Raw genomic sequence first — 54,613 nt, 5'->3', positions numbered from 1 at the left:
CTCGCGGTCCTTGATGAACAGCCACAGCTCGCGCCAGCCGTCCAGCGGCTGCACGGCCAGGGCCAGCGAGCGGCCCTCGCGGTTCAGCGAGGCGGAGGCCAGCGCCACCTGGCCGAAGCTGCAACGGCGCGCGGCCAGCTTGCCCGCTGCCTTCAGTTCCACACAGCGCTCGCCGTCGGCGCCGGGCTGCAGCGACAGCTGCACGGCGCCGAAGTCGCGCGCCGCGCCGCTCGTGCCCAGCCAGCGCGCGGCGTTCACGCGCATGGCGGCGTCGTTGTAGGCGGGCTGGTCGTCCTCGGTCAGCTCTGCGGCCGAGATGCCGGCGAACTCGGCCAGCGCCTGCGGCTGCACCCCGTCACCACGGCGGGCTTGCGCAAACGCCAGGCTGGCGGCGACGGACGCGCGGCGCATCAGCAGGCGGTTCCGCCAGTGCGGCGCCAACGTGGCCGCGTCCACCTGGGCCAGCACCTGCTGGCGCCACTGGTCGCGCGCCTCCTGCTCGCGCACGGTCGCGCGCGGGTTCAGGCAGTCGGGGCGCGTGATGGCCAGCGCCGCACGCACGCGCTGCTCCGGCGTGGCCGCAGTGGCCAGCAGGCGGCGGAAGGCCTCGCCGTCGTAGCAGACCTGCACACGGCCGTCCTCGCGGGTGTCGAACTGCTCGAACTTCAGGCCGTAGCGCGCGGCCACGTCCATCTGCATGGCCAGCTGGCCTTCGGCGGGCTTGGCGGCGGGCAGCGAAGCGCGGTCGGCGATGCGCTCGGCAAACGTGGCCATCGCATCCAGCGCCTCGGCGCCACCGGGGCCGGCGAACTCGGCGGGCGTCGCAGCCTGAACGTAGGCGGCGGCCAGGCCCAGGCCCAGCCCTTCGGTGCCGAACTGCTGACGCGCCAGGCGCAGTTGGGACAGCAGCTCGACAGACGCGCCCTCACCACGCGGCACCAGCAAGACCTGGCCCTTGCGCAGCCAGCCACCGCGCTCGCGGCGGTAGTCCCACACCTGCCAGTGGTCGCCGCGCTCGCCGCGGATCTCCAGCGCCTCGCCACGGCCCATCTGGGCCTGCAGCGAGGCCGTGTCGCGCGGCGCACCGCGCAACGGGGAGTCCTGCGACACGAGGCCGGCACGCGGGAAGTCCGCAGCCTCGGCCTTGGTGATGACCATGGCGGCCAAGGCGGCGGCGACAACGATCAGCGCAAAACGACGCATGGCGGCTTACTCCTGCTCCGGGTTGGCGGCGGCAGGCGCGGCCTTGTCAGGCGACACACCGGCGAGCAGCGCGCTGCCGATGAAGCCCCCGGAGCCCGGCGGCGCGATGATGACCTGGACCTTGTCCGAGAGCTTGTCGGCCATGGCCTTCTGCACCAGCAGCGGATGCTTGGTGAGCAGCGCGCCCTCGGTCGCCATCTGGCCGGCGTTGGCCTTGCCGGTCTGCGTGATGCGGTAGGCCTCGGCGTCGGCCAGCTTCTGGCGTGCTTCGGACTCAGCGGCGATCTCGATGCGACGCGCCTTGGCCTGCCCTTCGGCCTGCTGCACGCGCGCGGCGCTGTCGGCCTGCGCCTCCAGCGCGCGCTGCTCGATAAGCTTCTGCTTGAAGGGAAGCACATGTTTCATGGCCTCCTCCTGCGCCTTGGCCGCGATGATCTGCTCGCGCCCGGCGGCCTCGGCGGCGGTCTCGCGACGCAGCTTGTCGGCGGCGGCCTGGAACTCGGTCTCCTTGACACGCTTCTCGCTGATCTCCAGCGTGTAGCGCATGCGCTCGCTGGCCAGGCTGTCGGCCAGCAGGCGGTCCATGCCCTGGCGGTAGTCGGGCGGCAGGTCCACCGAGCCGATCTGCACGCCCTTGAGCAGGATGCCGTCAGCGGCCAGGCGGGCGCGCAGTTCCGCCTCCAGCGCGGTGGCGATCTCGGCGCGCTGGCTGGAGAAGATCTCGCGCACCGTGCGCATGGCGATCTGCTTGTAGACGACCGCCTGCACTGCCGGCGTGATGACATCGGCTTCGATGTCATCGGGCAGCTTGCGCGACAGTTCGGCCAGGCGCGTGGCATCGACCGTCCAGCGCACCGTCATGTCCAGGCCTAGCGACAGGCCCTCGACGGACTGCAGCGGCGACGGGCCATCGGCCTTGGCGATGGCCGTGGGGCGATAGCTCTGGTCGCGCAGCGGGAACAAGCGCACCTCGTGCAGGCCGGGGATGCGGATGAAGCTGCCGGTGCGGAACTCGGCCGTGCCACCGCTGAACTGGTTGGTTCGCACGGCGGCCTGGCCGTGGGGCACGGGCTGGACGGGCGGGCGGGTGACGAGGGCGTACCCGGCGGCGGTCACGGCCGTGACGATGAGCAGCGGCGGCAGCGCGCGGCGCAGCGAACGGGCAGCGCTGGGCGCCGCCGTGATCGTCGCGTCGATGCTGCGGCTGGCGCCACGGCGGAAGGCGTTTCGGAGGGAAGCGGCGAGGGTCTTGAGGCGTTGCAGCATGGTGGCTCCTTGGGGCCGGGTTGCATCGGCTTGATGCATGGCGCCATGGTTGCGATTGCTGCGGGAAGGGACGAGAGGGGGGCGGGGTGGGTGTCTTCCGAGTTGGCGGAAGGAATCTTCCGGGGGGTTCGTTGCTTTGGCTTGTCGCCGAGGCCCATGCCGGGAGTTCGCCCCCGCATGGGGCTCACGCGCCAACCCTACGCAGCCTTACAGGGCGAATCGCCCGAAAACCCGATTTGCACATTTACGCATCCCTGCGTAAAACCGGCCGGCGCCGCGCGCTACTGCGGCGCCACGCGGCGATAGGCCAGCTCGATGCCGTACTTGGCGTCAGCCGACACGAACTCCTCGGCGGTCAGTTTGACGATGCGGCGAATCTCAGTCCTGGCCAGCGGCGGCGCCCCGTCAGTCTGGGCCACAGGCAGGTAGCGCAATTCCAGCGTGCCGCCGTTCAATGTCCACACACCGCCCTCGGGCACGTAGCCAGCCCGCATGCCCCGCGCTTGCGAGTACCCGGTCAGCAGAAAGCTGCCATCGTTCGAGAAGGCCCAGGCGCTCGTTCTCTTGTCACCGAAGACCCCAACCGTGTGCTGCCATTGGCCGACCAGCAGCTCGCGCTGCTGCTGGTCGGGACGGGTCGCGCAAGACGCCATGAGCGCGGAGGCGACGAGCACGAGGACCGTGGAAGCGCGCATGAAAACTCACCCTGTTGCTGTTCAAAGCCGGCGGCATCTTAGGTCGCGCCGAGACGGCAAACCCAGCGAGTACCCACGCGGAAGATTCCTTCCACGCCCAAGCCGGCGCCGCTCCAGATAATCCCGCCATGCCCCGCATCGCCGTCATCGAAGACGACCCCACCACCAGCGAACAGCTGGCCGGCTGGATTCGCGCCGCCCGCCCCGAGCTAACGGTCGACCAGCACTTCGACCGCGACTCGGCAGAAGCCGCGCTGCTGCGCGAGCGCTACGACCTCGTCGTGCTGGACATCGAGCTGGGCCGCGAGCGCAATGCCGGCGTGGCGCTGATCAACGAGATCAACAAGCAGGGCCTGGGCACGCCGGTGCTGGTCGTGTCGGCCATGCCGGCAGCCATCTATCGCAGCATCATGAAGGCGCTGGACGCCTGGGACTACCTGCAGAAGACGACCTTCGACGAGGCAGAGTTCGTCGAGACCTTCCTGGACATCCTGCGCACTGCACGGCTGAAGGAGCCGGCCACGAAACCATCGGTGAAGGCCGATGACAGCCTGCAGCTCGACCCGCTCAAGCAACGCACGCCGATGTGGCGCGGCCAGCGCATCAACCTGCCGCTCACCGCCCAGCGCATCCTGGCGACGCTGCATGCGCGCACCGGCGAGGTGGTCAGTTATGAGGAGCTGTTCGACGTCGTGAAGAGTGGCCGCAACCGCGACAACGTGCGCAAGCATGTGGCCACCATCCGCGACGCCTTCCGCGATGTGGACCCGGCGTTCGACGGCATCGAAAACATCCCCATGCGCGGGTTCCGCTGGACTTCCGGCGGATGAAGCTCGGCCGCGTCGACTTCCCTTTGCCCGAGTTCGCCGACATGCCGCGCTTAGGCTTCGCGGCCTTTCGCAACCGCATCGTCTTCCACCTCGTCTTCATCGCGCTGGCGCTGGCCACGCTGGCGCTGGCCGTGGCGCTGCTGAACGAGGAGCGGCAACGCAATGCGCAGCGCTACGAGCAGACGTTTGCCAAGTCGCTGGCCGAGGTGGTGGCCCAGCTGCGTCACCCGTCCGGCCAGCTCGCGCTGCTGAACCCCGAGCCGCCACAGGTCGAACCCGGCTGGGTCGCGCCGCTGGTGCTGCCCTTCGGCGCCATCGACTTCGACGATGCGACCAAGGCGCAGCGTGCCATCGAGATGGCCGGCTGCTCGCTGCAATACCCCGGCGGCGCCGGCCTGTGCGTGGCCGTGGGCAGCAACGCCTATGCGGGCGGCTTCGTCTACCTGGTGGCCGGCGTGGATGCGCCACCGCTGGTCTCACGCGAGCGGGGCGCGCTGGACCTGGCCGACGTGCACCGCGTGCGCATCAGTCTGAAGCGCGACGGCGCCGAGCAGCATTGGCTGGCGCCGGTCGAGATGCTGGACACGCAACGCGGCCAGCTGCCGGGCTTCGTCGTCGAGGCCGACAGCACCGCCTCGCTGCCACGCAAGGCCCGCCCGCAGCGCGACTTTCGCGGCTGGGTCTGGCGCGAAGGGCCCTGCCTCGGCGACACGGGCGAGCCCTGCCCGCGCCGCACGACGCTGTCCATCCGCCTGCCCGTCGAGGCCTTCCGCGAGGCGCTGTTCCGCCCCGGCGGGCCGCAGTGGCCGCCCACCGATCTGGCGCGCACCGGCCTTCGCCTGGCGCTGCTGGGGCCGGGCGGCGCCACGCTGTTCGACAGCGCCACGCCAGGCGCACAGCCGCCGCTGACGCTGGCGCGCCTGTCCGGCCCCCTGTCGCCGGGTGAGACGCTGACCATCACCCGGGGCAGCACGGTCGTCGCGCTGCTGCAGGGCGCCGACGACACGACAGCGCCGCCCTCGCCCTGGCTGACGGCGCTGATCCAGCACCTGCCCGCGCCCGCCACACCGCGCACGCTGCGCGCGACCGACACGGTGACGACGCCGGCCGGCCGCTTCGACGTGACGCTCACCGGCGACCTGCAGGGGCTGGACCGCAGCTTGAGCGCCAGCGCGGCCCGCCTGGCCTGGCCGGTGGGCGCGATGCTGGCGGCGCTGGGCCTGGCCTGGCTCATCATCGAGATCGGCCTGATCCGCCGTGTTGCCAGGCTGACGAAACGCGCCGCCGCGCTGTCGCACCAGCTGCAGCAGCCCGAGCGCTTCGAGCTGGGCACGCTGGACGTGGCCGACCTGCGCGGCCGCGACGAGCTGGGCATCCTGGCGGGCAGCCTGGCCGATCTGCTGCAGCACGCCCGCGACAGCCTGCGCCGCGAGCAGCTGCGCGCCGAGCGCGAGCACGACCAATGGCACGCCGTGGGCCACGAGATCATGTCGCCACTGCAGTCGCTGATGCTGCTGCACGGATCGGAAGCCGATCCGAGTCACCGTTATGTGCAGCGCATGCAGCAAGCCGTGAAGGTGCTGTACGGCCAGGCCTCACCCAGCGAAGCGCTGGCCGCCGCGACGCTGGCGGTGGGGCGACTGGACCTGGATGCCTTCCTGCGCGGCGTGGCCGAGAACGCGGTCTATGCGGGCATTGCGGGCGTGGCCTACACGCCTGCGCCTGAGCCGGTGTGGGTGCAGGCGGACGAGTACCCGCTGGAGGACGCCATCACCCATGTGCTGACCAATGCCGACCGCTACCGCGTTGCCGGCACGGCCATCACGTTGGCGCTGCGGGTGGAGGACGAGCTGGCGGCGGTCGACATCCACAACCAGGGGCAGCAGATCGCCGAGGATTTTCTCGCAAGCATCTTTGACTACGGCGTTAGCGATGCCGAGCCCGAGGACGGCGTGCGGCGCGGGCAGGGCTTGTTCGTGGCCAAGACGTATCTGGCAAAGATGGGCGGCCGCATCGCGGCGAGGAACGTGGGCGACGGGGTGGTGTTCGAGATCGGGTTGCGGCGCAGCTAGCGGCCGCTGCGGCGATCAGCCCGGGACACGCACCAGCTCGACGCTGTCGACACGCTCCAGGTCGCCCGCCGCGCTGCGGCGCTCGCTGCTGACCTGCAGTGGCCAGGCCGTCTCGGCATCGACAACGTAGTCGCCACGCTCGTCGAAGTCGAAGCCTGCCAGCGCGGCGTCCATCTGCAGCGCCTCCTGGCCCTCGGTCTGCGCCGCGTCCATGATGGGCTGCAGTTCGGCGGCCAGCGTGCGGGCAGTACTTTGCCGGTCCACCACCATCAGCCAGCCCAGGGACACGCGGCGCGCGTCGGCGCTGCGCACGTTGAAACGCGCGAGCATGGGGATCTCGCCCGTGCCCAGCGGCGACGGCACCCCGCCGCGCAGCTCCAGCGGCTCGCCGACGCGGTAGTCCCGCCCCACGGCGCCAAGCAGCAGCTTGGGCTGCTTCAGCAACTGCTGACCGAGGAAGTCGGGGTTGTCCACGAACTGCCGCATCGCGGCACGGATCTGCGGCATCTGCGGCGCGTTCCCGGGGTCCAGGGCCATCTGGGCAAGCTGCCCTTCGACCGTGGCCTCCATGCGAGCGCGCATTGCCTCGGGATCGGCCAGGCCGTGGAAATCGCCCTGCGCGCTGATGAAGAAGTCAATGGCGACGCGGTCCCATGGGTCCGCCAGCGCGCTGGACGGCACCGGGGGTTCCAGAAGCTCGCTGTCCATTTCCATCCAGCGCAGCCGCCAGCCGTCGCCGTGGGGCGCCACCACCTCTAGCCGCACGCGCGAGCGCGCATGCCGCGACACGGCGCCCTGCCGGCGCTGCAGCGTGGTCATCATGTACTCGTGACCCTGGCCGGCCTGAAACTGCGGTGTCAGCGTGAATGCGTCGGGGCCATGCGCCTGCGCCACACGGAAGATGGGCAGGCCCGCGACCAGGCCCAGCAGGGCGCGGCGGGTGGAGGACAGCAGGCTCATCGTGACGGCGCGGCAGAACAAGGGCGCCCATTCTGGGCCCGCACGATGCCGCCGACATCGGCCATGGCGACGGCCAGCGCAACCTTAGCCGCCGCGCCGCACCCGCTCCAGCAAGCTCCGCGCTGCCAGCTCCGACGCCAGCGACATTTCCAGCGGCGCACGCACCAACCCGGCGTGGCCGTATTGCAGGTTCTCGTAGATCTCGGCGGCGGCGGGGAAATGGTCGAGCAGGCCGGACAAGGCATCGTGGCCCTGGTGCTGGCTCAGCTCGGCACCGAGCTTCTCGGCCAGCAGGCGGTATTGATGCGGGTCCACCGCCCGGTGCTCGACACCTTCGAGCAGTTGAGCAAGGCGCACGAGCGACAGCAGTTCGTTGGGGACGGCGAGGCGGACGACGGAAGACACCGGCAGACTCCTTGAAACGCGATGAGGTGCACATGCTGCCGGGCAAGGCCAATTCAAGGGGCATGCCTGTGACGGTTTGCACGCGCCGCCGACCAGCACAATGGCCGCCATGAGCGCCGACCTCGAATGCCAGCGCTGCGGCGCCTGCTGTGCGGTGTACCGCGTGTCCTTCTACTGGGCCGAGGCCGACGACGCCCCCGGCGGCACGGTGCCCGTGGCGTTGACGCGGCCCGTCGGCACGCTGCACCGCTGCATGGCTGGCACCGAGGCGCGGCCGGTGCGTTGCGTGGCGCTGCAGGGCGAGGTGGGGCAAGCGGTCGGCTGCAGCATCTACGAGCTGCGCTCCAGCACCTGCCGCAGCGTGCAGCCGGGCGACGAGCAATGCCTGAAGGCGCGTGCCGCACACGGGCTTGAAACACCGGCCCCCGCCGCCACATCGACGGGCCCTGCAGCTGTTTCGGCCTGACGATGAAATCCCTCGGCAAACGCGCCACCGGCCTCCGCCTCGAACGCATGCGGGGCTCAAAGCTGTACCGCGTGACCGACACCGGCGAGGGCTTTCGCAACCTGCACCCCATCCAGCCGGGCCTGCGCGACAGCACCGAGCGGCCGTCCATCGGCGACTTCATCTGCGCGGACGGTCGCCGCACGCCGGCCAGTGCGCTGCCCTCGGTCAACCCGCTGGACGCCTGGCTCAAGCCCACCGATACCGGCCTGCGCGCGACCTGGCTCGGCCACTCGACGGTGATGATCGAGATCGACGGCCTGCGCGTGTTGACCGACCCCGTCTGGGGCAAGCGCGCATCTCCGTCGCAGCTGGCCGGGCCCAAGCGCTTCCAGCCTGTGCCGCTGGCGTTGAAGGCGCTGCCGAAGCTTGACGCCGTCGTCATCTCGCACGACCACTACGACCACCTCGACATCGGCACCATCAAGGAACTGGTGAAGCTGCAGCACGTGCCCTTCATCACGTCGCTCGGCGTGGGCGCCCACCTCGAATCGTGGGGAGTTCCACCCGAGCGCATCGTCGAGCTGGACTGGTGGGAGCACTGGCAGGCGCCGGGCGCCGAGCTGCGCATCCACGCCACGCCGTCGCAACACTTCTCGGGCCGCTCGCTGACCGACCGCAACGCGACGCTGTGGTCGTCCATCGTCATCGAGACGCCGAAGCACCGCGTGTTCTTCAGCGGCGACACGGGGCTGACGAGCGAGTACGCGGCCATCCGCGAGCGCTTCGGGCCGTTCGACCTCGTCATGCTGGAGGTGGGCGCCTTCCACCCGTCTTGGGGCGACATCCACCTCGGGCCGGAGAACGCGCTGAAGGCGCTGCAGTTCCTCGGCGGCGGCGCCTTCCTGCCGGTGCACTGGGGCACCTTCGCACTGGCGCTGCACGACTGGGACCAGCCGGCGGAGACGCTGCTGGAACTGGCGCCGCAGCAGGGCGCACAGTTGCTGATGCCAAGGCTGGGTGAGGCCGTCGAGCCGGCGCATGGCGACGCGGTGACGCCGTGGTGGCGGGCGGCGGACGTGCCATCGGTCAAGCGCGCGAAGCCGGTTGAGCCGGAGGATGCAAGCAAGATGCCCAAGGCGATGCCTTGGCCCCTGGATTGAGCGGCGATGAACCTCGTCCTTGAGAAGACTTCCCAGGTCGCCTGGTTCACGGACGTGCGTGCAATGCTGCAGGCGCTGGGCCTGTCCGCCTCCGAGTTCAGTTGGCACGTGTCGGACGTCGAGACCAACCGTCACCCCAACAACGAGCCTGAAGGCTGGTGGACCGGCGCGGCGCTTGAGCGACTGCTGTCACAGGATGGCCTGCAGTTCATCTGGGGCGTCTTCAGTGCCTTCCCGCTGGGCACCCGTTTCGACGTGACCGAGCCCCCTTTTGCGGATGGCAACCAACGCCTATGGACCGGCAGTGCAGCCTTGAAGCCCCAGCTGGACGGCGCCTTGTTCGAGATCGTCTGCTGGGACAGCTCGGCCACTTTGCTGATCGGCATCAGCGCGGAACAAGCAGCACGTTTCGGCCAGACGTATCCGGATGCGAAGCTACTGGTTTCGGGTAGCTGACGCTCAACGCCAGCGGCGCCTCGCCCACCTGCCGAATGTCCACCAAAGTGCCTTGCGCGGCGTCTAACGCCCGAACCAGCCCAACGGGTTGAGGAAGGTGATGCGCAGCTTGCCGTCCACCACTTGCACGGAGCGCAGGGCGAGCTTGGCCAGGGCGCCATGCTTGCCATCTGCGTTCAGCGTGTAGATCGGCACATTGCGCAGGATGGCCGCCATGGCCTTGGGCCCGCGCACGCGCACCACCTCGTCGAAGTCCGGCGCGTTGCCCGCCATCTGGAACTCCGTCACCTGCACGTCGTCCAGGTAGAAGCTGCCCGTGCCTTGTTCGTAGCGCGGCCTGCCGGTGAATGTCGTCGTGCCGGGCATCTTGCGCTTGCCCAGCGTGGCGACGAACTGGGCGGTGAAGCCGACGCGGTCCGGGCCCGCATCCAGCCGCACCTTGGGCTCGCGCAGTTCCAGGCAGGCGAACAGGCACTTCTCCGCCGGGAACCTGGGGTCCAGCTGCGCCTGGATCTCCTGCTTCGACAGGTCGATGGAGATCTCGGGGCTGAAGGTGATGACGGCCCACCAGGCGGCCGGGATGGCGAGCGCCAGCAGCAGGGCGACGACGACGAGGCGGCGCTTCAGCATGTCGTGAATGTGGGGGGTGGGATCGACTGAGCCCAGGCTTCGGCCAGGCATTGATGGAAGACTTCGTCGAGCTTGGGCAGCACGTCGACCCGGTCGGGCGACTTGGGGCTGAAGCCTTCCAGCCGCGCAAGTTCGGCTTCGATGAAGGCGTCGATGCTCCGTACCGGCGCCGCCAGGCCCAGCTCCTGTGCGGCGCGCTTGCGCGCCAGCAGCGCGTGGATATCGGCCAGCAGGGCCGGCTGGTCGTCGATCAAATGCAGCAGCTTGCCGAACTCGATGGGCGCGGCCGCGCCATAGCGCTCCAGCCAGCGCACCGACAGCAACGGCCGCAGCACGTAGAAGTACTTCTTGAGCGGCACCTGCTCGGCCTTCAGGTAGCCGCGGTAGTTGGTCTTGGCCATGCTGCGGTAATGGTGCACGCCGCTGACACAGGAGTACACGTCCGGCAGCAGCTGCCGCGCGCAGGTCGCAAAGCTGCCCAGCTCCGCGTAAAGGATGGGCGACTGGACCCACTCGACGAAAGCGGGATTGGACTTCCAGAACAGCCGCAGCGCCTTGCGCAGATCCCAGCCGTTCAGGTCGATGTCGTCGACGATGGGGTATTCGATGACATCGCGCTTCTCCTCAAGCCCGACCGACAGATACCAGTCGCGGCGATGGATGTAGATGAAGCGCGCGTCGTAGTCGCTGTTGACCGACTCGAAGCCCCAGGCGCGACTGCCGGACTCGACGGCCAGCAGCACCTTGACATCGTGCTCCGCTTCGGCACGGCGGATGCGTTCGAGGATTTCGGCTCTGATGGGGGCTGGGATCATGGTTGAAAGACGGGCGGCGGTATCCGACGGAAAAGGCTTGCGGGCATTCTGCCGACGCTTGGGGCCGGTGCCAGGCCAGGTACATCACCAGCCCCACAATCGCGCCGCCGAGTTTTCGCCCGCTTCACATGGAAATCGACTCGCCCCTGATGCTTTGCGCCGTGGCCATCGGCGCCGCGCAAGTCGTGGATTGCGGCCTGCTTCGTTCGGGCAGGCAAAACAGCATGACGGTCATCGCCTTCTCCTTCATCGAATGGGTGTGGGGCGGGTTGTGCGCCTATCTGCTCATCAGCAAGCCGGAGGGCTTTCCGCTGTGGATTGCCGGCGCCTTCGTGGCCTACCTCGTTGCGTGGCTGCTCTACATGGTCGTGCAGGCGAAGCATGGCCGCGCGATGGAAGGTTTCGTGCTGTCCCGCTCGGAGGCGCTGGTTGGCGGCCTCTTCGGCGCGTTCTACGCCGCCGCGTCCTTTGCCACCTGGGCCGGCTCCAGCGCCTAACGAAGCAGGCGGCCCGCCTGTGTTCCACTTCCGCCGTGAACCCAGAAGTCCCCTCATCGCCGGCCATCAAGCCGGCAAAGCCGCCCGCGCCGGCCTTCCCCCTCCCGCAACCCAGCCACGCCGCCCGCTTCCCAGCCGGCCTGGCGCCTGAAGACTGGGCGCGCATCCGCCAGGCGGCGCATGCGCTGCCCCAGGTGCTGACGCCGGACGACCTCGACGACGGCAGCGACGACGCGCTGGACCGCATGGGCTGCATCCAGATCTCCCGCGCCGCCGGCGGTGGCCGGCCGGCGCGCTGGATACTGCCGGCGCACATCGCCGTCGCGCTCGCGCAGCTGGAAGCCACACCGCAGACCAACACGCTGCGCCCGCAATTGCAGCAGCGCCTGCAGCAGCTCGAAAGCCAGGGCCTGCGCCGCGAGGGCCTGGTGTTCACCCGGCTGTGCGTGCACCCGATCATGCTGGCGCACGAGGGCTGGCGCATCGACCTGTCGCACCGCGTGCCGGTGCCGGAAGGCCCGGTGTGGGCCTTCTTCCGCGATGGCGATGCCGCTGCGCTGCGCCACAACCTTGGCCAGGCGCCGGAGTATTCGTACACCGCCGAGCTGACGCTGCACCTGAACCACCTCGTCGCGCGCAGCGAGGCGCTGGGCGACGCCTTCCAGCTGGCCTCGCTGCTGCCGCGCCTGCAGGCCGAGTGCGGCGTGCCCATGCCCTACGACGACCTGAAGGCCGCGCTGACCCGCGCCCAGGACCGCTGGGAGCAGCAGGTCGAGGAGCAGAGCACCCTCGCCAGCCTGGGCCGCGAGCTGGCCTTCCAGGGCTACCCGGACAGCTTCGACGCGGCACGCAAGCTGGGCCGCAAGGTGACGCTGTACCTGGGCCCGCCCAACAGCGGCAAGACGTACTCGGCCTTCGAGCGGCTGGCGCAGGCGCTGGACGGCGCCTACCTCGCGCCGCTGCGGCTGCTGGCACTCGAAGGCCGCGACCGCCTCGTCGGCCGGGGCGTGCCCTGCTCGCTGCTGACGGGTGAAGAGAACGTGCCGGCCAACGGCGCGCGCGTCGTGAGCAGCACCATCGAGATGGTCAACACGCGCGACACCATCGACGTGGCCGTCATCGACGAAGCGCAGATGATCTTCGACGATTCGCGCGGCTGGGCGTGGACGCAGGCCATCGTCGGCGTGCCGGCGCGCGAGCTGATCATCATTGCGTCGGCCTACGCGGCGCCCGCCATCGAGCGGCTGCTGCAGCTGTGCGGCGAGAAGCCCGAGAAGCGCGTGTTCGAGCGCAAGCAGCAGGTGCAGCTGATGCCCGCGCCGGTGCCGATGACACAGCTGAAATCGGGCGACGCGGTGGTGGCCTTCAGCCGCCGCGACGTGCTGATGCTGCGCGACCAGATCTCGCAGAACGGCCACGCGGTCAGCGTCATCTACGGTGCGCTGCCACCCGAGGTGCGCCGCCGCGAGGCCGAGCGCTTCGCGGTCGGCGCCAGCCAGGTGCTGGTGGCGACGGACGCCATCGGCATGGGCCTGAACCTGCCCATCCGCCGCGTTCTGTTCTCGACGCTGACCAAGTTCGACGGCGTCGGCGACCGCGAGCTGAGCGTCAGCGAGGTGCACCAGATCGCCGGCCGCGCGGGCCGCTACGGCATGCATGACGAGGGCTTCGTCAGCGTGCTGAAGGAGGCCGAGGCCGACGCGATGAAGACGCTGCGCGAGTTGTTGCCCAAGGAGCCGCGCGCGCCGCGCGACTTCAAGTGCCCGGTGGCGCCCAACTGGCGCCATGTGCAGACGATCTCCCAGCGCCTGGGCGTGAGCAGCCTGCACCAGGTGCTGACCGTCTTCATGCAGCAGCTGCGCCTGGACGACGCGCACTTCGAGGTGGCCGAGCTGGAGCAGATGCTGGGCCTGGCCGAGATGCTGGACCGCCAAGCCGGTTCACTGCCGTTGCAGGAGCGCTTCCGCTACGCGCAGGCACCGGTGGACGACCGGCTGCCGCAGGTGGTGGAGCAGTTCCAGGCCTGGGCCGCCAGCCACGCCCGCACCGGCAAGGCCGGCACGCCCTGGTTCCTGGACGACGTCGACGAACACAGCCGCCTGGACCGCATGGAGCAGGCGCTGCGGCAGTGCACGCTGTGGCTGTGGCTGGATTTGCGCTTCCCGGAGGTGTTCGGGCATGTCGAGGCAGTCATTGACCTGCGCTCGCGGTTGAACGACGGGATTGAGCGGCATCTGAAGGGGAAGAAGCCGTTGTGGCAGCGGCGGGGGCGTTAGGCTTCGCGCGATGAAACGAACCGTCGTCATCACTGCCTGGGCCTTTGTTGCCGTTGGGTGTGCCTCCACGCCCATGAAAGACCCCGGCCTGACAGCCGAGGCGGACCGCAGCGAACAGCGCGCCATCGCCGCTCAGAAGGACGGGATGCGCGAGGTGGCCCGCCTGCAGGATGCACGCGCCGACCGGCTGCGCGCGCAAGCCGGCAACCAAAGCCTCGGTGACGTGATCGCTTCAACGTTGATAAATCTGCTGTCCGGCGGTTCGACGAAAGAGCCGGAACGCCATCGTTGAGCCCTGATCCACCGCTGGAGCAGCAAGCCGTTGTGGCAGCTGCTGGCTCGTTAGCACTGGTTAGCATGCGCGGTCGCCGGACGGAGATCGCCCATGAAGTTGCTGTCGCTACTCACTCTGCTGCTGTGCACCACTGTCGCCACTGCGCAGACGTTGCCCAAGGCCAGCCGCACGGTCTACAAGTGCGAGGAAGGCGGCAAGGTCAACTACTCCGACTCGCCCTGCCTGGGCGCCACGAAGGTGGATGTCGAGCCAACGCGCGGCCTGAACAAGTCCAGCGGCCGGGAGTTGCAAGGGCAGGATGTTCGCAACGAACGCTTGCGAGAAGGCATGGCCGAGGCCATCAAGCCCTTGACGGGCATGAACGCCCAGCAGGTCGATCAGTTCGGGCGACGACAGCGCCTGAGCCCTGAGGCCCAGCGGCAATGTCGAGCCCTGGACCGCGAGCTGCCCATGGCCGAAGCGGCCGAGGACGCAGCCAAGGTCGGTGCCGAACTGAAGGCAGCACAGAAGCGGCTGCTCGACGCGCGCACGGCCTATCGCAAGTTGGGTTGCGACTGACGCTGACGCGGGGCCCACAGCTAGCATGCCGCCATGAGCCCCGCCGAGCATCCCGATGACGTCACCCCGCCGCTCCAAGGTGCTGCTGCCGGCTGGCGGTTGCGCATGTACACGGTCATCTTCGAAGCCGACACGCGCGCCGGGCGGGCGTTCGACCTCGCACTGATCGGCCTCATCCTCGCCAGCGTGGCGGTGGTCGTGCTGGACAGCATGGCCGCCGTGCACGCCCGCTGGGGCAGCGTGTTCACGGTGCTGGAATGGACCTTCACGCTGATCTTCACCGTGGAGTACGTGGCCCGGCTGTCCTGCGTGCGGCAGCCACTGCGCTATGCGCGCAGCCCCTTCGGCATCATCGACCTGGTGGCCGTGCTGCCCACCTACCTGGCCATCCTGGTGCCGGGGCTGCATGCGCTCATCGATGTGCGCGTGCTGCGGCTGCTGCGGCTGTTCCGCATCCTCAAGCTGGGCGCCTATGTGGCGGAGTTCGCCATGCTGGGCCGCGCGCTGGCGGCGTCGCGGCGCAAGATCCTCGTGTTCATGTCCTTCGTGCTGATGGTGGTCACCATCATGGGCACGCTGATGTACGTCGTCGAAGGGCCGGCGCATGGCTTCACCAGCATCCCGGTGGGCGTGTACTGGGCCATCACGACGATGACGACGGTGGGCTTTGGCGACATCACGCCCAAGACCGACCTGGGCCGCGTCATCGCGTCGCTCATGATGCTGCTGGGCTGGGGCACGCTGGCCGTGCCGACGGGCATCGTCAGCGCCGAGTTCACCGCGCAGCGCATGGGCCGCACGCCCACCACGCGCACCTGCCACGAGTGCCTGAGCGAAGGGCATGCGCCCGATGCCCGCTTCTGCCGCGACTGCGGTGCGCCGCTGCCGGCGTGGCAGAACGACCATGGGCACCAGGCACCGGCATCCGGGCGGGGCGGGTCATGACCCGCCGTTTGGCGGCAACACCCCGTCCCTCACTGCTGGCGTCCGCACCGAAACGGCGGGTCGCGACCCGCCCTAGCGCCGCACCACCCCCAACGCGATCAGGTCCCGCGCCGTCGCCACGATGGCCTCGCGCGGCGGCCTCGGCGCCCAGCCCAGCACCTCGCGCGCATGCGTTGAATCCTGGTGCCTCACCGTCCCCAGCTCGCTCGCCGCCGCGCGCACCGTCGGGCTGACCTGGGCCAGCATCCGCACGGCCCAGTCGGGCAGTTGACGGGTCGGCACGCGCCGGGCGTGCTCGCCAAGTTCGGCACGCAGCACGGCCGCGATCTCGCGCAGCCAGTGGAAGCCGCCGCAGGCGATGAAGCGCTCGCCGGCCATGTCGGGTGCGGTGAGCGCGCGCCAGTGCAGCTCGGCCACGTCGCGCACGTCGACGATACCGAAGCCGATGCGGGGCAGGGCGAGGATGCGGCCCTCCAGCAGGCTGCGCACGAGGACGACGCTGGCCGAGTAGTCGGCGCTGGCCACGGGGCCTAACACGACAGATGGGTTGACCGTGCAGAACGCCAGCCCGCCACCCTCGCGCGCCACCCAGTCGCGCGCGGCGCGTTCGGCCACGGTCTTGGACTGCACATAGGCCGGGATGCCCGGCACCTCCAGCCGCGTCCAGTCACGCTCGGTGAAGCGGTGCTCGCCGGGGCCGTGGCCGTAGGCGATGGCCGCGACGGAGGAGGTCATCACCACCCGCTGCACACCCGCGTCCCGCGCGGCCTTCAGCGCCCGCAGCGCGCCGTCGCGGGCGGGGACGATCAGCTCGTTGGCATCACGCGGCACGCCGGCCGGCAGCGGCGACGCGAGGTGGGCCAGATGGCTGCAACCGGCCGCCGCCTCGGCCCAGCCGGCGTCGTGCAGCAGGTCGGCGGCGAAGCAGCGCAATTGATCGCGCGCCTCGCCTGCGTGCGCGCCGAGCAGCTGGCGCAGTGCCGGCTCGCGGGCCAGGTCGCGCACGGTGGTGTTGACATGCCAGCCGGCGGCGAGCAGCTGGCGGATCAGCACGCCGGCGATGTAGCCGCTGCCGCCGGTGACGAGGATGCGCGGGGTGGAGGCCATGCGGCGGATTGTGGAGCGCGCACTACCCGGCGCCGGGCGTTGACACGCCCAGCGAGCGCGTCAGCGCCGCCATCACGGCTTGGTAGCGGGCCCGCACCTCGGCCTTGTCGGCGGCCTGGCCGGGCGCCGAGAAGTTGGCCATCCAGCCCTCATCCCATGTGTAGCCGCAGTCAACGCGGCGGTCGCCGTCGGGGCCCCAGATCAGCGCCCGCAGCCGCGCGTCATGGCCCGGCGCGGTGTAGGTATCGAACAGCACGTGGATGTAGTCCTGGTAGGCGTCGTAGACCTCCGCGTCGAAGACATGGCGGTAGATGTTGAGCGTGCGGTCCAGCTCGCGCTTGGCCTGGATGGCATCGGCGGGCGAGACGGTCTTCCAATAGCCCACCCAGGTGAAGAAGCACAGCAGCTTGTTGAGCCGCGGTGCGATCTCGTCGTAGATGGCCAGACGCTTCTCGATGAGCTTCTGGTTGGTCCAGTTGCTCAGGTCCAGCCTTTTTAGCTGGCGGCTGAACAGCCAGCCCAGCAGGGCCACGGACAGCGGCGTCAGCACGCCGACGACGAGCTTGGCGATTTCGAGCGTGGGCCAGGTTGCCATGGGGCGTGCTCCTTTCGGTGGGGTGAGGCCAGCCTAGGAGCGCCGCCACGCCGCCGCAATCCCTTGGCGGTGCCTGCCTACACTCGGTTGATGATCACCGTCCACCACCTCAACAACTCCCGCTCGCAGCGCGTGCTCTGGCTGCTCGAAGAGCTGGGCCTGCCCTACGAGATCCAGCACTACCAGCGCGACAGCAAGACCTCGCTGGCGCCAGCAGAGCTGCGCAAGGTCCACCCCTTGGGCAAGAGCCCCGTCATCACCGAGGGCGGGCTGACGGTGGCCGAGAGCGGCGCCATCCTGGAGTACCTGGTGGAGCGCCACGGCCAGGGGCGGCTCAAGCCCACGGGCGAGCAGGAGCTGCTGAACTACCGCTACTTCATGCACTTTGCCGAGGGCTCGGCCATGCCGCCGCTGGTGATGAAGCTGGTGTTCAACAAGATCAAGCGCGCGCCCATGCCCTTCTTCGTCAAGCCCATCGCCAAGGGCATTGCCGACAAGGTGCTCTCCAGCTTCGTGCAGCCCAACATCGACGCGCAGCTGAAGTTCCTCGAAGGCGAACTGAGCGCCCGGCCGTGGTTTGCCGGCGCGGAGTTCTCGGCGGCGGATGTGCAGATGAGCTTCCCGCTGGAAGCGGCCGCCGCGCGGGGCGGGTCCATCGACAAGTACCCCAAGCTCAAGGACTTCCTGGCCCGCATCCATGCGCGGCCGGCGTACAAGCAGGCACTGGAGCGCGGCGGGCCTTACGACCTGATGAGCTGACGCGCAGCGCTTGCGCCGCATACTCTGACCCACGGCGGCGCCCAGCCGCCCGTTCCCGTCTTGCCCCGCCGGCCTGTCGCCTGGCCGCTGTGACCCAGCGGCGCTGACCTCCCCGTGTCGCATTGCGATCACCCTGGAGGGCCCATGCCCGGCTACGACATCAAGGTTCAGACACTGTCCATCGCTGGCGCGGCGGACCTGCGGGTCCGCTCCCTGCTCGACAACGACCAGTTTGCCGACGCCGCCGGTGCGGCCTCCGCGTTGGGCATTTCGTCGGCGCAATGGCCGCTGTTCGGCCAGGTCTGGCCCTCCGGCCTGCACCTGGCGGCCGCGATGGCGGTGCGGCCCCTGACGGCGGGCGAGCGCATCCTGGAGATCGGCTGCGGCCTGGCGCTGGCCAGCCTGGTGTGCCACCGACGCGGCGCCGAGGTCACGGCCAGCGACATCCACCCGCTGGCCGCAGCCTTCCTGCTGGAGAACCTGCGCCTGAACGACTTGGCGCCGATGCGCTACTGCCATGGCGACTGGAGCGAGGACGCGGTGGCCTCGGAAGGTGGCGCGCCCCAAGTGCAGGGCCGCTTCGACCTCATCATCGGCAGCGACGTGCTCTATGAGCGTGACGACGGTGGCGCGCTGGCGGCCTTCATCGAGAAGCATGCGCTGCCACGCAGCGAGCTGCTCATCGTCGATCCCAACCGCGGCAATCGGTCCGCGTTCGGCAAGCGGATGGCGGCGCTGGGGTTCGACTTCAGCGAGGTTCTGCTGAGTGCCGAAGTGGGGCGGCCGGACTATCGGGGCCGGCTGATGCGCTTAGTTCGCGGCTGACGCCTCAACTGGCCACACGGCCCCAGGTCGTGGGTTCGGACACCCGGCCGCTGAAGTCCATCCAGCGCGCGCTGGCCACGTCGTACAGCTTGCAGCGCCGGGCCGTCTGCGCATACCAGCGCCATGAAAAGCGCTGCACGATGATGCGGCCCGGCAGCGCAGTTTCGAGCAGGGCCTGCGCCTGCTTGAGCTTGTACAGCGGGATGCTCATGTCCACGTGATGGGCGGTGTGCTCCATGATGTGGTGCAGCAGGCCGCCGATCTTCAACGGGAAGGTCAGGTGCACGGTGGTCGACACGAACGGGTCGCTGGCCGACCACTGCGCCTTGTCCTCATGCCAGCGCACCTCGGTATGGGTGTGGTGCACGTAGATGACGAAACCGATCATCGCGTTCCAGAACGCGAACGGCACGGCAAAGCCCAGTGCAACCAGCGCCCACGCCGACTGGCCGGTGGCCTGCGCCGCCCACACCAGGGTGGCAATCCACACCACGCCCGCCGTGACGGCGAGCAGGCCATCGGCCACGAACAGGCCACGGCGCGCCGGCATGTAGCGCTTGCTGGGGAACAGCATGCGCAGCCACCACATCTCTATGAAGTAGTACAGGCCGGGCGCCCAGCCGCTGCGGTAGACGCGCTCCAGCAGGCGGCGGGCCGGCGTCAGCGCGGCGTATTCCGCTGGGGTGAGCGGTTGCCAGACGAAGTCCTTGCCCTTGAGGTTGGTGAAGCCGTGATGCATCACGTTGTGCCCCACTTCCCACAGGCTGTAGGGCGTCAGCGAAGGCAGGAAGGCGATGCGGCCGAGCCAGCGGTTGAGCCGGCGGTGCGGCGTGTAGCTCTGGTGGCAGGCGTCGTGACCAATGATGAAGAGGCGGCCGATGACGAAGCCCGCCGCCAGCGCCACGGGCAGCTTCATCCACCACGCCGGCAACAGCACCACGCCGGCAATCGCGGCGACAAAGAGCGCCAAGTCCAGCAGCAGCAGCGCCACGGCGCGCAGGGTCTGCGGTTGCGAGATGGGGGTCAGCCAGGAGCGGATCTCCTTGCGCGCGGGCATGCGGGCGGCGCGGTCGATGACGGGGACTGCTGCGGGCTGGGATCGAGAAGACGGGGACGAGGACGACGGCAAGGCTTGACTCATGGGGACGCTGTCTATGGACGCGTGCGATGCTAGTCAGCCGGCGATGCGAAGGGTTTGCGATGGGTCAAGGACTGGGCGATGCAACTCACATCCATTTGGAGTCGGGACGCCGCGCGATCAGTTTGCGCAGGTCGGCCAGTTCAGTTGAATTTCGCCAGTATTTCCGCACAGCGGGAACTGCCCCGGCGTAGCGCCAAGTCCAGCGGCGTGTCGCCAAACGAGCAACGCAACGACGTTTGCGCACCTGCGCCGAGCAAGAGTTGCAGCACCGGCACGCAATCGTCACTCTCCGCCGCGACGTGCAACGGCGTCTGCATCATGTCGTCGACCTCGTTAGGAGACGCGCCGGCGATCAGCAACCGTTGAACGACCTGCACGGTGCCGTGACGGACGGCGCCGTGCAACACCGGCTCTTCCTGTCCCGGTACGTGGAGCATGGCTCCGTGTTCGAGTAGCAGCCCGACCATCTCCTCGTACCCCAAGCTTGCCGCGTCCGACAGCGGCGTTGTACGGCATTCGTTCAAGGTGCTGACCGCTGCACCGCGAGCGATGAGCAACCGCACCGCGTCAAGCTGATTCTCGACCGCCAAGTAGTGGAGCGGCGTCTCGCCCAAGCCGGTCCGCTCGTTCATCAACTGCGGTTCGGCATTGAGGAGCGCCATAAGCGCTGACTGTGATTCAAAAGCTGCCGCGATCAGCCGGAGAGCAGGAACGGTCTCTGTCATTTCCTGGAACTGCCTTTCGGCCCATATTCCACCACCCTGCACCCCGCCCCCTTAGGGTCCTCGCAACACGCCGCCAGCTTCTTCAGGCTCTCGCTGAACTGCTCATCCCACTGCGCCTTGCTGTGCAGGTTGCCGGGGCTCATCCAGTGCGACTGCGGGAACTTCTTGGACCATTCGTCGCCACCCTCCTGGTGCCCGCGACCTGTGGACTGGTCCATGGCGACCTTGCAGGAGTTCATGTTGCCCATGCGGTGGCAGGCCGTGCAGGTGTTGCCGCGCGTGGTGATGCCGAAGGCGTGCAGCCGCGCCCAGGCGCGCTTGAAGTCTTCGCCGATGGCCTTGGGCTGGTAGTGGCCGAACGGGTCGCCGGGCAGCTGGGTCGTCTGCGCGATGTAGGGCGAGTACATGAAGGGTCCGCTGTCGTGGCAGTTGATGCAGGCCGGCTGGCTCCAGGCGACCTGGCGCGGCGTCTGCCAGACCTTGTCGGCCGGCAGCGCAGCCACGCCCGCCGGGCTGCGCGGCTGCGGCTTGCGGGTGAGCATGCTGGGCGAGGGCACCCAGCGTCCGTCGATGCCGCTGGCGGCCGTCAGCGGCGCCTTGGCCTTGGCGGTGAACCAGCAGGTCTTGCCGTCCTTCAGGCTGTGCGAGATGACGTTGATCTCGTCGAACAGCGCGCTGCCCGCTGCTCGTGCGACCTGCTTGCGGCAGATGGCGCTGATCTGCGCCGTCTTGTCGTCGCGCAGCACGAGGGCGCGGCTTCCGGGCACGCACTGGCCCTGGCTGCCGGCGTCGTGCTGGGGCAGCAGCGAGGGCTTGTCGCAGCGCGCGGGTGCCTTGTCGACCGGCACGGGCTTGCCGTCGACGGTGATGGGGATCTCCTCGCCGGCCATGCAGTTGAAGGCGGGGATCTCGCTGATCTGCGCGGCGCATTGGCGGCCGTATTCGAACAGCGTCTCTGCGTGGGCGGTGCCGGTGAGTGCCAGCGTTAGCAACAGGGCTTTCATCTTCATGCCGTCACCAGGCCCTTCTCCGCCAGCACGACGGCGCGGATGGCCTGGTGGTAGCGGGCGTAGCCGGTGCAGCGGCAGATGTGCTGGCCCACGGCGTCTTCGATCGCCGCGTCGAGTTGCTCGCGCTTGACGGGCTGGGCGCGCAGGCGGCCGAGCAGCATCTCGGTGGCCATGACGAAGCCGGGCGTGCAGTACCCGCACTGGAAGGCGAAATGGTCGAGGAAGGCTTGCTGGACTTTGCTGGGGTGCTCCATGCTGCCGGTGCCTTCCACCGTCGTGATGGACTGTCCTTGCAGCAGGGCCACCGGCGTGGAGCAGGCCAGCATGGGTTGCGCCTGGCTGCTGGGCGCGCGTCGGGCAGCGACGGTGCAGGCCTTGCAGACGCCGATGCCGCAGCACAGGCGGGTGCCGGAGAGGCCGAGTTCTTCGCGCAGGAAGTCGACGAGCGGCAGGTCGGTGGGGACGGTCTTGTTGACGGGTCGGCCGTTGACGTGGAACTGGACGGCGACGAGTTGTTGGCTCATGACAAGGCCTTTTCGATGTCTGCAGCGGTGATGGGCAACGCCCGGAATCGCCGGGCCGTGGCGTGCGCGATCGCGTTGCCGATGGCTGGCGCGATGGGGCACAGCACCGCCTCGGCAATGCCCTTGGCCGTCGGCTCGTCGGTTGGAAGCGTCGTGATGTTCAGGCGCGCCAACGGCACATCGCCACTCAACGCGACGTGATACCGGTCCAGGTTCCACCGCCCGTCGCCTGCACCGCCCGCCTCCAGGGGCAGGTTCTCCAGCAGCGCATAGCCAATGCCCATCGCCACCCCACCCTGGGCCTGGCCCAGCAGCAGGTCGCGCTGCAGCACCTTGCCGGCGTCCACCATCAACTCGACCGCGACGACACGCGGCTCAAAACTGCGAGGTCCGATCTCGACGGCGACCAAAACCCCAGACGGCGCATACAGGCTGCGGCCATACAGCCCCGCCTCCGGCTTCGGCGGCACCACGTCCTGCCTTAGTACCGGCGTCCATGTCGACGCCCCACCCGCCCGCAACGACAACCCATCGATCGGCAACTTCAGCGCCGACCCCGCCGGCACGGCATAGGTCGCCGACACCCAGGCAGCCTCGTACAGCCCATGCACCATCGCCGCCGCCGTCAGCCCGGCCTGCTGCACCTTGGCCGCCAGCGCCGCCAAAGGCAACGGCGCAAGACCTGGCGCCGTCAGCCGACCTGCCTCCCACTTCGTGCGCCCCTGCGCCTGCGCCAGCGGCACACCCCACAACAAGGCCGCCGCCGGCAGCAGCCCGGCCTCGAACAGCACGCGGCTGGCCTGCTCGGTCACATGCACCTGGTGGAAGGCGGTGAGACACGCGCTGCTGGACATGGCGAAGCTGGCCGTCCAGCGCGGGTCGGCCCAACTGCCTTTGGAGTCGCTGTGCAGGTCCAGCGCGTTGAAGCTGCCCACATCGCCCATGACCACGTCATGCGCGTTGTGGCCCAGCCAGCCGGCTGTGGAGATGGCCAGCGTCGTCGCCGAGCCATTGCCCATGTCGACGCAATTCGTTCGCACCGTCAGCCGCCCGTCCGTTGCCATGGCCACCTCGGCCATGACGCCGTCCTTGCCCGTGCCGTAGGCCTGGTTGGCGAGAGCGAAGCCCACGCCGTAGCGCACGCCCTCACGCGCCTTGCGGCGCTTCACCGCCTCGCGCTCACGCCACAGCGGATGGGCGCGCGCCAGGCGGCAGATCTCGTGCAGCCGCATCTGCTGCGCCAGCGGCGCGCCGGTGATGGTGCGGTCGCCCTCGCGCAGCGCGTTGATCTCGCGCAGCTCAATCGGGTCGCGCTTCAAAGCCACCGCCACCTCGTCCACCAGCGTCTCGACCGCAAAGCTCGCCTGCGGCCCGCCGAAGCCGCGCATGGAACCGGCCACGACGCCAGTGCTGGGCTGGGCGATGGCGTCGACGTAAGCCTGCTTGATGTCGTAGCCGCTCAGGCCGCAGTAGGCGGCCAGCATGGCGACGAACTGGCTGTAGTTGTTCTGCCCGCCCGAGGGCAGCACCTGCTGGCTGCCGAAGGCGAGGAACTTGCCGGTCTTGGCGTCGACCGCGATGCGCTGGGTGATGCGGCTGGCCAGCTGCTTGAGCCCGCCCTGGAACTGCTCGTAGCGGTCCTGCGCGATGCGCACCGGCCCATCGGCCAGCGCGGCCGTGACGGCCAGCAGCGACGGGAAGGGGGACACATCGCGCCCGCCAAAGCCGCCGCCGGGGTAGCAGGAGTTCAGCACCACGGTGCCGACCTTGATCGGGCAGTCCTTGCTGAACATCGCCCAGCTGTCCGTAGCGTCACCGTTGGTGGCCTGGGTGCCCAGCACGAGATTGAGCGTGCCAGCCCCCGAACGGTCCAGCCAGGCCAGGCCCGCCTCGGGCTCCATGAACATCGGGTCCAGCACCTGGGTGCTGTAGCTGCCGCCCATTTGCAGCACCTGCGGGTCGGTCGCCTGCAGCGCGTCGTTGATGCGCTGGCGCAGCGCTCGGGCCTGGCTGTTGACGGGCTGGTTGGCGGAGTCGGGCTGGTAGGGGTCGGACGCGTAGCCCACCTGCACCTGCGAAAACGGCGCTACCCCCGGCACGTCATAACGCGTCAAATAGTTGACCGGGCTGTAGGCCATGACCCAGGGCTGCTTCGGCGGCGGCGGCAACCCGCCGGTCTGCACGACGCCGGGCTGGAACTGCAGCGCGCGCTTGGCGCGGCGGTAGGCGTTGCTGTCGGCAAACACGAGGATGGCCACCGGCTGGCCGTAGAACTGCGGCGCCGTGCCCACCGGCACCAGCAGCTGGTAGACGCCGTCGGCACCCGCGCTGGAGAAGGGCAGGCTCAGGTTCAGCGAGGCCAAGTCGCGCTGCGGCCAGGTGAAGCCGGTCAGCGGCGCCTGCGTGATGGTCAGCAGCGGCACCGCGTCCACGCCGGCCAGCGCGCCGAGGTCCAGCCCGGTGAAGACCCGGCCCGGGTTGGTCGCGCGCAGGATCATCGCCATGCGCTCGGTGGCCGGCCAGCCCGGCATGTCGACGGCGCGGAAGTCGCGGGCGTAGATCTTCTGGCCCGTCACCTTGGCCAGCCCGTCGATGCGGAACCGCGCCTTGCCCGGGCCGCCGGACCAGTCGGGCGCGCCGGGCGGCGAGTGCGGTTGCACGGGCGAGCCCTCCGGCTGCGGGCGGGCGCCGGGCAGCCGGGCGGCGGACGGCCTGGCGGCCAGCGCCAGCTCGTGCACCAGCAGCGTCACCGCCGCCGCGCCGCTGCCGATGATGCGGCGGCGGGTCAGTTGAAATGGCCCGTTTGTGCTCTCCGACACACCTGTCTCCCGTCCCATGCAATGGGCGGCGAGTTTGTCACCGGAAGCTGGCGGCGGTCAGAGGATCAGCCCGATTTGCGCCAGGGTTTTCCGGCGGACCAGGCTGCTCTCAGCGCGCGCCCGGCCCCGTGCACCATTGCTGCTCGCAGGGCACGCCGTCGCTGTCGCTGTCCATTTTCGTGCCGGGGCAGTGGTTGATGAACCAGGTCGCCTCGGCGCAGGAGGTCATCTGCGTGCACTGCGTGCGGCCGTCGCAGCGGTGCGCGGTCGAGGCCGGCATCGCGTCGGGCGCGGCGACGGCGGGTGGCTGGCTCTCAAGCTGCAGCCGATGGCTGCGCGCATGAAAGGTTTCGTAGCCCCATCTGCCCGCGACGAGGAGCAGCACCAGCGTGGCCCCCCGCCATAGCCACGTCGACAGGCCTGAACCGGTGCGGGCACGAGTGGCCTTGCCGGACGGCCGGCGCGGCGGTGGGGCATCAGCGCCCACCGCCGTTCGAACGACATTCACCGCCTGCGGCCTGCCGTCCTTGCCGCGGCCGAGCTCGAAGGTGAGCGTCTCGCCGACGATGGGCCTCGAGCCGTCTCGCGGCAGGGCGCTGATGTGCACGAACAGCTCGGCGCCGCCCTGCGCCGGCGCGATGAAGCCGAAGCCACGCTCCTCGTTCCACGAGCGCAGGATGCCGGACGATCTCATGCGGTCTCCCTGACCTTGGATGTTTTGGTCGATAGATGATGCCCGGTCTTGCTGCGCCCGGTGGGTGGCTTTCCGAAGTCATGGCCGCCGGCTTCCGGGTCGCTGCAGGACTAGAACCACGCATGACGAGCGACAGGGCGCGCCCGGCCGGATAGCCTGCACGGCATGCAACGCCGCCTCATCCTCACCCTGCCCCTTGCCGTCACGCTGCCCGCCCGAGCCACGCCCTCGACCGCGCTGTCCAGCGTGCAGGTGCTGGCGCCGCCGCTTGCCATGCCGGGCCTGACGCGCAGCCGCACGCTGCGCCTGTGCCTGCCGCCCAGCTACGCCAGCGAACCGCAGCGGCGCCACCCCGTCATCTACATGCACGACGGCCAGAACCTGTTCGACGCGGCGACGGGCTATGCGGGCGAATGGGGCGTGGACGAGACGATGGCCCAGCTGGCCAAGGAGACCGGCTTCGAGGCCCTCGTCGTCGGCATCGACAACGGCGGCGAGAAGCGCAACACCGAGATGGCGCCCTACGACCACGCGCAGCTCGGCAAGGCCGAGGGCGCGGCCTACCTCGACTTCATCACCAGGACGGTCAAGCCCTTCATCGACGCCGGCTGGCGCACGAAACCCGAGCGTGAGCACACGGCGCTGATCGGCAGCTCGCTGGGTGGCCTCATCAGCCATGCGGCCCTGCTGTGGCATGGCGACGTGTTCAGCCGCTATGGCCTGTTCAGCCCGTCGTACTGGGCCGCGCCGCAGCTGTTCGAGGCCACGGCCAGGGCGCCGCTGCCGGCGGGAACGCGGGTGCAGCTCTACTGCGGCAACCGTGAAGGCGGGAGCATGGCGGGGCAGACGCGCCACATGCACCGGCAGTTCGCGCGGCAGCTGCGGCGGGAGGACCTGAACCTGCACATCGCCGCCGACGCCGAGCACAACGAGGCCGCCTGGCGGGCAGCGCTGCCTGCGGCGTTGCGCTTCCTGTTCAGGCTGGACTGAGCACGTCGTCGTCCGCGCTGCGGGCCATGTCCAGCCGCGTCTCGCGCTGCCAGGCCTCCAGCCCCAGGGGCGTCTCGCGCGGCGGCAGGCCGTGGCTGCGCAGCGCGCCCACGTAGCCGTCGCGGCCTTGCGCCTTGGCGGCATACAGCGCCGAGTCCGCCAGCGCCAGGCAGGCGCGCCAGTCCCACAGGCGCGGGTGGCGCGGGTCCAGCGGGAAGGCGCAGAAGCCGATGGACAGGGTGACCTGCACGGTCTGGCCCGGGCCGATGTCGAACGGCCGGTCGCGCACGGCGGCGCAGACGCGTGCGGCCAGCTCGGGGGCGTCGCGGCGCTCGGTCTCACGGGCCAGCACCAGCACCTCCTCGCCGCCCCAGCGCACCAGCGAATCCGTCTCGCGGAAGACGCCGCGCAGCCGCTCGGCCAGCTGAACCAGCACCGCATCGCCGGCCGCGTGGCCGTGCAGGTCGTTGACGCGCTTGAAGTGGTCCAGGTCCAGCAGCATCAGCAGCAGGTCGGCGTCCGGGCCGGGGCCCTTGGCATCGGTCGTCTCGAAGCGGCGCAGGCACAGCGCCAGGTCGTCGTCCAGGCGCAGCTCCAGGTGGCGGCGGTTGCCCAGACCAGTCAGCGCGTCGGTGACGCTTAGCTCACGCAGCTCCGCCGTGCGCTCGTCCACCAGCGCCTCCAGCTCGGCCTCGCGCCGGCGGAGCTGGCGGGTGCGCCAGCGCGTCCAGCCCCAGATGCCAGCCAGCACCGCCATCAGGCCGCCGGCGCGCGCCAGGTTGGTCTCCCACCAGGCCGGCTGCAGCGTGATGGGCAGAGCCAGCACCTCGTCGCCCCACAACGCCTGGTGGGCCGTGGCGCGCACCTGCAGCGTGTAGTGGCCGGGCTTGAGCGGGCCGAAGCTGGGGTTGCGGCCGGTGGCGTCCACGCGCGTCCAGCCCTCGTCCAGGCCCTCCAGCCGGTATTCGTAGCGCAGGCGGGTGGGGTCGGCATAGTCCAGCGCCGCGAACTCGACGGACAGCGTGCGCTTGTCCGGCGGCAGCGTCAGCGCCTCGGCCGGCGTGCGTGGCGGCGCCCAGGGCTGGCCGTTCACGCGCAGGCCGCTGATGACCAGCGGCGGGTTGCCGGCGTCGGCCTGCCAGGCCTGGGGCTGCACGCGCAGCAGGCCGCGGCTGCCGCCGAACAGCAGGCCGCCGCCAGGCAGCTCGGTGCTGGCGAAGAACCAGAAGCTGCCAAAGTTGGCGCCCTCGGCGGCGCCGAAGCTGTCCAGCCGGTCGGCCTTGGGGTCGTAGACGTTGAGCTGGCTCCAGATGCGGCCCCGCGCGTCTTCGTGCAGGTGGCCGCCGAACACGCCCTCCACGCCGTGGCGCTCGCTGATGCCCTCGAAGCGCGCGCGGCCCTGGCTGTCCCAGCCCTTGAGGCGGTGCAGGCCGACGGCCGTCGTGTCCACCCAGAGCCGGCCGTCGCGCGTCCACAGCAAGGCCATGACGGCGGGGCTGCCCAGGCCTTCGCCGGGGGCTTGCGGCACGGTCTGCAGCGCGCCCCCGGCCTCTTGTTCGCGCAGCAGGCCTTGCTGGCCGCCGACCCACAAGCACCCGTCCGGCGCCTGGCGCAGCACATAGATGCCGCCGTGCAGCCTGGCGCCACCCGCCAGGTGCACGCGCTCCAGCGCCGGCGCGTCGACGCCAGCGAGGCGGTACAGCCCCTCCTGCATGCCGAGCCAGACGCTCCCGTCCGAGCGCAGCAGCAGTTGCTGGGCACGGCCGCCGTCCAGCGGCCAGTCGTGCAGCAGGCGGCCGTCTGCCGAGCGGTGCTCCAGGCGGCCGGCGGCGGCCATCCACAGGCTGCCGTCCGCCGCCTCGGCCAGGTTCTCGACCACGCTGCGCCGCTCGCGGGGCCAGGCGCCCAGCGTGGCCAGGTCGCGGCCGGGGCGGCCGTCCAGGCGCACCAGCTGGCCGGTCTGCGTGGCGCTGAGCACCTCGCCGTTCTTCAGCGCCAGCACGGCGCGCACATCGGCCTCGACGAGCGAGCTCGCGGGGTCGGCCACATCGGCATCCGGGCCGCGCACGGCCAGAGCTGGGTGGCTGAGGTGGCGCTGCAGGCCCAGGCCGTAGCCGCTGACCCACATCGCGCCGCTGCGGTCGCGCAACAGGCCGCTGATGTCGTTGCCGGCCAGGCCCAGCGCGCGGCGCGGGTCGTGGCGCAGGCGCGCCTCGACGACGCCGCTGGCCGCGTCCACCCAGTAGACGCCGTTCTTGCTGCCCACCCACAGCCGGCCGTCGGCGTCCTCCGCCAGCGCCTGCACGGGCATGCCCAGCGCCAGCACCCAGCGCACCCGGCCTTGCTCGACCACGCCCACGTGACCGCCTTGCGTGCCCAGCCACAGGCGCCCGCTGCGGTCCTGGGCCAGCGCGAGCACGGGCACGCCGTTCGGCAAGTCGGGCAAAGGGACGTCCTGCCAGCCGCCCTTCACGCGCCGCGCCAGGCCGCGCCAGTGGGCGGCCCAGACCGTGCCGTCGGCGCCCGCATGCAGGGCCAGCACGCGGTGCTCGGCCTCGCCCTGCCAGGTCAGCGTCTGCGGCTCGACCTTCTTGGTGCCGGGTTCGTAGCGGTACAGGCCGCGGCCGATGGTGCCCACCCAGACAGCGCCGTCGGGCGCCGCCGCCACGGCGCGGATGGGCGCCTGCGGTGCGCCGGCGGCATGGCGCTCGACGCGGTCCTGCGCAGGGTCGTAGGCCACCAGGCCCTGGAACTCGGTGCCTATCCACATGCGCCCATCGGCCGCCGGCGCCAGCGCCCGCACCCAGCCCAGGCTGCGCCGGGCCGCCGTGTCGCCGGCCAGCTCGACGGGCCGCAGCCGGTAGCCGTCGTAGCGCGTCAAGCCTTTGGCTGTGGCGACCCACATGAAGCCTGCCCGGTCCTGGGCGATCGACGGCACCGAGTTCTGCGGCACGGCGACACTGCGGAACTGCACCTCCAGCGGGCCGGCACCGGGCTCGGCCTGGGCCGCGCAGAAGGCAAAGGCGGCGAGCAGGCTGGCAAGACCACGAACTAGGGGGGACATGGGCGCGAATGCTAAGCGGCCGGTGTGGCTGGGGCTGGCGCCTGGGCGTCAGTCGTCCAACAGGCGGCTCAACTGGGGCCGCCGGTGCGGCATGAATTCACGCTGGGCGCGGATGCGTTCGGTCTCTTCATGGCGCGCGCAGGGCGTGCCGGCAGCGTTGCATCTATGAAGGAATGGCTCTTGGCGAGGCCCAGCCCCTCACAGATGAACGCGACCCTTCAAACCACCGCCGCCACCGCATCCACCACCACCCGCCCATCCAGCAGCCGCAACGTGCGCGACGCCTGCGCCGCATGTTCCAGCGAGTGGGTCACCATCACCAGCGTCGTGCCGTCCGCATTCAGCTCACGCAGGATGCGCATCACCTCGGCGCCATGGGCGCTGTCGAGATTCCCCGTCGGTTCGTCGGCGAGCAACAAGGCCGGCCGCGCCGCAATGGCGCGCGCAATGGCCACGCGCTGCTGCTGCCCGCCGCTCAGCTGGCTCGGCCGATGTGAAGCGCGATGCGACAAGCCCAGGCGCTCCATCACCTCCACCACACGCGCACGTCGCTCACGCGCCGGCAACTCGCCGTACTCCAGCGCCAGCCCGATGTTCTCCGCCACGTTCAGGTCGTCGATGAGGTTGAAGCTCTGGAAGACAAAGCCGATGCGGCCGCGCCGCAGCGTGTTGAGCTGCTTCTCGTTCCAGCCCGCCACGTTGTGGCCGTCGAACCAGTACTCGCCGCCGCTGGGCGCGTCCAGCAGGCCCAGGATGCCCAGCAGCGTGGACTTGCCGCAGCCCGAGGGGCCGGTGATGGCGAGGTACTCACCGGCCTCGATGTCGAGATCGATGTGGTCCAGCGCCGTGGTCTCGATGTCGCCGGTGTGGAAGGTCTTGGTGAGGTGCTTGAGCTTGAACATGGTGTCAATGCAGTTGGATTGAGGTGGCGCCGGTGAGAGCGCGGTAAGGGGAGACGACGACCTGCTCGCCGGGCCGCAGGCCGCCGAGCACTTCGACGACGCCATCGGCGCGGCGACCGAGCTTCAGTTCGCGGCGCTGGGCGTGGCGGCCGTCGGCGTCCAGCACGAAGGCCCAGGCGCCGCCGGTGTCGGCGTAGAAGCCGCGGTCGGGCAGCAGCAGCGCCTGGCTGGCCTCGCCGAGCGTCAGGCGCACGTCCAGGCCCTGGCCGACCTGCAGCGGCGGCGGGTCGGCGTCGAACACCAGCTCGGCAGAGAAGCGCCCGTCCTTGACTTGCGGGTCGATGCGGGCCACGTGCAGCGCGTGCTCGCGACCGCCGTGGGCCAGCGTGGCAGCCAGGCCCTCGCGCACGCGGCCGAGGTGGAACTCGTCCAGCCGCAGCTCCAGCTTGAAGCGGCCCAGGCTGTCCAGCCGGGCGATGCGCGTGCCGCTGCGCAGGCTCTCGCCGACCTGCAGCGTCAGGCCGGTCACGCGGCCGGCCACCGGCGCGCGCACGGCCAGGCCTTCGCTGGCGGTGCGCATGGCGGCCAGGCGCTGGTCGAGATCGGTCACGACACGCTGCATGGCCTGCACGGACTGTTCGCGCGTGCGCTGCTCCTCGCGCCCATCGGCCTGCAGCTGCGCGAACAGGCGCCGGGCCAGGGCCAGCTTGTCGGCCGAGTCCTCCAGCGCCGAGGGTGACAGGAAGCCCTGGGCGGCCAGGTCGACATTGCGTTGGTGCAGGCGGCCCAGGCGCTCCAGCTCGAACTCGCCTTGCGTCAGCTCGCGGCGCTGCGCGGCCTGTGCCTGGATCAGGCCGGCGCGGAAGGTGGCAAGGTTGGCCAGCTGCTGGGCGGCCTCGGCGGAGCGGGCAATCAATTCCTGCGCGCGCTGGCTGCTGCTGAGCACGACCAGCAGCTGGCCCGCCTCGACGCGCTCGCCGTCCTTGACCAACACCTGCTCGACGCGGCCTTCCTCGGAGGCGTCCAGCAGCACCGACTGCAGCGGCAAAGCGGTCGCGCGGCCGATGACGACGTCGCGGAAGGCGCCGGGCTTGGCCGCAGCGATCTCCACATCGGCGCGCGACACCGGCACGCCGCGCGGCCAATAGCGCACCAGCAGCAGGGCCGCAGCCAGCGCGGCCACGACGGCCAGCACGACCAGGCCATAGCGGCGCGGCAGCACCACGCGGCGGTCCATCGCGGCGCCGGACGTCAGCACAGCGCTCATCCTCTCAATGCCTGCAGAGGCCGCAACGCCAGCGCCGCATGCAGATGCCGAGCCACCGCCACGGCCGTGACGGCAGCCAGCAGCGCGACCGCCGCCAGCAACACCCACAGCGACCCCGGCCCCACCGGCGCGCGCTCGACAAAGCCGCCGAGGTAGAGCTGCGTGAGCCAGGCCGCCACCGGCAGCGCGACGACGCAGGCCGCCGCAAGCACGCCGGCAAACTCCTTCACCAGCAGCCCTGCCACGGCACTGGCCCCCGCCCCATGCAGCTTGCGCAACACGATCTCGCGCTCGCGGCGGCGCAGCGTGTAGGCGGCCAGCGCGTAGATGCCCACGGCCGCCAGCAGCAAGGCCAGCGCGCCGGTGACGGCGATGAGCGTGCCCAGGCGCGTGTCCTCCGCCATCGTGGTGGCCTGGTGCTCGCGCACCGACAGCACCTGCGCCTGCGCGGCGGGCAGCATCTGGTTGACGAGGGCGGCCAGCTTGCGGCGCGTCTCGGCGGGCTCGCGGCTGTGCACGCTGATGACGCCGCTGCCGTGCTCGGCCACGGGCATCAGCAGGTTGGGCGACTGCGGCAGGCGCGGGCGGTCGAAGCGCAGGTCGTCGACAACGGCGACGATGGTGACCGGCTGGCCGTTGCGGAAGTGCTTGTTCACGGCCACCGTCTGGCCGATGGCGGCTGCGGGGCTGGCAAAGCCCAGCGCCGTGACCGCGCTGCGGTCCAGCACCGCGCCGCCCTGCGCCGCCTCGGCGCGGTGGTCGGCCGTCAGCTGGCCGGCCAGCACGCGCACGCCGTAGAGCTGCAGCCAGCCCGGCGTGAACTCGAGGCCGACGCGCAGGTGGACGGGCTGGCCTTTGGCGCTGCGGAACTCGGAGAACCACTTGCTCCAGTCGCGGCCCGGCACATCGGGCGACACCGCCGCCGCGATGACCTCGGGCCAGCCGTGGATGCGCGCCAGCAGCGACTGCACCTGCGCGGGCAGCGCCTCGGGCGGCAGGTCCACGGCGAGGCGGTTGGCGATGTCGAAGCCGCGCGGCATGTCGGCCACGTGCTGCGTCTGCCAGCCCACGGTGAGGGCCAGCGCGGCGAACAGCGCGGCGGCACCGAACTGCACCGTCGTCATCACGCGGCGCAGCCAGCGGCTGGCCGCGCCCTCGCTGTGGCTGCGGCCGGCCAGCGATTCGGCGGGCCGCACGCGCAGCGCGATGCGCGTCAGCGGCAGCGCGCTCAAAGCCGCTATTGATGCGCACAACAACACGGTCAGCGCCACCATGACGGGCGACAACACCGGCGTCTCGAAGCTGTGCTGCATCAGCACCGACACGGCCGGCGTGGCCCACCAGGCCAGCAGCAGGCCCAGCACACCCGCCAGGCCGGCCACGGCGAGCGCCTCCACGAAGAACTGTGCAGCCAGCGCCCTCGCGCCCGCACCGAGCGACTTGCGCAGGCCGATCTCGCGCTGGCGCCTCAGCGTGCGCACGCTCCACAGGTTGATGAAGTTGATGATGGCCAGCGCCAGCACGCCGGCCGCTGCTGCAGCCAGGCTGCCCAGCCGCAGGCGGCGGTCCGGGCTGCCGGCGCCGTGCAGGCCGATGTCCAGCGCCGGCAGCGCGCGCAGATAGGCCCAGGCGCCGCCACCTTTCAGGAAGTCGGCCGGCATGCCCTCCGGCACCGGCTGTTTTTCGAACAGCCGCTGGGCGAGGTCGCCCACCTGCGTGGCCGTGGCGCCGGGCTTGAGGCGGGCGTAGAGGCGGCCGTTGCCCCAGCTCCACATCGAGTAGCTGCTGACGTAGCCCTTGGCGGCCGGCGCATTGAAGCCGGCGATGGCGTCGTAGATCAGCGTGGAGTTCAGGCTGGGCGAGGGGATGACGGCCATGACGGTCAGCGTGATCGTCTGCGTCTGCGCCCGGCCGGGCTCGCCCGCCGTGGTGGTGACCGCCATGGGCCGGCCGACGACGTTCGTCGTGCCGAAGAGCTTGTTCGCGCTCTGCTCGGTCAGCGCCACGCCGTCGGGCGAGCTGAGCGCCGCCCGCAGGTCGCCGGCGATGGGCTGGATGCCGAACAGCGCTTCGATGTCGGGGTCGGCCAGGATGGAGGCCAGCCGCGCATGGCGTTGCACGCCCTGCGCGTCGACCGCGCTCATCAGCAGCGGGAAGTAGATGACGCGGCTCATCTCGCTCACCGGCGCGCCGGTGTCGCGCAGCGCGAGGTTCAGTGGCGTGGTGGGCACGTCGCGGTACCACTCGCTGGTGGCACCGCCGGGCTGGCGCACCTTCCACTCGAAGGCGACCAGGCGCTCTGCCTCGGGCAGGTGGGCGTCGGGCCACAGCGTGTCGCGCAGGAAGCCGACGGTCAGCAACGTGAGCGCCAGGCCCAGCGCCAGGCCGGCGATGACGAGGGCGGCGGGGCCGGGCTCGGCGCGCAGCTGGCGCCAGGCGCCGCGCCAGGAGGTGGAGGAGGTGAGCAGGGTCATGGCCAGGGTTGGGAACAGGGGGAGTCGGCGCAACGCTCAGCCGCGCAGCGCTTGCAAGGGTCGGATGGCGAGTGCCGCGCGCAGGTGCCGGGCCACGGCCACCGCCGTGACCAACGCCAGCAGCGCCACGGACGCCAGCAACACCCACGCCGACCCCGGCCCCACGGGCGCGCGTTCGACGAAGTCCGCGAGGTAGCGCTGCGACAGCCAGGCCGCCACCGGCAGCGCGATCGCGCAGGCCACGGCCAGCACGCCGGCGAACTCGCGCACCAGCAGTCCCGCCACCGCACCGGCCCCGGCCCCATGAAGCTTGCGCAGCACGATCTCACGCTCGCGACGGCGCAGCGTGTAGGCGGCCAGCGCGTAGATGCCCACGGCCGCCAGGCCCAGCGCCAGCAGGCCGGCGATGGCGATCAGGCGGCCCAGCCGCGCATCGTCGGCCACCTTCTGCAGCAGCATGTCGCGCACCGGCAGTGCGTCGACGTGGACGTCCGGAAAGCGCTCGCGCACCAGCACCGCCAGCTTCGCGCGGGTGGCCTGCGAGTCGCGCGTGTGCACGCCGATGACGCCCGCGCCGCGCTCCACCACGGGCCGGATGGCGTGCGGCTGGGGTGGGCTGCGCGGGCCTTCCAGCCGGATGTCGTCGATGACCGCCACGACCGTGGCGGGCTGCCCGCCGTCGATGTTGGGCGCCGTGCCCAGCTGCTGGCCCACGGCGGCCTCGGGGCTGGCAAAGCCGAGCGCTTGAACGGCGCTGCGGTCCAGCACGACGGCGCGCTGCGCGGCCTCGGCCACATGGTCGGCCGACAGCCGGCCGGCAACGACGCGCATGCCGTACACCTGCAGATAGCCCGGCGTGAAGTCCACCCCGATGCGCAGGCTCGTCGACCTGCCGCCCACGCCGCGGAACTCGCCGTACCAGCTGGAGAAGTCGCGCCCCGGCACATCGTCGGCCGCGGCGACGGCAATGACCTCGGGCCAGCGGCGCACCTGCTCGACGAGGGCCATCGTCTGCGCGGGCTGGGCCAGCCAGGGCAGGTCCACGGCCACACGGTCCTCCACGTCGAAGCCGCGCGGCATGACGCCGGCATGCCGGGCCTGCCACAGCACCGTGAGCGCCAGCGACGCGAACACTGCAGCGGCGCTGAACTGCAGCGTCGTCATGAGCCGGCGCAGCCAGCGGCTGGCGGCGCCCTCGTTGTGGCTGCGACCGGCCAGTGACTCGGCCGGCCGCACACGCAGCGCGATGAGGGTCAGCGGCAGCGCGCTGACCGCGGCGATGGCCACGCACAGCAGCGCGGTCAGCGCCACCATGGCGGTGCTGAGCACCGGCGCGCTGAACTGGCGCTGCATCAGCACCTCGGCCCAGGGCGTGGCCCACCAGGCCAGCAGCAGGCCAGCCAGGCCGGCCAGGCCCGCGACGGCGACCGCCTCGACGAAGAACTGGGTGGCCAGCTGCCGGCCGTCTGCGCCCAGCGACTTGCGCAGGCCGATCTCGCGCTGGCGCTTGAGCGTGCGCACGCTCCACAGGTTGACGAAGTTGATGACGGCCAGCGCAAGCACCGCGGCGGCCGCCGCCGCGAGGCTGCCCAGCTGCAGCCGGCGCTGCGGGCTGCCCGCACCGTGCAGGCCGATGTCTGGCACCGGCAGCGCGCGCAGGTAGGCCGCCTTGCCGCCGCCCTTCAGGAAGTCGGAGGGGAAGCCGGGCGGCAGCGGTTGCTGGTCGGCCAGCCGCTGCGCCAGGCCGGTCAGCTGCTCGGGCGTGGCGCCGGGCTGCAGGCGGGCGAACAGGCGGCCGTTGGGCTGGTACCAGTGGTCCGAGATCTTCAGGTAGGCCTTGGCGGCCGGCGCGTGGAAGCCGGCGAGGGCATCGAACACCAGCGTGCCATTCAGGTTGGGGTTGGGCAGCACCGCCTTCACGGTCAGCGCGTACTGGCCGGCAGGCGAGCCGTCGGGCATCGGCGGCAGCGAGATCGTGAACGTGCGGCCCAGCGCGCTCTGGGTGCCGAACAGCCGCTCGGCCGCCTGCGCCGTCAGCGCGACGCCTTCGGGCGTCGACAGCGCCGCCGCGAAGTCGCCCGCCAAGGGGCGCATGCCAAACAGGGCTTGCACATCGGCATCGGCCAGCGCGATGTTCAGCCGCGCGCTGCGCTGCCCGCCTTGGTCATCTGCGGCCTGTGAGAGCAGCTGCGTTCCCAGCACGCGGCTCATGGCGCCGACCGGCGCGCCGGTGTCGCGCAGCCCCGCAGCCAGCGGTACCGAGGGCACGTCGCCGAACCACTCGGTGGTGATGCCGCCAGGGCCGCGCGCGCGGAACTCGAAGGTGACGAGCCGGTCGCGCTCGGGCAGGTCGCCGTCGGGCCACAGCGTGTCCTGCAGGAAGCTGGCCGTCAGCAGCGCGAGCGCCAGGCCCAGCGCCAGGCCGGCGATGACGAGGGCCGCCGGGCCTGGCTCGGCGCGCAGCTGTCGCCAGGCGCCGCGCCAGGGGGTGGAGGAGGTGAGCAGCGTCATGGCATCGCTTTCTGCAAGAGGCGGGCCAGACGGTTTCCCCCGGGAAAGGTGGCTCATCCACGCGAAGAACGTCCACTTGCGGACACCCGCACTGTCCGCTTCCGGACACCGCCTTGTCCGGGCGCAGGGGGGCGCTTAGAGTCGCGCCCTCTCATGATCCTCATCCTCGACGACGACCCCGACGTGGCCCTGGCAGCGCGGCTGGCACTGCGCAAGTTGGCGCCCGTGGCCGTGCGCCACTCGCCCGCCGAGCTGATGGCCGCGCTGGATGAGACCCGGCCCGACGTGCTGCTGCTGGACATGAACTTCGCCCCCGGCGCCAGCGATGGCGCGGCGGGGCTGGCGCTGCTGCGCGAGGTCGTCGAGCGCCGCGATACGCCGGCGGTCATTGTCATGACGGCCTATGCCGAGGTCGAGCTGGCCGTGCAGGCGCTGAAGGCCGGCGCGGTGGACTTCATCACCAAGCCCTGGGCGAACGAGCGGCTGCTCGCCTGCGTGCAGGCCGCGCTGGCACGGCGAGCACCGGCGCCTGCGGTGGGCGAGCTGCTGGGCGACTCGGCCGCGATGCAGTCGCTGCGCGCGCAGATCGCGCAAGTCGGCGCCAGCGAAGCCAGCGTGCTCATCCTTGGCGAGAACGGTGTGGGCAAGGAGCTGGTGGCGCGCGCGCTGCACCGCGCGTCGCCACGCGCGACCGGGCCGCTGCTGGCCGTGGACATGGGCTCGCTGCCCGAGTCGCTGGTGGAGAGCGAGCTGTTCGGCCACAAACGCGGCAGCTTCACCGATGCGCGCGAGTCGCGGCCCGGGCGCTTCGTCGCGGCGGCGGGCGGCACGCTGTTTCTCGACGAGATCGGCAACCTGCCGCTGGCGCAGCAGGCCAAGCTGCTGGCCGCGCTGGAGCGCCGCGAGGTGACGCCGCTGGGCAGCGACAAGCCGGTGCCGGTCGACGTGCGCGTGCTGGCCGCCACCAACGTGGCCGAGGCCGAGCTGTTCGACGCCAAGCGCTTCCGGCCCGACCTGCTCTACCGCCTGAACACCGTGGTGCTGCGCGTGCCGCCGCTGCGCGAGCGCGGCGCGGGTGACATCGCGCTGCTGCTGCGGCACTACCTGGCGCAGTTTGCGAAACGCGCGGCCGAGCTGACGCCCGATGCGCTGGCCAGGCTCACCGCCTACCGCTGGCCCGGCAACGTGCGCGAGCTGCGCCAGGCCTGCGAGCGCGCGTCGCTGCTGGCGCGCGGGCCGGTGTTCACGTTCGCGGACTTCGGCCTTCCGGAGGTGGCGCCCACCCTGGAACAAGGCCTGGACCTCGCCCAGCGCGAGCGCGAGGCCGTGCAGGCCGCGCTGGCCCAGGCCGACGGCAACATCAGCCAGGCCGCCAAGCTGCTGGGCGTCAGCCGCGCGGCGCTGTACCGCAAGCTGGACAAACATGGGCTTTGAGCGCTCCCGCGTCGTCGCCGCCGTGCTGGTGCTGACGGCGAGTTCGGCCGGTGCCGCCATGTCGCTCGATTCCCCACGCCTGCTGGTCGCCTGCGCGCTGGCCGGCCTCCTCGCCGCCGCCTTCGGCTGGGTCGCGCTGACCCGCCTCACCCACCGCCCCACGCCGCTGCCGCCGGAACCTCCGCCCGCACCCCGGCCCGACCTGGACGCCGCGCTGGAGCATGCGCCGCTGGCGCTGTGGCGCCTCACCGCCGGCAGCCCGCCGCTGGCGCTGAACGCCGCTGCCCGCCGCCTCATCGCCCCCGGCCGCGCCGTCGAGCCCGCCGCGCTGCTGGCGCTGCTGGACGCTGAACCCGGCCGGCGCGTCGTCACGCTGCCCACCGAGCATGGCCAGGAGCGCGCCGTGCTGGCCACCTCGGCGCTGACGGTGCAGGGCGAGGCCTGGCGGCTCGCCGCACTGGCGCCCATCGAGTCGGAGCTGGAGACCGAGACGCTCGTGGCCTGGCGCCAGCTGGTGCAGGTGCTGACGCACGAGATCATGAATTCACTGACGCCCATCGCGTCGCTGGCCGGCAGCGCGCCGGCCTTGCTGGAAGCGGGCGAGCACGAGGAGCTGCAGGCGGCGCTCGCGGCGCTGGCGCGGCGCGCGGCGCATCTGCAGGGCTTTGTCGAGCGCTACCGCAGCGTCAGCCAGCCACCCGCGCCGACGCTGGCCGACACGCCGCTCCTGCCGCTGCTGCAAGCCGTGCAGCGGCTGGTGGAACCGGCCTGGGAGGCTACGGGTGGCACGGTGACGCTGAGCGTGGAGCCCGAGACGCTGGCGCTGCGCACCGACGCGGCCCAGCTGGAGCAGGTGCTCATCAACCTGGCCCAGAACGCGCTGCAGGCCTGCGCCGGCCGGCCCGCGCCGAAGCTGAGCATCGACGCCCGCCTGAGCCGTGGCGCACGGCTGCGGCTGACGGTGGCCGACAACGGTCCGGGTGTGGCGCCGGGGCTGGAGCAGCGCATCTTCACGCCCTTCTTCACGACCCGCGAGGGCGGCAGCGGCGTGGGCCTGGCCGTCGTGCGCCAGCTCGTTCACGGCCTGGGCGGCACGGTACGCCACGCCAAGCGCCCCGGCGGCGGCGCCTGCTTTGTACTGACCTTCTGACGCAAAGCCGTCCAACCGCCGACAAATGCCGGCTTTCCTCGGTGGTGTGCCGTGGTGGCGGGTGTTAGGCTGCCGCCTGTTTCACGCCGGGGATGGAGTCGATGTTTCACGAGCTGCAGGAGTTGCTGGGCGCCTACCTGATGCCGGTGCTGTTCGCGATACCGGTCGCCATCGGTGTGCTGCTCGTCGCCATCTTCAAGCGTGACGACTACCGCCCGCCGAGCGACTACACGCCGCCGCAGCGCCCGCCCCAGGCCCGGCCCCGCACGACCCAAACGCCGGTCGTGCTGCCACCGCTTCCGGGCGGCGTGGGTGGCCCGTCCATGGCCAGTGCCTTCGTCACCGCGCCCACGCCGATGCAGCCGCCGTCGGCCGCGCCGGTCGTGCCCGAAGGCCCGCCTACCGTCCTCATCGCCGACGACTCGGCGGTGGTGCGCACCAAGCTCAAGCGCCTGCTCGAAGGCGCGGGCTTCACGGTCGTGCAGGTCAACGACGGCAACGAGGCCATGGCCGAGCTGGACGCCAAGCCCGAGATCGCCGTGCTGATCACCGACCTGGAAATGCCCAACAAGGACGGCTTCGAGCTGATCGCCGACGTGCACGGCAGCCTCACGACCGAGGACCTGCCCGTCATCGCCATCACCGGCCACGACGAGCTGCACGGCCGCGTGGGCCAGATCGAAGGCGTCTACGGCATCTTCAAGAAGCCCTGGAACGACCGCGAGCTGCTCAAGCGCGTGGAGTCGCTCGTTCACCTGCGCTCGGCCGCGTCGCGGCGCCAGCGGCGGGCGACGGATGCCAGGGTGCCGCCGGGCGCATGAGGGAAACGCCCTTCGGGTTTGAGTACAGCTGGGCCGACCTGCAACCCATCCGGGCACTCTCCGTCGTGGTGGTGGCCGGCCAGGTCATCGGCGCCCTGGGCGGTTGGGTCTACCCCAGGTTTCCCGACTGGTTCGAAAGCATGTGGTTCGGCTCGGCGCTGTCCACCTTCCCGTCCTTTGTCGTCGGTTTGGCGGTTCAAGCCCATGACAAGCCCGGCAGCCTGAGTGCCAACAAGGTGATGGTGCGCCGGTTCGCGCTTGTCGCGGCGCTCATGAGCTGCTTTGCCCTCGCCATGCCGTTCTTCGGTTTCGGCGAGGTGGAGTAGCCCGCAGCCCCTCTCAGATCAAGCCGGCCGGAAGCTCCATTTCAGCTTGATCTCCGCCTGGCCGGCGCCGGCGGGCAGCCGCGCCTGATCCTGGCCTTCCGAGGTGAGCTGCACCAGCCGCTGCTGCAGCCAGGCCTGCGCCTCCAGCCAGCGCAGGCCGAGGCGCCCCTCGTGGCGCTGCGGGCGGCGGTTGGTTTCCTCGCGGGTGCGCACGCCCTGAACGTCCTGCGGCACGGTCCCCAGCGCCGTCCACAGCCGGCCATTGCGGGTGTCCAGCACCGCCTGCAGCGTCGGGCAGGGCAGGTCGTCGCGGCGGGTCTCCTGGCCTTGTGAGGTTTCGGTGTACGAGACGACGCCCTGCACGTCGTTGAAGCGGCCCTGCACGCGGTCGTCCAGCTTCGCGGTGAGCTGCAGGCCGCAAGACATGACCCCGGTGAACAGCAGATAGGGCGTCGCCGGGCCGCTGTCCTCCGGCGCATCGACGCCCCCGCCGGCCTGGCGGCGCGCTTCGGCCTGACAGGCCGTGCGGGCCTTGCCGGCGGGTTGGCGTTCGCAGGCAGCAGCCGCGTTGCCGTAGGCCTGCAAACGGCCCTGGGCGGACGCGGGCATGGTAGCGGCCGTCAGCGCCGAGGCTTCGCGCATCAGGCATTCACGGTCCTGGCCGCAGCGGGCCATCAGCGCCTGCGCCTGGGCCTGCATCGCGGCCACGTCGGGCATGGGCACCACGGGCGCGGCGCTGGCCATGCGCTGGGCGGACTGGGCGGCCTGCAACTGGCGGCGGTGGTCGTCCGGGTCTAGCGGGTTGTAGGGAATCGGTGTGCCGTCGCTCTGCAGCAGCGCGCTGAGCTGCCAGCGCTGGCTGAGCTTCTGCTCGCCCCGGTCGGCGCCGGCCTGCACGGGGCCCTGGCGTTGCAGCTCGATATCGAGCACGAGGCGGCGTTGCTGCGCCTGCGCCTGGGCGCCGTCGGCCAGCAGGAAGAAGCCGGCCAGCGCGACCAGCAAGGTGAGCGGCGTGGTGCGGGGGTGGGGGGCGGTCATGGGCGTTGGGTGTTGCGTTGGGATGGCCGGCATCGTCGGCCGCCAGGCCCGGCGGCGCATCGCCCGTGAAGAGCCATGCGCGCGGGCCAGGGCCATGGCTCTTCACGGGCGATGTGTGACAGCGGGCCGCAAAAACACACTGCGGCCCGTTCGCAACCCCACCCACACATCGACATGAAACCGCTGCTGATCTCCCTGCTGCTGGCCTCCACCTCGCTGACCGCAACCGCGCGTCAACCCACCGGCACCACCGGCGTCTACGCCTCGGCCGGCGGCTCGACGACGGGTGGCCTCGGCCAGGCCGCTGCCGCCAACAGCTTTGCCAACGTGAACGTGAAGGCCGAAGCCAGTGCGTCGCTCATCGACGGCTCGCTGCACGCCCTTGCCTGGTCCAGCAACAACCCGACGCTGCCCAGGGGCTGCCGGCCGGACCTGCTGCACTGCAACTGGGGCACCAGCGCCGAGGTCTGGTACCACGACACGATCACGCTGGAGGGCGGCGCGGACATCGAGGGCATCGCCATTCCCTGGCACTGGTCCGTCAACGGCACGACGACGCGCGGCAAGTGGTGGAGCGGCGCGGCGGCCTACAGCTATTTCTACATCGGCACCAACCCAGAAGGCTGGCGCACGGCGACCTACCTCGATGTAAAGAACCAGTCGCGCGAGATCACCAACACCTTCCAGCTCCCCGGGCAGGGCGAGTCGCTGAAGCTCTACATCTACGCCTCGCTGACGACCTTCGCCGAAGGCGGCGCCGTGGCCGACTATTCGCACACCGGGCGCTTCAGCTGGGACCTGCCCGAAGGCCTCAGTTATGCCTCGGCCTCGGGCCGCTTCATGACGGCGCCGGTGCCCGAGCCGGCCAGCTATGCGCTGATGCTGGCCGGTCTGGCGGTGCTGCCGTGGGCAAGGCAGCGGCTGCGCCTCAGCGCAGCGCGCGCGGGCTGAGCGCCGACGCCGCTGCGGCCAGCGCGCAGGCCATCAGCAGCACAGGCAAGACCTGGCGCGTGGCGGGGTCGAACAGCAGGCCGGCGCAGGCCAGCGCGGCGCTGCTGACGAGGGCGTCGGCCAGTTGCAGCGCAGACGTGTTGCTGCCCTGCTCCTTGGGCGGCGACAGCTTGAGCAGCAGCACCGACAGCATCGGGAACGACAGCCCGATGCCCAGCCCCACGCCCACCCAGCCCAGCAGCACCAGCCCCGCCGGTAGCACCGCCGACAGCAGCGGCGCCATGACGACGGCCAGGCCGGCGGCGGCCAGCGCAAAGCCGGCTGGCAGCAGGCGGCGCCGCGCGGCCTCGCTGCGCACGCGGGCTTGCACGGCGCTGCCGATGCTCCAGGTCACCGCGCCGGCGCTGAGCGCGATGCCGGCCTGCGTCAGGCTCCAGCCGAAGTGGCCGGTCAACAGCAGCGGCAGGAAGGCCTCCGAGCTGGCGAAGGCCGCCGCGATCAGGCCGCGCAGCAGGATGACCGTGGGCAGGCCGCGCGCGGCCGTCAGCGTGCCCGCCGGCAGCAGGCGCCTGGCCGCGAAGCCCGCGCCTGCCAGCCCGGCGGCAAACAGCAGCCCGGCGCCGATGCCGGTCTGCTGGCTGGCGCCGTGCAAGGCCAATGCGCCCGCGCTGGCCAGCAGGGCCCAGCCCATGGCACCCCAGCGCAACACCTCGCCCGTCCCCGAGCCCACGCGCCTGAGGGCCGGCAGTATCAGCATCGCCGCCACCGGCACGGCGGCGGCCACGGCCAGGAAGACCGAGCGCCAGCCCAGGCCCTGCACGAGGAAGGAGGCCAGCGCCGGCCCGACCAGCCCCGGCACGACCCAGGCGCCGGCGAACAGCGCGAACAGCTTGGGGTGCAGCGCCTGCGGCACGACACGGCCGACGCCGACATAGAGCGTCACGCCCAGCACGCCGCTGCCCAGACCTTGCAGCGCGCGGCCCGCGACCAGCGCCGTCATCGAGGTGGCGAAGCCGGCCAGCAATAGTCCGGCGAGAAAGGCAGCCAGCCCCGCCAGCGCGGCGCTGTGGGGCCCGCGCTTGTCGCAGAGCTGGCCGGCGGCCGTCATGCCCAGCACCGAGGTCGCCAGCGTCGCGCCGAAGGCCAGCGCGTACAGCGGCAGGCCGTTGAGCGCGCCGGCCACGGCGGGCATGGCGGTGGCGACGGCGATGGACTCGAAGGCCAGCATGGAGATCAGCGCCACGGCGCCGATGCAGGCAGCGCTGCGGCCGGGGGCGAAGAGCTTGTCGGGCGGGGCGGTCACGGGGTCAGAAAGAATCATGGCGTGCAGCCTAAAAGCTCAAGCCCACTTCAAGTCAAGCGGTGAGGGGACAATCGGGAGCATGTCAGTTTCGGTCCTCCACTGCGCCTCCGCCGGCTTCGAGTCGGCCTGCCGCATTCCCGCATTGCCCCCCTTGCACCGCAGCCACGGCCTGCACGGCCACAGCTATTTCGCCACCGTGCGTGCGGCGCTGCCCGCCGGCTGGGCCGCTTTTCCCGGTGGCGAGGTCGAGGCGCTGCGGGCGCGCATCGGCGAGGTCGCCGCGCCGCTGGACCATGCGCTGCTGAACGACCACCTCAGCGAGCCCACCGACGAGAACCTCGCCCGCTGGGTGCGCACGCGCCTGGCCGTGCCGGGCATCGTGCAGGTCGGCGTGCAGAGCACCGCGCACAGCGGCGTGGACCTGGACGGCGCGGGCCACGCCCATGTGTGGCGCCGCTACCGCTTCCAGGCTGCGCACCAGCTGCCCAACGTGCCGGCCGGCCACCAGTGCGGCCGCATGCACGGCCATGGCTTCGAGGTCATCCTGCATGCCAACACCGACCTCGGCGAGCGCGACCTCGCCATCGACTACGACCACCTCGACGAGGTATGGGCACCGCTGCACTTCGCGCTGAACTACCGCTGCCTGAACGACATCGCCGGCCTGCAGAACCCCACCAGCGAGAACATCTCGGCCTGGCTGTGGGACCGGCTGAAGCCCGTGCTGCCCGAGCTGAGCTGGGTGACCGTCTACGAGACCGGCTCCAGCGGCGCCAACTTCAACGGCCAGAGCTACCGCATCTGGAAGGAAATGACGCTGGACAGTGCCGTTAGGCTGAAGCACGCGCCCGGCGGCCATCCGCTGGCCGGCACGCATGGCCACACGTTCACGCTGCGCCTGCACCTGGCCGCGCCGCTGGACCAGGTGATGGGCTGGACGGTGGACTTCGGCGATGTGAAGAGCTTGTTCAATCCCATCTTCAAGCGGCTGGACCATCACCCGCTGTACGAGATTGCGGGGCTGCCCGATGGCGATGCGGCGAGCATTGCCGCGTGGGTGCTGCGCGAGGGTGGCGGCGTGCTGCCGCAGATCGACCGCGTGGACCTGTACGAGACGCGCGGCTCGGGGGCGATCGTCAGCCGGGCTGACTCCGAAGAGTTGATTCCGGTATGACGTATTCAGTCAAAGAGCTGTTCTACACGCTGCAGGGCGAAGGCGCCCAGGCCGGCCGCGCGGCGGTGTTCTGCCGCTTTGCCGGCTGCAACCTCTGGACCGGCCGTGAGCAGGACCGCGCGACGGCCGTCTGCACGTTTTGCGACACGGATTTCATCGGCACGGACGGCGAGGGCGGCGGCAAGTTTGCGACGGCCGATGCGCTGGCAGATGCGATTGCCAAGGCTTGGCCAGGCGGGGGCAAACCGTATGTCGTGTGCACCGGCGGCGAGCCGCTGCTGCAGTTGGACACCCCGCTGATCGACGCCTTGCACGCGCGCGGCTTCGAGATCGCGGTCGAGACCAACGGCACGCAACCGGCGCCCCCGGGGTTGGACTGGATCTGCGTCAGCCCCAAGGCCGACGCGCCGCTGGTGCTGACCTCGGGCCATGAGCTGAAGCTCGTCTACCCGCAGCCGCTGGCACAGCCCGAACGCTTCGCTGGACTCGACTTCCAGAACTTCTTCCTGCAGCCGATGGACTCGGTGCTGCAGCGCGAACACACCAAGGCGGCGGTGGCCTACTGCATGGCGCATCCGCAGTGGCGGTTGTCGGTGCAGATGCACAAGGTGGTGGGCATCGCCTGAATGCGAAAAGGGCTGGTTACCCAGCCCTTTCGCTTGAACCCGCTTGCGCCGACGGGTCGCTCAGCGGCCGATACGACGGCGCGCCACGAAGCCGACGATGCCGATGCCACCCAGCATGAGGGCCAGCGAGGTGGGCTCCGGCACGGCGGCGGCGGTGCCGCTGAAGCTCACTTCACCCACCGAATTGAAGCCGTCACCGTAGAGCGCCTGCACGCGCACGTACTGGTAGGCCAGCGCGGTCTGCGCAAAGGTGACGGGAAGGGTGACCTGGCCGCTGTTCACCGTCGACTGGTCGAACAGGCCGGACACGGTGAACAGCGTCGTGTAGCTCACGCCGTCGGTCGATGCGTAGAAGCGGTAGACGTCGTTCCAGTCCAGCGTGACCGTAGCCGACGACAGGTGGTAGGACTGGTCCAGCTTGAAGGTGATGGTCTCGCCGAAGCCGTTCCACCAGCCGGCGTTGGTCTGCCAGTCGGTGAAGTCGGCCGGCGTGAAGCCGTCGGCCGCGAAGGCGGCGTTGGTCACACCGGCGGTGTTGCCCGTCACCGTGACGCCAGCCGTGGTCGCTTGAGCGGCTGCGGCCAGACCCAGCAGGCCGATGGCTACGGCGGATTTGACTTGAATGGACATGACGGGCTCCTCTTTTTTGTGCACCTATATGAGGCCCGGATCATCGCGGCGGCCACCCGCCGGGCCTTCCCCCCGGCTGCGGGGGTCACCCCTAGTTTCAAGTCTGATCCTCGTTTGGTGAGCGCGCGCGCCGGCTTGCTGGCCACCGGACGATGGACGACCGGTTCCGGCGTGAGCACGGAGGACGTTGGCGGGGGCGCCGCCGCTAGTTCTGGATATACCGCTCAAAAACGCCGCCGAAATCCTTGCGACTGAGCTTGTCCAGCACCACGCTGTTCACCGTGTTGAGCAGCGACAGGTAGTGGCGGCTGACCTGCTCCTCGCTGACCTCGTGGCCCAGCTTGAACATCTGGCCCGTCACACCCAGGCATTGCATCGCGATGTCGCGCGCCTGCGCATCGCGGTCCTGCAGCTTGCCGATGCTGTGCAGCGCCTTGTAGATGTCCTTCAGCGGCTCGATGAAGTTCTTGCGCACGTCGATGCTGAACGGCTTGCCCTCACCGATCTGGAACTTCAGCTCGACGTCCATGTCGATGGTGCCGGCGGTCTCCAGCGTCACGTGGCTGATGCGATGGCTGAGGTAGTCGTAGCGCTTGATGACGCGCTTGGACGAGACCGCCGAGTCACCGTCCACATGCACCAGCGCGAGGTTGGTGAAGCAGTACTCGTCCTTCTTGGACTTGATGAGGAAGAAGATCTTCTCGCCGTCCTCGCTGAAGAGGTAGTCATCGGCATCGACCTTGTTGAAGTCGGCGGCGGGCACGATGACGCCGATGTCGCTGAGGCCCAAGGCCTCGGAAGCCAGTTTCTTGAACATCGCTCACTCCATGAAAAAGGGTGGCGCGAGTGTGCCCCGCAGTGCTCGCTCAGCGGCAACGGCTGGTGGGAATATGAACCCCGCCGAAGGCCGCGAGACCTCTGTCGTTCAGAACATGTCCGGCCACTTGTCATCAAACCGGAAGGTGTTGATGACCCAGCCCGTCTTGCCTTGGTAGACGTAGAACACCCAACGCATGGCGTGTTGCTCGAAACGCTGGATGTAGAGAAGGCGGGCGAGCGACTCGCCGATGCGGTCCTCGCTGATGAACTCATGGCCGATTGTCTTGCCGAAGCGCGCCGACATCATGGGCGACTGCATGACGGCCTGACCCACCATGGCGTCGAACTCCGAGGCAGGAATGACCGTCAGCGGTTTGAATGTCTTCAGCCCGCCTTCGAGGTCGCCCTTGCCCACCTTGGCCATGACGTCGTCGGTCACTTTCCTGACATCGGCCAGCGTCGGCACGGCCTGGGCGCAGGCCGCCAAGGAAGCCGTCAACAGCGTGGCCAGGGCAAGGAACTTCTTCATGAGGCGCCTTTCAGAACCGGTAGCCGATGGCGAACTTGATGGTCACCGGGTCCAGCGAGGTCTCGAAGGTCTGGCCGGTCGACAGCGTGCCGGTTGTCTTCAGCAAGGTCTTGCCAACCGACAGGCTGGCGGACCAGTCGCGGGTGACGTTGTAGGCGGCGCCGACTTCCACCGTCGGGCCCAGGCGGCTCTTCATGGCCAGCGTCGTCGGCATCGAGGCGCTGCCACCGGAGATACCGGACAGCGCCGCCGTGGCCTTGGACCGAGACAGGTGGTGGTAGGTGACGCCCGCGCCGACGAAGGGGCGCAGCGCGCTGCTGGCATTGCCGAAGCGGTACTGCGCCAGCAGCGAGATGGGCTGGGACTTGACCGTGGCGAGCCGGCCTGTGCCGGCGATGGCGCCAGCGCCAAGCACGTCATGCTTGAACGGCGCGGCGACGGACAGGTCGAAGCTGAGGTGGTCGCCCGTGAAGTAGGTGACGCCGCCGACGAAGGCGCTGGCCTTCTTCACGTCGAACTTGGTGCCGACGAGGCTGGGCACGGTCAGGTCGCTGCTGTCGACGTCCGGGCTGACCTGCGCGCCGCCGGCATGGACGATGAAGCTGCCGGCCGACTGGGCAAACGCGCCGCTGCTGGCGAGAAGGGTGGCGGCGGCGGCGAGGAGAAATTTGGTTTTCATGGGTATCTCCAAAGGACGGGCGCGGGTCAGAGCCAGCCCTTGGTGGCCAGGGCCTTGGCGATCAGCTGCTGCGTGAGCTGGTGGCCGTAGGGCGTCGGGTGGAAGCCGTCGGAGAAGGCATAACGCTGCCACCAATCGGTGCCTGTCACGCCCACGGGCGGCGCGGCGGACAGCGCAGCGGCGGTGCAGGTCGGGAAGGTGTAGGTGGGCAGGCCATCGGCGCCGACGCCGGTACGCGGGCAGGCGGGGTCCTTGACGTTGGTCAGGCCGTACTGGGCGGGTGATGCAACCTGGTCCTGGAAGGCCTTGTAGAAGTCGATGAGGGCCACGCGCTCGTCGTTGCCAAACTTGGCGGCGAGCTGGGTGTTGTAGGCCGCCATCCAGCCCTGGAAAGTGGCCTGCGCCTGCGCACGTGCCGTCGCGCCGGCCGTGCCGCCGCCGCTGGCCAGCGCGACGCTGTCCAGCACCATCTGGAAGCGCGGCGTGTAGGTGATGTCGGGGATGTTCAGCACGACGACGTGGGTCGCGCCCTTGTCGAGCACGTTGGCCTTGATGGCGTTGTAGAACTTGTCGGCCAGCGCCGTCATGTAGGTGGCGCCGATCTGCGCCGTCGTCGTGGCGCCACCGCCCAGCGCGGTGCCGATCTGCGTGGGCGTCAGCAACGTGGCCAGCAGCGCGGAGTAGGCGGCTGCGGTGTCACGCGGGATGTTCAGGTAGGCGCCGACGAGGTCGGCCGCGTCGTTGCCGCCGCCGTCGATGATGACCAGGTCGGTCGCCGCGAAGCTGGCCAGCGAGGCATGGGTGGCCAGTTGCACGCCGACGTTGAGCGGGTTGGTCGGGCCGGCACCGGCGCCGGTGTAGGTGATGCGGCCACCGCCGATCGAGAAGTTAGTGCAGCCCGCCTTGGCCGTGTTGGCGACGAAGGTGGTGCCCGTGAAGCTGTAGAAGTTGCACAGCGCCAGGCCGTAGTTGGCGGCGATGCGCTCGGCGTAGATCAGGTTGTCGGCGCTCTGGACGGTGAACTTGTAGCCGAAGGTGCCGCTGTCCTGGATGCTGTCGCCGAAGACCTTGACCGACGTGATCTTGACTTGCGGCGTCGTGTCGGCCGTGGAGCCGCCGCCACCGCAGGCGGCCAGCAGCAGGCCGGCGAGCAGCGCCGCCGAGGCTGCGGCGACGCGGTTGAGTTGAGATTTCATCGTTTTCTCCTGGCGACACCGCCGCGCGGCACCTGCGAATTCGGGAGCGCAACTCTAGCCGCAGCTTTTCCGGGCAGTCTTTGGTTTTTTTGCTCGTTGCTCGTAAAGCAAGGCTGCCCACAACCCTGTGGATGGCGCTGGGACAACCACCCAGATATCCACAGGCCAACGCACTTCGCCAAAGTTGTTCGCATCGGCGGCGCCCTTCATCCGATCCCGGCGCACAGGCTTGTGCGGTTTGCAAGCCCTTGCCGGGCAAAGACTTTTTCGCCTTGTCCACAGCGCAGGCCGGCCTCTATCACTACGACTACCTTTGAACCTTCACTACAGTCTTGAATACATAGGACAACTCCACCATGGACATTCCCTCCCTCCAGCAGCGTTTGCGCCGCTTCGCCGACGAGCGCGACTGGCAGCCCTACCAGACGCCCAAGAACCTCGCGATGGCCATGACGGTCGAGGCGGCCGAGCTGCTGGAGATCTTCCAGTGGCTGACGCCCGAGCAGTCGGTCAAGCTCAGCGACGACCAGCGCCGCCACCTGGGCGAGGAGCTGTCGGACGTGCTGCTCTACCTGGTGCAGATCGCCGACCATGGCGGCGTGGACCTGGATGCAGCCGTCGAGCGCAAGTTGGCGATGAATGCCGTCAAACACCCACCGCTGAAGAAGTCTTGATGGAAACCATTGCCGTCGTCGACTTCGAGACCACCGGCCTCGGCCCCACCAGCGGCGGGCGCGCGACGGAAGTTGCAGCCGTGCTGGTGCGCGGCGGCGAGGTGGTGGACCGCTGGAGCAGCCTGATGAACAGCGGCACCTGGGTGCCGCCCTATATCCAGGCGTTGACCGGCATCAGCAACGAGATGCTGGCAGGCGCGCCGGACTCGTCGCAGGTGATGGGTGAGCTGGCCCGCTTCACGGCCGGCTGCCCGCTGGTGGCGCACAACGCGTCCTTCGACCGGGGGTTCTGGCAGGCCGAGATGGCGCGTGCCCAAGTCCAGCCCGACCCGGCGCATCAGTTCGCCTGCACGGTGCTGCTGTCACGCCGGTTGTGGCCCGAGGCACGCAGCCATTCGCTGGGCGCGCTGGTGCGCTTTCACGACCTGAGCTTCAGCGGCCGCGCCCACCGGGCGATGGCCGATGCGCTGGTCACGGCTGAGCTGCTGCTGAAGGTACGCGCCGAGATCGGCAGCCGTTTTGCCACGGACCTGGGCGGTGCCGAGGTGGACCATGCGCTGCTGAGCGGCCTGCAGCGCACGCCGGTGCGGTGGCTCAGGCGTGGTCTCGTCGAGCATGTCCGGGCGCAGAAAGCGACGGCTTGAGCACAGGACGCCCAGAAAAAATTCTGTCAAGGCCCCTGCTTTGGAACTTGGGCAATGACAATCCCGCCCTTTCGTCCCCGCGCTACTGCCCAAAAAGTTCCATGTCCGTGATCCAGGTTCGCCCCGCCACCCTGCGCGATGCCAAGGCCATCGCCGAGATCCACGTTGCTGCCAGCCAGGATGCCTACAAGAGCCTGCTGCCTGCCGCTGCGTTGGATGCCATGTCGGTGCAGAAGCGCCAGGCCTTCTGGCGCGAGGCCATCGACCTCTGCGAGCCGCAGGTCATCGTGGCTCATCTGGACAACAAGATCATGGGCTTCGCCGGCTTCGACCGTTCGCGCGACAAGGGCACGCCGGCCACGACCGGCGAGGTCTGGGCCATCTTTGCCGACCCGGTGCACCTGGACAAGGGCGTCGGCCTGGCGCTGTGGGATGCCACGCGTGACGGTCTCCAGGAAGAAGGCTGCACCAAGGCCACGCTGTGGTGCTACCTGCGCAACGAGCGCGCGCTGCGCTTCTTCGAGCTGGCCGGCTTCAAGCGCGAGCTGGGCAGCGCCCGCACGACGGAAGTCGGCGGTGCGCGCGTCGAAGAGATCCGCTTGCATCGTTCGCTGGTCTAAGTAAAAAGCGCCCCGCAGGGCGCTTTTGGTCAGGCGTTGAATCCAATCAGCCACGACGACGGCGGGCGATGGCGCCGACGGCCAGCAGGCCTGCCAGCATCATTGCGTAGCTCTCGGGTTCCGGAACGGCGCTGACGGCAATGCTGCCGGTGGGCAGGCTGCCGGCTTGCCAGTTGGCAGCGTCGGCGAACGTGGTGAGCCACTGTTCCTTGGTCTTGCTGCCGCTCGCCAGCACCGAAGCCTTGACGCTGAAGCCGCCGCCGGTGGCCGCATTGAAGGTGATTGCCGTCTGGCCCAGTGTCAGGCCGGTGGCCACGCCGCCCGTGGAGGACGAGGTGGCGGCTTCGAAGCCGTTGGTGTCGTCGAACACGAACAGGTGGGTCTGCGTTGCTACGTTGAACAGCGGGTTGCTGGCGTTGCTGTTCTGGAAGGCGTAGATCTGCTCGCCGCCTTGGCCCAGGGCCAGCGATGCATAGGCGCCGCCCGTGCTGCCGGCGATGCCGCCCGAGGTCGTGAAGCCAGCGGCCGTGCTGGACACGATGGTGCCTGCGGAAATCGTGGCGGCAGCCGTCCACTTGGTGAAGTTCTCGTTGCCGTCGCCATCGGTGGTTGTCGAGCCACGGAAGGCGCTGCCGTTCCAGCCGTTGTCGGTGAAGTAGACGATTTCACCGGCCGCGATGTCGTTCAGCGCGACGAAGGCGAACGAGTCAGGCGAGCCGTTGTTGACGCGGCCGATGATGGCGATGTCGCCGGCAGTCAGAGCCGCCTGAGCAGGGATGGCGGCGGCCAGGGCGGCCAGGGCGAGCAGGGTCTTGGTCATGAGCAGGTCCAGGGTTGAGGGGTATGCCGGCACTCTGGCGATGCGCTGTGACCCAACCATGACACCCCATCCCCCAGCCTCGGGGGTCAGGCCGCGTAGCCGCCGGTCGCCAGCGCCCAGCCGTCGGTGCCATCGTCGTGGCGTTGCACATGCACCGGGCTCAACTTCCTGGCCGCCGCGCGCTCGACGAGGTTCTCGGCCTGCTCCGGCGTCAGCTGCAGTGCGAAGCGCAGCCAGCGCTTCTGCACCAGCGGCAGCGCCCAGGCATCCTCCAGCGCCCAGCGGATCTGCTGCGGCTCCTGCAACTCGGCAGCGCACAGCACGCGCGGGGCCAGGGCGAGCAGGAAGCGGTTGAAGTCCGTGCGCAGCTGGTCGGTCGGCAGCAGGGCCTCCAGGCGGCTCAAGCGGGCGCTCCAGCCAGGCGTGGCGAGCTGTCGCGTCACCAGCGCCTGCAAAGCCTGGATGGGGTTGAACAGGCGCAGGCGGTTGGGCGGCAGCACGTGCAGCGGGATGTTGGCCGCTTCTTCATGGCTCAGCGGCGTGACGAAGCTTGCCAGCACGGCCAGGCGCTGCCAGTCGGCCTCGACCAGACCGCCGATGCGGGTGATGGGGCCGGTGGCGCAGCTGGCGGCCATGTCGAGCAGGCCCTGATGGCTACGGCTGCCCTTGGCCTGGTTGGCGCGCTGGCTCATGACGGCCAGGTTGCCGGCCGCATAGCCGGCATCGTCGCGGACGCGGTCGATGCTGCGGTTGTCGTCGCCCAGCAGCTCGCGGGTGATGGGGCAGTGTGTGGTGTCCAGCTGGGCCAGGTGATGCGGCGTCAGCTGGATGTCCTCGAAGCTGCGGCCGCGGGCCCAGGCGTGCGTGCGCAGCGCCAGCCACAGCTCGACCTGCGGGCTGGCCGGTGTGCGCACGGCGCGGCCCCGGGCTGACATCCAGCCGCGCTGCAGCGGTGACTGCGGGTAGAGGTGGGCGATGGGCGGCGTGAGGCCGTGCAGCGCGTAGTCGCGGCCCAGGGCCAGGCCGACGCGCTCGTGGGCGCTGACGGGCGAGGGGCTGTCGTCCATGTCCAGCGCGAACTGCGCCAGTGCGGGGTGGGCGTGGATCTGGGCGGTGAGGACGGCTTGCATGGCGTGCTCCGGTTGAGGGATGTGCACAGTCTCTGAGCCAGCTGGCTCATGAGATGATCCACCGCGAAAACACTGTAAATATTTTCAGCATGGACCGCACCGAGCGCTTCTACAAGATCGAACACCTGATCCGCTCCCGCGGCTGCGTGTCGTTTGCCGAGCTGATAGCGGCGCTGGAGGTGTCGCCGGCGACGCTCAAGCGCGACCTTGCGTACTTGCGCGAGCGCATGGATGCACCCATCGAGTACGACGCAGCCGCCAACGGCTACCGCTTCGGCCAGCAATGGCGCGGCGGCAAGCACGAGCTGCCGGGGGTGTGGTTCAACGAGGCCGAGCTGCACGCGCTGTTGACCATGCAGCAGATGCTGGCCGGGCTGGACGAGCAAGGTGTGGTGGGCCGACACCTGCAGCCCATGTTCGACAAGATCACCGGCATGCTGGGTGTCGACCATGGCGAGGCGCAGGAGCTGAGGCGGCGCGTCAAGCTCATCGGCACGGCCAGGCGGCGCATCGCCAGCGACAGCTTCGAGACCGTCGGCAGCGCCGTCGTCAAGCGCAAGCGCCTCGCCATCCGCTACCGCAAGAAGACGGGCATGGGCGAGGTCAGCGAGCGCGAGGTGTCGCCGCAGCGACTGGTGCACCACCGCCATGCCTGGTATCTGGACGCCTTCTGCCACCAGAGCCAGGGCCTGCGCCGCTTTGCGCTGGACGGCATCGAGGCGGCGACGCTGCTGGAAGCGGCCGCCGACGCCCTGGCGCTGGACGCGCTGGAGGCCGAGCTGGACCGCGGCTACGGCATCTTTGCCGGCGGCACGCCACGCGAGGCCGAGCTGCTGTTCAGCCCCGAGGCCGCCGCCTGGGTGTCGCGCGAGGAATGGCACCCGGCGCAGAAGAGCGAGTTCCTGCCCGACGGCCGCTGGCGGCTGCAGCTGCCCTATGTGGACGACACCGAGCTGCTGATGGACCTGCTCCGCCATGCTGGCCAGGTCGAGGTGGTCGCGCCGACGGCGCTGCGCGAGGCCTATGCTGCGCGGCTGCGACAGGCGGTTTCCTCCCTAGAACTAGGGTAGGGATAACGAGGATCGCCGCTGGCAACCGCGTTAGGCTGCCTGCTTGTCCAACCTTCAGAAC

Annotated in this window: 53 protein-coding genes (1 of these 53 cut by a window edge); 24 read left to right on the top strand and 29 right to left on the bottom strand. The window is 70.2% G+C overall.

From position 1 onward, the window contains the following. The 3 genes from ACG00Y_RS10250 to ACG00Y_RS10240 form a co-directional block, all read right to left on the bottom strand. Window positions 1–1,203 carry the 5' portion of a hypothetical protein gene (locus ACG00Y_RS10250; RefSeq protein ID WP_394478443.1) on the bottom strand. Its footprint begins 261 nt before the window's first position, so the window shows 1,203 of its 1,464 coding nt (coding positions 1–1,203); its start codon is at window positions 1,201–1,203; its stop codon lies off the left edge, out of view. Between the two features lie 6 nt (window positions 1,204–1,209). Next, the gene (locus tag ACG00Y_RS10245; RefSeq protein WP_394478441.1) at window positions 1,210–2,469 is read right to left on the bottom strand and encodes an SPFH domain-containing protein; all 1,260 of its coding nucleotides are present in this window, start codon (window positions 2,467–2,469) and stop codon (window positions 1,210–1,212) included. Between the two features lie 281 nt (window positions 2,470–2,750). Next, complete coding sequence (locus ACG00Y_RS10240) at window positions 2,751–3,164, bottom strand: hypothetical protein (RefSeq protein WP_394478439.1); 414 nt, start codon at window positions 3,162–3,164, stop codon at window positions 2,751–2,753. Window positions 3,165–3,292: 128 nt separating this feature from the next. On the opposite strand from ACG00Y_RS10240, the gene ACG00Y_RS10235 reads away from it, so the two are divergent. Then, the gene (locus tag ACG00Y_RS10235; protein ID WP_394478437.1) at window positions 3,293–3,994 is read left to right on the top strand and encodes a response regulator transcription factor; all 702 of its coding nucleotides are present in this window, start codon (window positions 3,293–3,295) and stop codon (window positions 3,992–3,994) included. Continuing rightward, on the top strand, window positions 3,991–6,066 hold the full coding sequence (locus tag ACG00Y_RS10230; protein WP_394478435.1) for a sensor histidine kinase: 2,076 nt from the start codon (window positions 3,991–3,993) through the stop codon (window positions 6,064–6,066). The genes ACG00Y_RS10235 and ACG00Y_RS10230 overlap by 4 nt, the downstream gene beginning before the upstream one ends. A gap of 15 nt (window positions 6,067–6,081) precedes the next feature. On the opposite strand, the gene ACG00Y_RS10225 is transcribed toward ACG00Y_RS10230, so the two are convergent. Together ACG00Y_RS10225 and ACG00Y_RS10220 are read right to left on the bottom strand one after the other, a co-directional pair. After that, complete coding sequence (locus ACG00Y_RS10225) at window positions 6,082–7,026, bottom strand: hypothetical protein (protein WP_394478433.1); 945 nt, start codon at window positions 7,024–7,026, stop codon at window positions 6,082–6,084. An 84-nt stretch (window positions 7,027–7,110) separates the two neighbouring features. Continuing rightward, window positions 7,111–7,431, bottom strand: a complete 321-nt coding sequence (locus ACG00Y_RS10220) for a hypothetical protein (RefSeq protein WP_394478431.1) — start codon at window positions 7,429–7,431, stop codon at window positions 7,111–7,113. Window positions 7,432–7,540: 109 nt separating this feature from the next. Between ACG00Y_RS10220 and ACG00Y_RS10215 the strand changes: the two genes are divergently transcribed. The 3 genes from ACG00Y_RS10215 to ACG00Y_RS10205 are packed head-to-tail and all read left to right on the top strand — an operon-like array spanning window position 7,541 to window position 9,495. Beyond that, on the top strand, window positions 7,541–7,897 hold the full coding sequence (locus ACG00Y_RS10215; protein WP_394478430.1) for a YkgJ family cysteine cluster protein: 357 nt from the start codon (window positions 7,541–7,543) through the stop codon (window positions 7,895–7,897). A 2-nt stretch (window positions 7,898–7,899) separates the two neighbouring features. Continuing rightward, window positions 7,900–9,039: an MBL fold metallo-hydrolase gene (locus tag ACG00Y_RS10210; RefSeq protein ID WP_394478428.1), complete on the top strand. Its 1,140-nt coding sequence runs from the start codon at window positions 7,900–7,902 to the stop codon at window positions 9,037–9,039. Between the two features lie 6 nt (window positions 9,040–9,045). Further along, window positions 9,046–9,495: a hypothetical protein gene (locus tag ACG00Y_RS10205; protein ID WP_394478427.1), complete on the top strand. Its 450-nt coding sequence runs from the start codon at window positions 9,046–9,048 to the stop codon at window positions 9,493–9,495. A gap of 63 nt (window positions 9,496–9,558) precedes the next feature. On the opposite strand, the gene ACG00Y_RS10200 is transcribed toward ACG00Y_RS10205, so the two are convergent. Continuing rightward, window positions 9,559–10,125 carry a DUF1439 domain-containing protein gene (locus ACG00Y_RS10200; RefSeq protein WP_394478425.1) on the bottom strand — a complete coding sequence of 189 codons (567 nt, stop codon included), beginning with the start codon at window positions 10,123–10,125 and terminating at the stop codon, window positions 9,559–9,561. Continuing rightward, a complete protein-coding gene (locus ACG00Y_RS10195) occupies window positions 10,119–10,940 on the bottom strand; it encodes a nucleotidyltransferase domain-containing protein (RefSeq protein ID WP_394478423.1) in 822 nt (273 codons plus the stop codon). Before ACG00Y_RS10195 ends, ACG00Y_RS10200 begins: the two co-directional genes overlap by 7 nt. Before the next feature lie 224 nt (window positions 10,941–11,164). On the opposite strand from ACG00Y_RS10195, the gene ACG00Y_RS10190 reads away from it, so the two are divergent. The 5 genes from ACG00Y_RS10190 (at window position 11,165) to ACG00Y_RS10170 (ending at window position 15,511) form a co-directional block, all read left to right on the top strand. Then, window positions 11,165–11,437, top strand: coding sequence for a hypothetical protein (locus tag ACG00Y_RS10190; RefSeq protein ID WP_394478421.1), 273 nt, complete (start codon window positions 11,165–11,167; stop codon window positions 11,435–11,437). A gap of 35 nt (window positions 11,438–11,472) precedes the next feature. Next, a complete protein-coding gene (locus ACG00Y_RS10185; RefSeq protein WP_394478419.1) occupies window positions 11,473–13,713 on the top strand; it encodes a helicase-related protein in 2,241 nt (746 codons plus the stop codon). Between the two features lie 10 nt (window positions 13,714–13,723). Continuing rightward, on the top strand, window positions 13,724–14,005 hold the full coding sequence (locus ACG00Y_RS10180) for a hypothetical protein (protein ID WP_394478417.1): 282 nt from the start codon (window positions 13,724–13,726) through the stop codon (window positions 14,003–14,005). A 93-nt stretch (window positions 14,006–14,098) separates the two neighbouring features. Then, window positions 14,099–14,566 (top strand): DUF4124 domain-containing protein, encoded by a 468-nt coding sequence (locus ACG00Y_RS10175; RefSeq protein WP_394478415.1) that lies wholly within the window; start codon window positions 14,099–14,101, stop codon window positions 14,564–14,566. A gap of 33 nt (window positions 14,567–14,599) precedes the next feature. After that, a complete protein-coding gene (locus ACG00Y_RS10170; RefSeq protein ID WP_394478414.1) occupies window positions 14,600–15,511 on the top strand; it encodes an ion transporter in 912 nt (303 codons plus the stop codon). A 72-nt stretch (window positions 15,512–15,583) separates the two neighbouring features. On the opposite strand, the gene ACG00Y_RS10165 is transcribed toward ACG00Y_RS10170, so the two are convergent. Together ACG00Y_RS10165 and ACG00Y_RS10160 are read right to left on the bottom strand one after the other, a co-directional pair. Next, on the bottom strand, window positions 15,584–16,618 hold the full coding sequence (locus ACG00Y_RS10165; RefSeq protein WP_394478412.1) for an NAD-dependent epimerase/dehydratase family protein: 1,035 nt from the start codon (window positions 16,616–16,618) through the stop codon (window positions 15,584–15,586). 22 nt (window positions 16,619–16,640) lie between these two features. Further along, window positions 16,641–17,213, bottom strand: a complete 573-nt coding sequence (locus ACG00Y_RS10160) for a hypothetical protein (RefSeq protein WP_394478410.1) — start codon at window positions 17,211–17,213, stop codon at window positions 16,641–16,643. Window positions 17,214–17,303: 90 nt separating this feature from the next. On the opposite strand from ACG00Y_RS10160, the gene ACG00Y_RS10155 reads away from it, so the two are divergent. After that, window positions 17,304–17,972, top strand: a complete 669-nt coding sequence (locus ACG00Y_RS10155; RefSeq protein WP_394478408.1) for a glutathione S-transferase family protein — start codon at window positions 17,304–17,306, stop codon at window positions 17,970–17,972. Between the two features lie 144 nt (window positions 17,973–18,116). Next, entirely contained in the window at window positions 18,117–18,797 is a 681-nt protein-coding gene (locus tag ACG00Y_RS10150) for a class I SAM-dependent methyltransferase (RefSeq protein ID WP_394478406.1), read from the top strand. A gap of 4 nt (window positions 18,798–18,801) precedes the next feature. Here the strand turns inward: ACG00Y_RS10150 and ACG00Y_RS10145 are convergent, their stop codons facing one another. The 6 genes from ACG00Y_RS10145 to ACG00Y_RS10120 all read right to left on the bottom strand — a co-directional run bounded on the left by ACG00Y_RS10145 (window position 18,802) and on the right by ACG00Y_RS10120 (window position 25,710). After that, complete coding sequence (locus ACG00Y_RS10145; RefSeq protein WP_394478404.1) at window positions 18,802–19,938, bottom strand: fatty acid desaturase; 1,137 nt, start codon at window positions 19,936–19,938, stop codon at window positions 18,802–18,804. 140 nt (window positions 19,939–20,078) lie between these two features. Then, window positions 20,079–20,663 (bottom strand): ankyrin repeat domain-containing protein, encoded by a 585-nt coding sequence (locus tag ACG00Y_RS10140; RefSeq protein WP_394478402.1) that lies wholly within the window; start codon window positions 20,661–20,663, stop codon window positions 20,079–20,081. Continuing rightward, window positions 20,660–21,673, bottom strand: a complete 1,014-nt coding sequence (locus tag ACG00Y_RS10135; protein ID WP_394478400.1) for a hypothetical protein — start codon at window positions 21,671–21,673, stop codon at window positions 20,660–20,662. Before ACG00Y_RS10135 ends, ACG00Y_RS10140 begins: the two co-directional genes overlap by 4 nt. Beyond that, window positions 21,670–22,197: a (2Fe-2S)-binding protein gene (locus ACG00Y_RS10130; RefSeq protein WP_394478398.1), complete on the bottom strand. Its 528-nt coding sequence runs from the start codon at window positions 22,195–22,197 to the stop codon at window positions 21,670–21,672. Before ACG00Y_RS10130 ends, ACG00Y_RS10135 begins: the two co-directional genes overlap by 4 nt. Next, window positions 22,194–25,016, bottom strand: a complete 2,823-nt coding sequence (locus ACG00Y_RS10125; RefSeq protein ID WP_394478396.1) for a xanthine dehydrogenase family protein molybdopterin-binding subunit — start codon at window positions 25,014–25,016, stop codon at window positions 22,194–22,196. Before ACG00Y_RS10125 ends, ACG00Y_RS10130 begins: the two co-directional genes overlap by 4 nt. Before the next feature lie 109 nt (window positions 25,017–25,125). Beyond that, a complete protein-coding gene (locus ACG00Y_RS10120; protein ID WP_394478394.1) occupies window positions 25,126–25,710 on the bottom strand; it encodes a cold shock domain-containing protein in 585 nt (194 codons plus the stop codon). Between the two features lie 165 nt (window positions 25,711–25,875). Here ACG00Y_RS10120 and ACG00Y_RS10115 point away from each other — a divergent pair, with 165 nt between their 5' ends. Continuing rightward, a complete protein-coding gene (locus tag ACG00Y_RS10115; RefSeq protein ID WP_394478392.1) occupies window positions 25,876–26,700 on the top strand; it encodes an alpha/beta hydrolase in 825 nt (274 codons plus the stop codon). On the opposite strand, the gene ACG00Y_RS10110 is transcribed toward ACG00Y_RS10115, so the two are convergent. The 5 genes from ACG00Y_RS10110 to ACG00Y_RS10090 all read right to left on the bottom strand — a co-directional run bounded on the left by ACG00Y_RS10110 (window position 26,687) and on the right by ACG00Y_RS10090 (window position 36,918). Continuing rightward, window positions 26,687–29,764: a ligand-binding sensor domain-containing diguanylate cyclase gene (locus ACG00Y_RS10110; RefSeq protein WP_394478390.1), complete on the bottom strand. Its 3,078-nt coding sequence runs from the start codon at window positions 29,762–29,764 to the stop codon at window positions 26,687–26,689. The genes ACG00Y_RS10115 and ACG00Y_RS10110 overlap by 14 nt on opposite strands. Before the next feature lie 218 nt (window positions 29,765–29,982). After that, window positions 29,983–30,666 (bottom strand): ABC transporter ATP-binding protein, encoded by a 684-nt coding sequence (locus tag ACG00Y_RS10105; protein WP_394478388.1) that lies wholly within the window; start codon window positions 30,664–30,666, stop codon window positions 29,983–29,985. 4 nt (window positions 30,667–30,670) lie between these two features. Then, the gene (locus ACG00Y_RS10100; RefSeq protein WP_394478387.1) at window positions 30,671–31,933 is read right to left on the bottom strand and encodes an efflux RND transporter periplasmic adaptor subunit; all 1,263 of its coding nucleotides are present in this window, start codon (window positions 31,931–31,933) and stop codon (window positions 30,671–30,673) included. After that, a complete protein-coding gene (locus tag ACG00Y_RS10095; RefSeq protein ID WP_394478385.1) occupies window positions 31,930–34,407 on the bottom strand; it encodes an ABC transporter permease in 2,478 nt (825 codons plus the stop codon). Before ACG00Y_RS10095 ends, ACG00Y_RS10100 begins: the two co-directional genes overlap by 4 nt. A gap of 36 nt (window positions 34,408–34,443) precedes the next feature. Beyond that, complete coding sequence (locus tag ACG00Y_RS10090) at window positions 34,444–36,918, bottom strand: FtsX-like permease family protein (RefSeq protein WP_394478383.1); 2,475 nt, start codon at window positions 36,916–36,918, stop codon at window positions 34,444–34,446. A gap of 153 nt (window positions 36,919–37,071) precedes the next feature. Here ACG00Y_RS10090 and ACG00Y_RS10085 point away from each other — a divergent pair, with 153 nt between their 5' ends. From ACG00Y_RS10085 to ACG00Y_RS10070, 4 genes are all read left to right on the top strand, one after another. Next, window positions 37,072–38,352, top strand: a complete 1,281-nt coding sequence (locus ACG00Y_RS10085) for a sigma-54-dependent transcriptional regulator (RefSeq protein WP_394478381.1) — start codon at window positions 37,072–37,074, stop codon at window positions 38,350–38,352. After that, window positions 38,342–39,502: a sensor histidine kinase gene (locus ACG00Y_RS10080; RefSeq protein ID WP_394478379.1), complete on the top strand. Its 1,161-nt coding sequence runs from the start codon at window positions 38,342–38,344 to the stop codon at window positions 39,500–39,502. The genes ACG00Y_RS10085 and ACG00Y_RS10080 overlap by 11 nt, the downstream gene beginning before the upstream one ends. Window positions 39,503–39,603: 101 nt before the next feature. Further along, a complete protein-coding gene (locus tag ACG00Y_RS10075; RefSeq protein WP_394478377.1) occupies window positions 39,604–40,323 on the top strand; it encodes a response regulator in 720 nt (239 codons plus the stop codon). After that, window positions 40,320–40,649 carry a hypothetical protein gene (locus tag ACG00Y_RS10070; RefSeq protein WP_394478375.1) on the top strand — a complete coding sequence of 110 codons (330 nt, stop codon included), beginning with the start codon at window positions 40,320–40,322 and terminating at the stop codon, window positions 40,647–40,649. Before ACG00Y_RS10075 ends, ACG00Y_RS10070 begins: the two co-directional genes overlap by 4 nt. Window positions 40,650–40,667: 18 nt before the next feature. Here the strand turns inward: ACG00Y_RS10070 and ACG00Y_RS10065 are convergent, their stop codons facing one another. Continuing rightward, window positions 40,668–41,687, bottom strand: a complete 1,020-nt coding sequence (locus tag ACG00Y_RS10065) for a hypothetical protein (protein WP_394478373.1) — start codon at window positions 41,685–41,687, stop codon at window positions 40,668–40,670. Window positions 41,688–41,861: 174 nt separating this feature from the next. Here ACG00Y_RS10065 and ACG00Y_RS10060 point away from each other — a divergent pair, with 174 nt between their 5' ends. After that, on the top strand, window positions 41,862–42,638 hold the full coding sequence (locus tag ACG00Y_RS10060) for a PEP-CTERM sorting domain-containing protein (protein WP_394478372.1): 777 nt from the start codon (window positions 41,862–41,864) through the stop codon (window positions 42,636–42,638). On the opposite strand, the gene ACG00Y_RS10055 is transcribed toward ACG00Y_RS10060, so the two are convergent. Further along, window positions 42,616–43,959: an MFS transporter gene (locus tag ACG00Y_RS10055; RefSeq protein ID WP_394478370.1), complete on the bottom strand. Its 1,344-nt coding sequence runs from the start codon at window positions 43,957–43,959 to the stop codon at window positions 42,616–42,618. The two genes, ACG00Y_RS10060 and ACG00Y_RS10055, sit on opposite strands and share 23 nt — an antisense overlap. On the opposite strand from ACG00Y_RS10055, the gene ACG00Y_RS10050 reads away from it, so the two are divergent. After that, window positions 43,847–45,115 carry a 6-carboxytetrahydropterin synthase gene (locus ACG00Y_RS10050; RefSeq protein WP_394478368.1) on the top strand — a complete coding sequence of 423 codons (1,269 nt, stop codon included), beginning with the start codon at window positions 43,847–43,849 and terminating at the stop codon, window positions 45,113–45,115. The two genes, ACG00Y_RS10055 and ACG00Y_RS10050, sit on opposite strands and share 113 nt — an antisense overlap. After that, complete coding sequence (gene queE / locus ACG00Y_RS10045) at window positions 45,112–45,741, top strand: 7-carboxy-7-deazaguanine synthase (protein WP_394478366.1); 630 nt, start codon at window positions 45,112–45,114, stop codon at window positions 45,739–45,741. The genes ACG00Y_RS10050 and queE overlap by 4 nt, the downstream gene beginning before the upstream one ends. A gap of 60 nt (window positions 45,742–45,801) precedes the next feature. On the opposite strand, the gene ACG00Y_RS10040 is transcribed toward queE, so the two are convergent. The 5 genes from ACG00Y_RS10040 to ACG00Y_RS10020 all read right to left on the bottom strand — a co-directional run bounded on the left by ACG00Y_RS10040 (window position 45,802) and on the right by ACG00Y_RS10020 (window position 49,594). Next, window positions 45,802–46,371, bottom strand: a complete 570-nt coding sequence (locus tag ACG00Y_RS10040) for a PEP-CTERM sorting domain-containing protein (RefSeq protein ID WP_394478364.1) — start codon at window positions 46,369–46,371, stop codon at window positions 45,802–45,804. A 205-nt stretch (window positions 46,372–46,576) separates the two neighbouring features. Next, a complete protein-coding gene (locus tag ACG00Y_RS10035) occupies window positions 46,577–47,188 on the bottom strand; it encodes a PH domain-containing protein (RefSeq protein ID WP_394478362.1) in 612 nt (203 codons plus the stop codon). A gap of 108 nt (window positions 47,189–47,296) precedes the next feature. After that, a complete protein-coding gene (locus tag ACG00Y_RS10030) occupies window positions 47,297–47,719 on the bottom strand; it encodes a hypothetical protein (RefSeq protein WP_394478360.1) in 423 nt (140 codons plus the stop codon). Window positions 47,720–47,729: 10 nt separating this feature from the next. After that, window positions 47,730–48,398 (bottom strand): OmpW/AlkL family protein, encoded by a 669-nt coding sequence (locus ACG00Y_RS10025; RefSeq protein ID WP_394478358.1) that lies wholly within the window; start codon window positions 48,396–48,398, stop codon window positions 47,730–47,732. 26 nt (window positions 48,399–48,424) lie between these two features. Then, window positions 48,425–49,594: an SGNH/GDSL hydrolase family protein gene (locus ACG00Y_RS10020; protein WP_394478357.1), complete on the bottom strand. Its 1,170-nt coding sequence runs from the start codon at window positions 49,592–49,594 to the stop codon at window positions 48,425–48,427. A 356-nt stretch (window positions 49,595–49,950) separates the two neighbouring features. On the opposite strand from ACG00Y_RS10020, the gene ACG00Y_RS10015 reads away from it, so the two are divergent. From ACG00Y_RS10015 to ACG00Y_RS10005, 3 genes are all read left to right on the top strand, one after another. Then, entirely contained in the window at window positions 49,951–50,268 is a 318-nt protein-coding gene (locus ACG00Y_RS10015; RefSeq protein ID WP_394478355.1) for a nucleotide pyrophosphohydrolase, read from the top strand. Next, window positions 50,268–50,912 (top strand): 3'-5' exonuclease, encoded by a 645-nt coding sequence (locus ACG00Y_RS10010; RefSeq protein ID WP_394478353.1) that lies wholly within the window; start codon window positions 50,268–50,270, stop codon window positions 50,910–50,912. Before ACG00Y_RS10015 ends, ACG00Y_RS10010 begins: the two co-directional genes overlap by 1 nt. Window positions 50,913–51,013: 101 nt before the next feature. Then, window positions 51,014–51,532 carry a GNAT family N-acetyltransferase gene (locus ACG00Y_RS10005; protein ID WP_394478351.1) on the top strand — a complete coding sequence of 173 codons (519 nt, stop codon included), beginning with the start codon at window positions 51,014–51,016 and terminating at the stop codon, window positions 51,530–51,532. A 46-nt stretch (window positions 51,533–51,578) separates the two neighbouring features. On the opposite strand, the gene ACG00Y_RS10000 is transcribed toward ACG00Y_RS10005, so the two are convergent. Both ACG00Y_RS10000 and ACG00Y_RS09995 read right to left on the bottom strand, forming a co-directional pair. Further along, window positions 51,579–52,352, bottom strand: coding sequence for a PEP-CTERM sorting domain-containing protein (locus ACG00Y_RS10000; RefSeq protein WP_394478350.1), 774 nt, complete (start codon window positions 52,350–52,352; stop codon window positions 51,579–51,581). A gap of 86 nt (window positions 52,353–52,438) precedes the next feature. Further along, window positions 52,439–53,482, bottom strand: coding sequence for a hypothetical protein (locus ACG00Y_RS09995; RefSeq protein WP_394478348.1), 1,044 nt, complete (start codon window positions 53,480–53,482; stop codon window positions 52,439–52,441). Between the two features lie 89 nt (window positions 53,483–53,571). On the opposite strand from ACG00Y_RS09995, the gene ACG00Y_RS09990 reads away from it, so the two are divergent. Next, window positions 53,572–54,552, top strand: a complete 981-nt coding sequence (locus ACG00Y_RS09990; protein WP_394478346.1) for a helix-turn-helix transcriptional regulator — start codon at window positions 53,572–53,574, stop codon at window positions 54,550–54,552. Window positions 54,553–54,613: the final 61 nt, after the last annotated feature.

Source organism: Pelomonas parva (assembly GCF_043555835.1).
GTDB lineage: Bacteria > Pseudomonadota > Gammaproteobacteria > Burkholderiales > Burkholderiaceae_C > Pelomonas > Pelomonas parva.
This window is presented reverse-complemented; position numbering and strand designations above follow the sequence as displayed.

Coding starts and splice junctions, on each gene's coding strand:
- ACG00Y_RS10155 (WP_394478408.1), top strand. CDS start 17,304: ATGATCACCGTCCACCACCTCAACAACTCCCGCTCGCAGCGCGTGCTC.
- ACG00Y_RS10215 (WP_394478430.1), top strand. CDS start 7,541: ATGAGCGCCGACCTCGAATGCCAGCGCTGCGGCGCCTGCTGTGCGGTG.
- ACG00Y_RS10210 (WP_394478428.1), top strand. CDS start 7,900: ATGAAATCCCTCGGCAAACGCGCCACCGGCCTCCGCCTCGAACGCATG.
- ACG00Y_RS10060 (WP_394478372.1), top strand. CDS start 41,862: ATGAAACCGCTGCTGATCTCCCTGCTGCTGGCCTCCACCTCGCTGACC.
- ACG00Y_RS10135 (WP_394478400.1), bottom strand. CDS start 21,673: ATGAAGATGAAAGCCCTGTTGCTAACGCTGGCACTCACCGGCACCGCC.
- queE (WP_394478366.1), top strand. CDS start 45,112: ATGACGTATTCAGTCAAAGAGCTGTTCTACACGCTGCAGGGCGAAGGC.
- ACG00Y_RS10175 (WP_394478415.1), top strand. CDS start 14,099: ATGAAGTTGCTGTCGCTACTCACTCTGCTGCTGTGCACCACTGTCGCC.
- ACG00Y_RS10055 (WP_394478370.1), bottom strand. CDS start 43,959: ATGATTCTTTCTGACCCCGTGACCGCCCCGCCCGACAAGCTCTTCGCC.
- ACG00Y_RS10200 (WP_394478425.1), bottom strand. CDS start 10,125: ATGCTGAAGCGCCGCCTCGTCGTCGTCGCCCTGCTGCTGGCGCTCGCC.
- ACG00Y_RS10225 (WP_394478433.1), bottom strand. CDS start 7,026: ATGAGCCTGCTGTCCTCCACCCGCCGCGCCCTGCTGGGCCTGGTCGCG.
- ACG00Y_RS10015 (WP_394478355.1), top strand. CDS start 49,951: ATGGACATTCCCTCCCTCCAGCAGCGTTTGCGCCGCTTCGCCGACGAG.
- ACG00Y_RS10035 (WP_394478362.1), bottom strand. CDS start 47,188: ATGTTCAAGAAACTGGCTTCCGAGGCCTTGGGCCTCAGCGACATCGGC.
- ACG00Y_RS09995 (WP_394478348.1), bottom strand. CDS start 53,482: ATGCAAGCCGTCCTCACCGCCCAGATCCACGCCCACCCCGCACTGGCG.
- ACG00Y_RS10065 (WP_394478373.1), bottom strand. CDS start 41,687: ATGACCGCCCCCCACCCCCGCACCACGCCGCTCACCTTGCTGGTCGCG.
- ACG00Y_RS10090 (WP_394478383.1), bottom strand. CDS start 36,918: ATGACGCTGCTCACCTCCTCCACCCCCTGGCGCGGCGCCTGGCGACAG.
- ACG00Y_RS10140 (WP_394478402.1), bottom strand. CDS start 20,663: ATGACAGAGACCGTTCCTGCTCTCCGGCTGATCGCGGCAGCTTTTGAA.
- ACG00Y_RS10075 (WP_394478377.1), top strand. CDS start 39,604: ATGTTTCACGAGCTGCAGGAGTTGCTGGGCGCCTACCTGATGCCGGTG.
- ACG00Y_RS10005 (WP_394478351.1), top strand. CDS start 51,014: ATGTCCGTGATCCAGGTTCGCCCCGCCACCCTGCGCGATGCCAAGGCC.
- ACG00Y_RS10165 (WP_394478412.1), bottom strand. CDS start 16,618: ATGGCCTCCACCCCGCGCATCCTCGTCACCGGCGGCAGCGGCTACATC.
- ACG00Y_RS09990 (WP_394478346.1), top strand. CDS start 53,572: ATGGACCGCACCGAGCGCTTCTACAAGATCGAACACCTGATCCGCTCC.
- ACG00Y_RS10235 (WP_394478437.1), top strand. CDS start 3,293: ATGCCCCGCATCGCCGTCATCGAAGACGACCCCACCACCAGCGAACAG.
- ACG00Y_RS10230 (WP_394478435.1), top strand. CDS start 3,991: ATGAAGCTCGGCCGCGTCGACTTCCCTTTGCCCGAGTTCGCCGACATG.
- ACG00Y_RS10020 (WP_394478357.1), bottom strand. CDS start 49,594: ATGAAATCTCAACTCAACCGCGTCGCCGCAGCCTCGGCGGCGCTGCTC.
- ACG00Y_RS10240 (WP_394478439.1), bottom strand. CDS start 3,164: ATGCGCGCTTCCACGGTCCTCGTGCTCGTCGCCTCCGCGCTCATGGCG.
- ACG00Y_RS10115 (WP_394478392.1), top strand. CDS start 25,876: ATGCAACGCCGCCTCATCCTCACCCTGCCCCTTGCCGTCACGCTGCCC.
- ACG00Y_RS10085 (WP_394478381.1), top strand. CDS start 37,072: ATGATCCTCATCCTCGACGACGACCCCGACGTGGCCCTGGCAGCGCGG.
- ACG00Y_RS10170 (WP_394478414.1), top strand. CDS start 14,600: ATGAGCCCCGCCGAGCATCCCGATGACGTCACCCCGCCGCTCCAAGGT.
- ACG00Y_RS10010 (WP_394478353.1), top strand. CDS start 50,268: ATGGAAACCATTGCCGTCGTCGACTTCGAGACCACCGGCCTCGGCCCC.
- ACG00Y_RS10150 (WP_394478406.1), top strand. CDS start 18,117: ATGCCCGGCTACGACATCAAGGTTCAGACACTGTCCATCGCTGGCGCG.
- ACG00Y_RS10190 (WP_394478421.1), top strand. CDS start 11,165: ATGACGGTCATCGCCTTCTCCTTCATCGAATGGGTGTGGGGCGGGTTG.
- ACG00Y_RS10120 (WP_394478394.1), bottom strand. CDS start 25,710: ATGAGATCGTCCGGCATCCTGCGCTCGTGGAACGAGGAGCGTGGCTTC.
- ACG00Y_RS10105 (WP_394478388.1), bottom strand. CDS start 30,666: ATGTTCAAGCTCAAGCACCTCACCAAGACCTTCCACACCGGCGACATC.
- ACG00Y_RS10050 (WP_394478368.1), top strand. CDS start 43,847: ATGGACTCGAAGGCCAGCATGGAGATCAGCGCCACGGCGCCGATGCAG.
- ACG00Y_RS10245 (WP_394478441.1), bottom strand. CDS start 2,469: ATGCTGCAACGCCTCAAGACCCTCGCCGCTTCCCTCCGAAACGCCTTC.
- ACG00Y_RS10080 (WP_394478379.1), top strand. CDS start 38,342: ATGGGCTTTGAGCGCTCCCGCGTCGTCGCCGCCGTGCTGGTGCTGACG.
- ACG00Y_RS10100 (WP_394478387.1), bottom strand. CDS start 31,933: ATGAGCGCTGTGCTGACGTCCGGCGCCGCGATGGACCGCCGCGTGGTG.
- ACG00Y_RS10160 (WP_394478410.1), bottom strand. CDS start 17,213: ATGGCAACCTGGCCCACGCTCGAAATCGCCAAGCTCGTCGTCGGCGTG.
- ACG00Y_RS10040 (WP_394478364.1), bottom strand. CDS start 46,371: ATGTCCATTCAAGTCAAATCCGCCGTAGCCATCGGCCTGCTGGGTCTG.
- ACG00Y_RS10025 (WP_394478358.1), bottom strand. CDS start 48,398: ATGAAAACCAAATTTCTCCTCGCCGCCGCCGCCACCCTTCTCGCCAGC.
- ACG00Y_RS10070 (WP_394478375.1), top strand. CDS start 40,320: ATGAGGGAAACGCCCTTCGGGTTTGAGTACAGCTGGGCCGACCTGCAA.
- ACG00Y_RS10195 (WP_394478423.1), bottom strand. CDS start 10,940: ATGATCCCAGCCCCCATCAGAGCCGAAATCCTCGAACGCATCCGCCGT.
- ACG00Y_RS10000 (WP_394478350.1), bottom strand. CDS start 52,352: ATGACCAAGACCCTGCTCGCCCTGGCCGCCCTGGCCGCCGCCATCCCT.
- ACG00Y_RS10205 (WP_394478427.1), top strand. CDS start 9,046: ATGAACCTCGTCCTTGAGAAGACTTCCCAGGTCGCCTGGTTCACGGAC.
- ACG00Y_RS10180 (WP_394478417.1), top strand. CDS start 13,724: ATGAAACGAACCGTCGTCATCACTGCCTGGGCCTTTGTTGCCGTTGGG.
- ACG00Y_RS10095 (WP_394478385.1), bottom strand. CDS start 34,407: ATGACCCTGCTCACCTCCTCCACCTCCTGGCGCGGCGCCTGGCGCCAG.
- ACG00Y_RS10030 (WP_394478360.1), bottom strand. CDS start 47,719: ATGAAGAAGTTCCTTGCCCTGGCCACGCTGTTGACGGCTTCCTTGGCG.
- ACG00Y_RS10110 (WP_394478390.1), bottom strand. CDS start 29,764: ATGTCCCCCCTAGTTCGTGGTCTTGCCAGCCTGCTCGCCGCCTTTGCC.
- ACG00Y_RS10145 (WP_394478404.1), bottom strand. CDS start 19,938: ATGAGTCAAGCCTTGCCGTCGTCCTCGTCCCCGTCTTCTCGATCCCAG.
- ACG00Y_RS10130 (WP_394478398.1), bottom strand. CDS start 22,197: ATGAGCCAACAACTCGTCGCCGTCCAGTTCCACGTCAACGGCCGACCC.